This window comes from Dietzia sp. PP-33 (assembly GCF_033790845.1).
Classification (GTDB): domain Bacteria; phylum Actinomycetota; class Actinomycetes; order Mycobacteriales; family Mycobacteriaceae; genus Dietzia.
Map to the genome: position 1 here is coordinate 283,736 of NZ_JAMYEI010000003.1, position 56,439 is coordinate 340,174.

General features: G+C 71.2%; 53 protein-coding genes and 1 riboswitch (2 of these 54 only partly in view). Of the genes, 26 read left to right on the plus strand and 27 right to left on the minus strand.

Annotation, left to right across the window (positions count from 1 at the left end; genetic code table 11):
• Positions 1 to 224 carry the start of a sensor histidine kinase gene (locus NJE57_RS07540; RefSeq protein WP_319027771.1) on the minus strand. It extends 1,006 nt beyond the left edge of the window, so only the first 224 of its 1,230 coding nucleotides appear in the window; its start codon is at positions 222 to 224; its stop codon lies off the left edge, out of view.
• A gap of 164 nt (positions 225 to 388) precedes the next feature.
• Between NJE57_RS07540 and NJE57_RS07545 the strand changes: the two genes are divergently transcribed.
• The 4 genes from NJE57_RS07545 to NJE57_RS07560 all read left to right on the plus strand — a co-directional run bounded on the left by NJE57_RS07545 (position 389) and on the right by NJE57_RS07560 (position 4,320).
• Complete coding sequence (locus tag NJE57_RS07545; protein ID WP_319027772.1) at positions 389 to 895, plus strand: hypothetical protein; 507 nt, start codon at positions 389 to 391, stop codon at positions 893 to 895.
• A gap of 106 nt (positions 896 to 1,001) precedes the next feature.
• Positions 1,002 to 2,525, plus strand: a complete 1,524-nt coding sequence (locus NJE57_RS07550; RefSeq protein ID WP_319027773.1) for an FAD-dependent oxidoreductase — start codon at positions 1,002 to 1,004, stop codon at positions 2,523 to 2,525.
• A gap of 3 nt (positions 2,526 to 2,528) precedes the next feature.
• Positions 2,529 to 3,716: a hypothetical protein gene (locus tag NJE57_RS07555; RefSeq protein WP_319027774.1), complete on the plus strand. Its 1,188-nt coding sequence runs from the start codon at positions 2,529 to 2,531 to the stop codon at positions 3,714 to 3,716.
• A gap of 4 nt (positions 3,717 to 3,720) precedes the next feature.
• The gene (locus NJE57_RS07560) at positions 3,721 to 4,320 is read left to right on the plus strand and encodes a TetR/AcrR family transcriptional regulator (RefSeq protein WP_319027775.1); all 600 of its coding nucleotides are present in this window, start codon (positions 3,721 to 3,723) and stop codon (positions 4,318 to 4,320) included.
• Here NJE57_RS07560 and NJE57_RS07565 read toward each other — a convergent pair.
• The 3 genes from NJE57_RS07565 to NJE57_RS07575 form a co-directional block, all read right to left on the minus strand.
• Positions 4,307 to 5,509 carry an MFS transporter gene (locus NJE57_RS07565; RefSeq protein WP_319027776.1) on the minus strand — a complete coding sequence of 401 codons (1,203 nt, stop codon included), beginning with the start codon at positions 5,507 to 5,509 and terminating at the stop codon, positions 4,307 to 4,309. The genes NJE57_RS07560 and NJE57_RS07565 overlap by 14 nt on opposite strands.
• A gap of 96 nt (positions 5,510 to 5,605) precedes the next feature.
• Positions 5,606 to 6,478: a bile acid:sodium symporter family protein gene (locus NJE57_RS07570; protein ID WP_319027777.1), complete on the minus strand. Its 873-nt coding sequence runs from the start codon at positions 6,476 to 6,478 to the stop codon at positions 5,606 to 5,608.
• Positions 6,479 to 6,572: 94 nt separating this feature from the next.
• A complete protein-coding gene (locus NJE57_RS07575) occupies positions 6,573 to 7,790 on the minus strand; it encodes an NADP-dependent isocitrate dehydrogenase (protein WP_319027778.1) in 1,218 nt (405 codons plus the stop codon).
• Between the two features lie 170 nt (positions 7,791 to 7,960).
• Positions 7,961 to 8,077, plus strand: a riboswitch (SAM riboswitch).
• A gap of 53 nt (positions 8,078 to 8,130) precedes the next feature.
• On the opposite strand from NJE57_RS07575, the gene NJE57_RS07580 reads away from it, so the two are divergent.
• From NJE57_RS07580 to NJE57_RS07590, 3 genes are read left to right on the plus strand one after another with little or no spacing between them, the layout of a single operon-like run.
• Complete coding sequence (locus tag NJE57_RS07580) at positions 8,131 to 9,465, plus strand: O-acetylhomoserine aminocarboxypropyltransferase/cysteine synthase family protein (RefSeq protein ID WP_319027779.1); 1,335 nt, start codon at positions 8,131 to 8,133, stop codon at positions 9,463 to 9,465.
• 11 nt (positions 9,466 to 9,476) lie between these two features.
• Positions 9,477 to 10,646, plus strand: a complete 1,170-nt coding sequence (gene metX, locus NJE57_RS07585) for a homoserine O-acetyltransferase MetX (protein ID WP_319027780.1) — start codon at positions 9,477 to 9,479, stop codon at positions 10,644 to 10,646.
• On the plus strand, positions 10,643 to 11,080 hold the full coding sequence (locus tag NJE57_RS07590; RefSeq protein WP_319027781.1) for a hypothetical protein: 438 nt from the start codon (positions 10,643 to 10,645) through the stop codon (positions 11,078 to 11,080). The genes metX and NJE57_RS07590 overlap by 4 nt, the downstream gene beginning before the upstream one ends.
• A gap of 13 nt (positions 11,081 to 11,093) precedes the next feature.
• Here the strand turns inward: NJE57_RS07590 and NJE57_RS07595 are convergent, their stop codons facing one another.
• Both NJE57_RS07595 and NJE57_RS07600 read right to left on the minus strand, forming a co-directional pair.
• Complete coding sequence (locus NJE57_RS07595) at positions 11,094 to 11,441, minus strand: DUF3017 domain-containing protein (protein WP_319027782.1); 348 nt, start codon at positions 11,439 to 11,441, stop codon at positions 11,094 to 11,096.
• 6 nt (positions 11,442 to 11,447) lie between these two features.
• Positions 11,448 to 12,308 (minus strand): bifunctional methylenetetrahydrofolate dehydrogenase/methenyltetrahydrofolate cyclohydrolase, encoded by an 861-nt coding sequence (locus NJE57_RS07600; RefSeq protein WP_319027783.1) that lies wholly within the window; start codon positions 12,306 to 12,308, stop codon positions 11,448 to 11,450.
• Positions 12,309 to 12,368: 60 nt separating this feature from the next.
• Here NJE57_RS07600 and NJE57_RS07605 point away from each other — a divergent pair, with 60 nt between their 5' ends.
• From NJE57_RS07605 to NJE57_RS07630, 6 genes are read left to right on the plus strand one after another with little or no spacing between them, the layout of a single operon-like run.
• The gene (locus tag NJE57_RS07605) at positions 12,369 to 12,860 is read left to right on the plus strand and encodes a tRNA (cytidine(34)-2'-O)-methyltransferase (RefSeq protein WP_319027784.1); all 492 of its coding nucleotides are present in this window, start codon (positions 12,369 to 12,371) and stop codon (positions 12,858 to 12,860) included.
• A 14-nt stretch (positions 12,861 to 12,874) separates the two neighbouring features.
• Positions 12,875 to 13,867 carry a metal ABC transporter substrate-binding protein gene (locus NJE57_RS07610; RefSeq protein WP_319027785.1) on the plus strand — a complete coding sequence of 331 codons (993 nt, stop codon included), beginning with the start codon at positions 12,875 to 12,877 and terminating at the stop codon, positions 13,865 to 13,867.
• Complete coding sequence (locus NJE57_RS07615; protein WP_319027786.1) at positions 13,864 to 14,661, plus strand: metal ABC transporter ATP-binding protein; 798 nt, start codon at positions 13,864 to 13,866, stop codon at positions 14,659 to 14,661. Before NJE57_RS07610 ends, NJE57_RS07615 begins: the two co-directional genes overlap by 4 nt.
• On the plus strand, positions 14,658 to 15,527 hold the full coding sequence (locus NJE57_RS07620; RefSeq protein WP_319027787.1) for a metal ABC transporter permease: 870 nt from the start codon (positions 14,658 to 14,660) through the stop codon (positions 15,525 to 15,527). Before NJE57_RS07615 ends, NJE57_RS07620 begins: the two co-directional genes overlap by 4 nt.
• Entirely contained in the window at positions 15,524 to 16,279 is a 756-nt protein-coding gene (locus tag NJE57_RS07625; protein ID WP_319027788.1) for a metal-dependent transcriptional regulator, read from the plus strand. Before NJE57_RS07620 ends, NJE57_RS07625 begins: the two co-directional genes overlap by 4 nt.
• A 6-nt stretch (positions 16,280 to 16,285) precedes the next feature.
• Positions 16,286 to 17,335 (plus strand): C4-dicarboxylate ABC transporter, encoded by a 1,050-nt coding sequence (locus NJE57_RS07630; protein ID WP_319027789.1) that lies wholly within the window; start codon positions 16,286 to 16,288, stop codon positions 17,333 to 17,335.
• Here NJE57_RS07630 and NJE57_RS07635 read toward each other — a convergent pair.
• Together NJE57_RS07635 and NJE57_RS07640 are read right to left on the minus strand one after the other, a co-directional pair.
• A complete protein-coding gene (locus NJE57_RS07635; RefSeq protein WP_319027790.1) occupies positions 17,313 to 18,671 on the minus strand; it encodes an FAD-binding oxidoreductase in 1,359 nt (452 codons plus the stop codon). The genes NJE57_RS07630 and NJE57_RS07635 overlap by 23 nt on opposite strands.
• Positions 18,672 to 18,750: 79 nt before the next feature.
• Entirely contained in the window at positions 18,751 to 20,874 is a 2,124-nt protein-coding gene (locus NJE57_RS07640; RefSeq protein ID WP_319027791.1) for an MMPL family transporter, read from the minus strand.
• A gap of 157 nt (positions 20,875 to 21,031) precedes the next feature.
• Between NJE57_RS07640 and NJE57_RS07645 the strand changes: the two genes are divergently transcribed.
• The 4 genes from NJE57_RS07645 to NJE57_RS07660 all read left to right on the plus strand — a co-directional run bounded on the left by NJE57_RS07645 (position 21,032) and on the right by NJE57_RS07660 (position 25,497).
• The gene (locus NJE57_RS07645; RefSeq protein WP_319027792.1) at positions 21,032 to 22,264 is read left to right on the plus strand and encodes a pyridoxal phosphate-dependent aminotransferase family protein; all 1,233 of its coding nucleotides are present in this window, start codon (positions 21,032 to 21,034) and stop codon (positions 22,262 to 22,264) included.
• A gap of 2 nt (positions 22,265 to 22,266) precedes the next feature.
• Positions 22,267 to 23,175, plus strand: a complete 909-nt coding sequence (locus tag NJE57_RS07650; RefSeq protein WP_319027793.1) for an NAD-dependent epimerase/dehydratase family protein — start codon at positions 22,267 to 22,269, stop codon at positions 23,173 to 23,175.
• 27 nt (positions 23,176 to 23,202) lie between these two features.
• Positions 23,203 to 24,312, plus strand: a complete 1,110-nt coding sequence (locus NJE57_RS07655; protein ID WP_319027794.1) for an acyl-CoA dehydrogenase family protein — start codon at positions 23,203 to 23,205, stop codon at positions 24,310 to 24,312.
• Positions 24,313 to 24,444: 132 nt separating this feature from the next.
• Complete coding sequence (locus tag NJE57_RS07660; protein ID WP_319027795.1) at positions 24,445 to 25,497, plus strand: C4-dicarboxylate ABC transporter; 1,053 nt, start codon at positions 24,445 to 24,447, stop codon at positions 25,495 to 25,497.
• Between the two features lie 6 nt (positions 25,498 to 25,503).
• Here the strand turns inward: NJE57_RS07660 and NJE57_RS07665 are convergent, their stop codons facing one another.
• Complete coding sequence (locus NJE57_RS07665; protein WP_319027796.1) at positions 25,504 to 28,827, minus strand: error-prone DNA polymerase; 3,324 nt, start codon at positions 28,825 to 28,827, stop codon at positions 25,504 to 25,506.
• A 33-nt stretch (positions 28,828 to 28,860) separates the two neighbouring features.
• Complete coding sequence (locus NJE57_RS07670) at positions 28,861 to 29,802, minus strand: sucrase ferredoxin (RefSeq protein ID WP_413464384.1); 942 nt, start codon at positions 29,800 to 29,802, stop codon at positions 28,861 to 28,863.
• A gap of 68 nt (positions 29,803 to 29,870) precedes the next feature.
• On the opposite strand from NJE57_RS07670, the gene NJE57_RS07675 reads away from it, so the two are divergent.
• A complete protein-coding gene (locus tag NJE57_RS07675; protein WP_319027798.1) occupies positions 29,871 to 30,524 on the plus strand; it encodes a hypothetical protein in 654 nt (217 codons plus the stop codon).
• A 52-nt stretch (positions 30,525 to 30,576) separates the two neighbouring features.
• On the opposite strand, the gene NJE57_RS07680 is transcribed toward NJE57_RS07675, so the two are convergent.
• On the minus strand, positions 30,577 to 32,229 hold the full coding sequence (locus NJE57_RS07680) for a DNA polymerase Y family protein (protein WP_319027799.1): 1,653 nt from the start codon (positions 32,227 to 32,229) through the stop codon (positions 30,577 to 30,579).
• Positions 32,226 to 33,002, minus strand: a complete 777-nt coding sequence (locus NJE57_RS07685) for a hypothetical protein (protein WP_413464379.1) — start codon at positions 33,000 to 33,002, stop codon at positions 32,226 to 32,228. The genes NJE57_RS07680 and NJE57_RS07685 overlap by 4 nt, the downstream gene beginning before the upstream one ends.
• Positions 33,003 to 33,189: 187 nt before the next feature.
• Between NJE57_RS07685 and NJE57_RS07690 the strand changes: the two genes are divergently transcribed.
• The gene (locus tag NJE57_RS07690; RefSeq protein ID WP_319027800.1) at positions 33,190 to 34,470 is read left to right on the plus strand and encodes a DUF2254 domain-containing protein; all 1,281 of its coding nucleotides are present in this window, start codon (positions 33,190 to 33,192) and stop codon (positions 34,468 to 34,470) included.
• Between the two features lie 118 nt (positions 34,471 to 34,588).
• Entirely contained in the window at positions 34,589 to 35,542 is a 954-nt protein-coding gene (locus tag NJE57_RS07695; RefSeq protein WP_319027801.1) for an L-lactate dehydrogenase, read from the plus strand.
• Between the two features lies 1 nt (position 35,543).
• On the opposite strand, the gene NJE57_RS07700 is transcribed toward NJE57_RS07695, so the two are convergent.
• Positions 35,544 to 35,687, minus strand: a complete 144-nt coding sequence (locus tag NJE57_RS07700) for a hypothetical protein (protein ID WP_162845727.1) — start codon at positions 35,685 to 35,687, stop codon at positions 35,544 to 35,546.
• 118 nt (positions 35,688 to 35,805) lie between these two features.
• Between NJE57_RS07700 and NJE57_RS07705 the strand changes: the two genes are divergently transcribed.
• Positions 35,806 to 36,207: a DUF6157 family protein gene (locus tag NJE57_RS07705; RefSeq protein ID WP_319027802.1), complete on the plus strand. Its 402-nt coding sequence runs from the start codon at positions 35,806 to 35,808 to the stop codon at positions 36,205 to 36,207.
• Here NJE57_RS07705 and NJE57_RS07710 read toward each other — a convergent pair.
• From NJE57_RS07710 to NJE57_RS07725, 4 genes are all read right to left on the minus strand, one after another.
• On the minus strand, positions 36,204 to 36,824 hold the full coding sequence (locus NJE57_RS07710; protein ID WP_319027803.1) for an SGNH/GDSL hydrolase family protein: 621 nt from the start codon (positions 36,822 to 36,824) through the stop codon (positions 36,204 to 36,206). The two genes, NJE57_RS07705 and NJE57_RS07710, sit on opposite strands and share 4 nt — an antisense overlap.
• A gap of 227 nt (positions 36,825 to 37,051) precedes the next feature.
• Positions 37,052 to 37,831, minus strand: coding sequence for a response regulator transcription factor (locus tag NJE57_RS07715; RefSeq protein WP_319027804.1), 780 nt, complete (start codon positions 37,829 to 37,831; stop codon positions 37,052 to 37,054).
• Complete coding sequence (locus NJE57_RS07720) at positions 37,828 to 39,090, minus strand: PspC domain-containing protein (RefSeq protein ID WP_319027805.1); 1,263 nt, start codon at positions 39,088 to 39,090, stop codon at positions 37,828 to 37,830. Before NJE57_RS07720 ends, NJE57_RS07715 begins: the two co-directional genes overlap by 4 nt.
• A gap of 118 nt (positions 39,091 to 39,208) precedes the next feature.
• A complete protein-coding gene (locus NJE57_RS07725) occupies positions 39,209 to 40,225 on the minus strand; it encodes a mechanosensitive ion channel family protein (RefSeq protein ID WP_319027806.1) in 1,017 nt (338 codons plus the stop codon).
• Positions 40,226 to 40,315: 90 nt separating this feature from the next.
• Here NJE57_RS07725 and NJE57_RS07730 point away from each other — a divergent pair, with 90 nt between their 5' ends.
• Positions 40,316 to 41,527 (plus strand): PspC domain-containing protein, encoded by a 1,212-nt coding sequence (locus NJE57_RS07730; protein WP_319027807.1) that lies wholly within the window; start codon positions 40,316 to 40,318, stop codon positions 41,525 to 41,527.
• The gene (locus tag NJE57_RS07735; RefSeq protein WP_319027808.1) at positions 41,524 to 41,943 is read left to right on the plus strand and encodes a hypothetical protein; all 420 of its coding nucleotides are present in this window, start codon (positions 41,524 to 41,526) and stop codon (positions 41,941 to 41,943) included. Before NJE57_RS07730 ends, NJE57_RS07735 begins: the two co-directional genes overlap by 4 nt.
• Positions 41,944 to 42,063: 120 nt before the next feature.
• Here the strand turns inward: NJE57_RS07735 and guaA are convergent, their stop codons facing one another.
• Positions 42,064 to 43,608: a glutamine-hydrolyzing GMP synthase gene (gene guaA, locus NJE57_RS07740; RefSeq protein WP_319027888.1), complete on the minus strand. Its 1,545-nt coding sequence runs from the start codon at positions 43,606 to 43,608 to the stop codon at positions 42,064 to 42,066.
• A 289-nt stretch (positions 43,609 to 43,897) separates the two neighbouring features.
• Between guaA and NJE57_RS07745 the strand changes: the two genes are divergently transcribed.
• A complete protein-coding gene (locus NJE57_RS07745; RefSeq protein WP_319027809.1) occupies positions 43,898 to 45,301 on the plus strand; it encodes a wax ester/triacylglycerol synthase family O-acyltransferase in 1,404 nt (467 codons plus the stop codon).
• 15 nt (positions 45,302 to 45,316) lie between these two features.
• Here NJE57_RS07745 and NJE57_RS07750 read toward each other — a convergent pair whose 3' ends face one another.
• The 3 genes from NJE57_RS07750 to guaB form a co-directional block, all read right to left on the minus strand.
• Positions 45,317 to 47,080 (minus strand): GMC family oxidoreductase, encoded by a 1,764-nt coding sequence (locus tag NJE57_RS07750; RefSeq protein WP_319027810.1) that lies wholly within the window; start codon positions 47,078 to 47,080, stop codon positions 45,317 to 45,319.
• An 88-nt stretch (positions 47,081 to 47,168) separates the two neighbouring features.
• Positions 47,169 to 48,308 carry a GuaB3 family IMP dehydrogenase-related protein gene (locus tag NJE57_RS07755; protein WP_319027811.1) on the minus strand — a complete coding sequence of 380 codons (1,140 nt, stop codon included), beginning with the start codon at positions 48,306 to 48,308 and terminating at the stop codon, positions 47,169 to 47,171.
• A 6-nt stretch (positions 48,309 to 48,314) separates the two neighbouring features.
• A complete protein-coding gene (gene guaB, locus NJE57_RS07760) occupies positions 48,315 to 49,850 on the minus strand; it encodes an IMP dehydrogenase (protein WP_319027812.1) in 1,536 nt (511 codons plus the stop codon).
• A gap of 112 nt (positions 49,851 to 49,962) precedes the next feature.
• Here guaB and NJE57_RS07765 point away from each other — a divergent pair, with 112 nt between their 5' ends.
• On the plus strand, positions 49,963 to 50,385 hold the full coding sequence (locus tag NJE57_RS07765; protein ID WP_413464380.1) for a DUF5319 domain-containing protein: 423 nt from the start codon (positions 49,963 to 49,965) through the stop codon (positions 50,383 to 50,385).
• 76 nt (positions 50,386 to 50,461) lie between these two features.
• Here the strand turns inward: NJE57_RS07765 and NJE57_RS07770 are convergent, their stop codons facing one another.
• From NJE57_RS07770 to groES, 4 genes are all read right to left on the minus strand, one after another.
• Positions 50,462 to 51,466: a hypothetical protein gene (locus NJE57_RS07770; protein ID WP_319027813.1), complete on the minus strand. Its 1,005-nt coding sequence runs from the start codon at positions 51,464 to 51,466 to the stop codon at positions 50,462 to 50,464.
• Positions 51,463 to 52,044, minus strand: coding sequence for a sigma-70 family RNA polymerase sigma factor (locus NJE57_RS07775; RefSeq protein ID WP_319027814.1), 582 nt, complete (start codon positions 52,042 to 52,044; stop codon positions 51,463 to 51,465). The genes NJE57_RS07770 and NJE57_RS07775 overlap by 4 nt, the downstream gene beginning before the upstream one ends.
• Positions 52,045 to 52,316: 272 nt before the next feature.
• Positions 52,317 to 53,939: a chaperonin GroEL gene (gene groL / locus NJE57_RS07780; RefSeq protein ID WP_319027815.1), complete on the minus strand. Its 1,623-nt coding sequence runs from the start codon at positions 53,937 to 53,939 to the stop codon at positions 52,317 to 52,319.
• 133 nt (positions 53,940 to 54,072) lie between these two features.
• A complete protein-coding gene (gene groES / locus NJE57_RS07785) occupies positions 54,073 to 54,360 on the minus strand; it encodes a co-chaperone GroES (RefSeq protein ID WP_017837219.1) in 288 nt (95 codons plus the stop codon).
• Positions 54,361 to 54,661: 301 nt separating this feature from the next.
• On the opposite strand from groES, the gene NJE57_RS07790 reads away from it, so the two are divergent.
• The gene (locus NJE57_RS07790) at positions 54,662 to 55,042 is read left to right on the plus strand and encodes a DUF4190 domain-containing protein (RefSeq protein WP_319027816.1); all 381 of its coding nucleotides are present in this window, start codon (positions 54,662 to 54,664) and stop codon (positions 55,040 to 55,042) included.
• A 10-nt stretch (positions 55,043 to 55,052) separates the two neighbouring features.
• Here NJE57_RS07790 and tsaD read toward each other — a convergent pair whose 3' ends face one another.
• The gene (gene tsaD, locus NJE57_RS07795; protein WP_319027890.1) at positions 55,053 to 56,078 is read right to left on the minus strand and encodes a tRNA (adenosine(37)-N6)-threonylcarbamoyltransferase complex transferase subunit TsaD; all 1,026 of its coding nucleotides are present in this window, start codon (positions 56,076 to 56,078) and stop codon (positions 55,053 to 55,055) included.
• Between the two features lie 8 nt (positions 56,079 to 56,086).
• Positions 56,087 to 56,439, minus strand: the 3' portion of a protein-coding gene (gene rimI, locus NJE57_RS07800) for a ribosomal protein S18-alanine N-acetyltransferase (protein WP_319027891.1). 100 nt of this gene lie beyond the right edge of the window; 353 of the gene's 453 nt are visible here — the last part of the coding sequence; its start codon lies off the right edge, out of view; the stop codon is at positions 56,087 to 56,089.

The window sequence follows — 56,439 nt, forward strand, 5'->3', positions numbered from 1 at the left end:
TGAGCAAGTAGCGACACCGTCCCGAGGACCGCGGCCACGAGGAGTCGGGAGAGCGTCGGATCGTCGGTGCCCGCCATCTGCGATCCGGCCACGATGTACACCGCGACGGGCATGTGCGAGGCGAACGCGGCGACGACCAACGAGACGACCGCGTTCCACCAGCTCGCGCGCACGCCTCCGACAGCAGGGGCGGTCGGCTCTGGCTCCTCAGCGATCGGGGGCATGGGTTCAGAGTAGGACAATGACAGTTGTCACGACCCGCCCGTGACTGCTGTACGCCGAGGTCATGACTGTTCGGTCCTGCCCGGCCCGCGCGCCGGGGAGAACCATGAGAGGTGTCCGGACGGGGCCCTCCCACCGGCGAGACGACCGACAGGAACGAGCAGCAATGGACACCTTTTTCTCCACCCTCCAGGACTTCGTGCTTGGCCTGCCCGACCCGGTGCAGTTCATCGGCGTAGCCGCGGTGGGGGCCATCCCCTTCGTCGAGTCCTACGGCGCCTCGACGATCGGCATCGCGGCCGGCGTGCCGATCCCCCTCGCCGTCCTCGCGGCCGTCGTCGGCAACATCGCGTCCGTCCTCCTCGTGGTCTACGGGATCTCGAGCGTGCGGAACCTCGCGGCGGGACGCGGCGGTACGAGCGACGACACCGTGGATGCGGCTGGGAGCGGCCGACGCGGACGGGTCGCCGAAAACGTGCGCCGGGTCGGCGTACCCGGGGCCAGCCTGCTCGGGCCGCTGCTCCTGCCGTCGCAGGTGACCTCCGCCGCGATGGTGGGTATCGGCGCCAACCGCAACGTGGTGTTCGTGTGGACCTCGATCGCCGTCACGGTGTGGGGCCTTGCGATCGGCCTCGCTGCTGCGGGTCTGTTCACCGCCACGGGCGTCATCTGACCGGCCCCCGCCCGGTGGTGGCCCACCTCCTCCGGCCTACCCGTTGACACACCGGTCGCACATTCATACATTGAGACGATCATTGTATGAATGAAGGGATCTCGGGATGCACGGAGAAACAGCAGTGGTCCTCGGCGGGAGTGTGGCGGGCCTGTGCTCGGCCGGCGTCCTGGCCCCGCACTTCGACCGCGTGGTCGTCCTGGAGAGGGACGAGCTGCCGCCCGGCGCCGAGCACCGGCGCGGCGTCCCGCAGAGCAAGCACCCGCACTTCGTCCTCAACGCCGGGCGCCGCGCGATGGGCGCGATCTTCCCGGGGTTCGAGGAGGCCCTCATCGAGGCGGGCGGCCTGTTGCTCATGCCGTCCATGGAGGCCGCCTACGGCGAGAAGGACGGGTGGGGACCGCGCAAGTCCAGCACCATGACGATGATCTACTCCTCCCGAGTCCTGGTCGAGCGGGTCCTGCGGGACAAGGTCCGCGAGTTGAGAGGCGTCGAGATCCGCGAGGGCGCGGCCGTGTCCGGTCTGGCCACCACCGGAGGCGGGACCGCCGCCGGTCGTGTGACCGGGGTCGAGTACCGCGACGCCGGGGGTGAGACCAGGACCATCGAGGCCGACCTCGTGGTGGACGCCCTGGGGCGCGGCTCCTCGGTCCGCGACTGGCTCGCCGCCGCCGGGTGGGCCGCGGCCCCCGAGAAGACCCTCGACGCCAAGGTCACCTACACCTCCCGCTGGTACCAGCTCCCGGAGCACTCCGCCAGGCCACCGCACTGGTGGTGGAAGCACCTTGTCCTGACCCCCACCCAGGACCCCGGCCCGCATCCGCCGGAGCACGAGTACCTGTCCAACTTCTTCCCCATCGAAGGTGACCGCGCCATCTCGTGCATGGGTTCGTGGGGGCTGGAGATGCCGCGCAGGCCGGAGACGTTCGAGGCCGCGGCCGAGCGACTGCGGGCACCCACCTTCGCCGCCGCGATGCACGCCAGCACCCCGATCTCCGAGGTGCACCTGACCCGCGCCACCGGCAACAAGTGGCGGCGCTACGACGAGATCGCGCACCCTCCGCTGGGCCTGGTCTCGATCGGTGACGCGGCCTGTGCCTTCAACCCGTTCTACGCACAGGGGATGAGCTCGGCCGCCCGCTCGGCGGTCGTGCTCTCCGAGGTCCTGGCCGAGCACCGCTCACTGGACACCTCGTTCACCCGCGCCTTCCTGGACCGGCAGCGGGTCTCGCTCGAGGTGCCGTGGATGCTCGCCATGGCCAGGGACCAGGGCTACGACTTCGCCGAGGGCACCGAGGTGGCCCCGGCCTGGCGCCGGAAGATCATGGCGAAGGTGTCGTGGCCGGTGTTCAACGCCATCACCGCCGCCGCCCGCGAGGACGATCACGTGGAGCAGTCGTTCACGGCCGTGTTCAACCTCGACAAGTCGCTGCGCGACATGATGACCGACCCGCGGTTCGTGTACGGCCTCCTGCGGCACAAGGTGCGGGAGGTACTCGGTCGCACCCGGGTCCCCGCCGGGTTCGACATCCGTCTGGACCCTCCGGGGACCGACTACTCCGATCCCGCGAACCCCGTGGAGCCGACGACCTCTGTCCCACGCACCGCGACCGGACGAACGAAGGGCTGAACCATGGCGTACACCTGCGAACCCCATGCCCGGCAGGTCGCCGACTTCCTCGGCTTCGCCTGCGACGACGCGCACCCGGTGGGCGCGGTGCGTTCCCCCCTCGGTCTCGAACACTGGACGATGCCCCTGCTCGAGGTGTTGATCATCGCCGGCGCGGTCTTCGCGCTGGTCCACGCCTGGCGGCGCTGGCGGCGCGACGGCGACCCGGTCAACCTCGGTCTGTGGTTCGCCTCGCTGATCTACCTGGCCGTGATCGAGCCGCCGCTGTACTTCCCCGAGTGGTTCGGGCTGCAGGACTACGTGGGGTTCATCTTCTCCCACAACGTCTTCACCGTGCAGTTCATGTTCGACCGCCTCCCGCTGTACATCGTGGCGTTCTACCCGGTGATCTCGCAGATCACCTACGAACTCGTCCGTGCACTGGGGATCTTCGCCCGGCGCGGTGCCGCGGTCGGGGCGATCGCCACGGCGTTCGCCAGCCAGGTGTTCTACGAGATCTTCGACCAACTCGGGCCGCAGCTCAAGTGGTGGGCGTGGAACCCGGAGAACATGATCAACACTCCGATGTTCGCCTCCGTCCCGATGAACAGCATGTGGGTGTTCGCGTCGGTCTCGTTCGGCGTCATGGTGTGGCTCGTCGTCAAGCTCCTTGGCGGGCCCGCGCGCACCGGGACCCCGATGGGTGGTGGCTCGCTCGCCTGGCGGACGCTCGTCGCGGGTGTCCTCACCCCGGTGCTCATGGTGATCCTGGCCGCGCCCACCAGGGTGGGCGTCGACGCCGAGGGCGAGGGCACCCTCCAGAAGGTGATCCTGTGGACCTTCCTCGGCCTCCTGTGGCTCGTTGGTCTGTGGCTGCTGGCCGACGGCACACGCCGGACGTGGCGGGGCTCCGCGCAGCCCGTCTCCTCGCCGGCTTTCGTCCGCATCTACCCCGCCGCCTACGTGGTGGTGCACGCGCTGTTCTGGATCGCCGCGCTCCCGGCGTTCCTCGGCGCGACGGACGGGGTCACCTCGGACGGCACCCCGGTCGGCAGCGGGTGGTACGCCCTCGCCTGCTTCGCTGTGGCCGCGTGGTTCGTCGTCGCGGCCATCCTGGCGACCCGCACCCGGGCCCGCGCTGCCGGCACGTCCGGCAGCACCACCGCAGGCACAGAGGGTTCGTCGACGCGCGGGGCGGATATGACACCCTGATCTGATGGCGAAGCACGGGTGGGGCGGACGGCCCCCGGCGGACGAGGAGGAGGCGCGCCAGCGCATCATCGACGCCACCGCCGGCCTCATCGATCGTCAGGGGGTCGCCAAGACCACGCTCTCCGATGTCGCCGCCGAACTCGGGGTGACCCGGCAGACGGTGTATCGACACCTGGGGAACATCAGCGAGATCGTGAGTGTGGTGGCGGCGAGGGGCGCCGAGGACTTCGTCGACCGGTTGGTCTCGCACCTCGAGGGCAGCCGGTCCCCCGCGGAGGCGGTGGTCGAGGGGATCCTGTTCTGCCTGCGCACGGTGCCGAGCGACCCGCGTCTCAACCTGCTTCTCCAGCTCGGGGACACCGCGACGTTCAGTCGTGCCGCCACCTCGCCCGTGATGCTCGGGTACGGGTCGGCGATGCTGCGCCGGTTCCCCGTGGACTGGGCGGACGCCGGGGTGGACGACTCGGACCTCGACAGCCTCGCGGAGATCATCATGCGACTGCTCATCTCGCTCCTCGACTCCTCCACGGAGATCCCGCGACCGGAGGTCGAGGTCCGCGCCCTGCTCGAGCGGTGGCTCGTGCCGGGGCTCACCCCGTCCTGATCACGTCCCGATCCGTGCGACGGGCGGCCACGACGGCGCCCACGAGGATCGCCAGTCCGGCCGCCGCGAGGGCCGCTCCCGCCAGGGCCGGGGACGTGTAGCCGAAACCGAGGGCGATCACCGCCCCGCCGAGCCACGCCCCCAGTGCGTTCGCGGCGTTGAGGGCCGAGTGGTTGAGCGCGGCCGCGAGCGTCTGTCCCCTGCCCGCGTACCGCATCAGCCGGGTCTGGAGCCCGGGCACCAGCGCGGACCCCGTCGTCCCCACCAGGAACAACCCCACCAGGGCGGTGACGGGGTGGTACGCGGCCACCGCGAACGCTGCCAGGACGACGGTCATGACCGAGGCGATCGCGACCAGCCCGCGGTCGAGGTCACGGTCCGCCACCACGCCCCCGAGCAGGTTGCCGGCCACCATCCCCAACCCGTAGACGGCGAGCACCGCGGGCATCCAGCCGCGGTCGATCCCGGCGACGTCGACCATCGTCCACTGGATGTAGGTGTAGACGGCGAACATGCCGCCGAAACCCACACAGCCCACGGCCAGGGTCGCCAGGATCTGGGGCCGGGCCAGCGCGGCCAGCTCCTCGCGGGCCCGGACCACCACCCCGCCGTCCGGTTCGGGGACGACGACGGCGATGGCGGCCACGGTCAGGGCGCCGATCACCCCGACCGCGAGGAAGGCCGACCCCCAGCCGACGGTCTCCCCCAGCCAGGTGGCGGCCGGGACACCGATCACGGTGGCCACGGACAGCCCCAGCAGGACCAGCGACACCGCCCGCGCCTGCCTTCCCGGCCCCGCCAGGGAGGCCGCCACCAACGAGGCCACGCCGAAGTAGGCACCGTGCGGGATCCCGGCGAGGAACCTGGCGGCGACCAGGGCCTCCGCCGTGGGGGCGAAGGCCGCGGCGACGTTTCCGAGGGTGAACAGCACCATGAGCACCAGGAGCAGGGTGCGCCGTCGCCACCGGGAGGTCCCCACCGTGAGCAGGGGCGCGCCGACGACGACGCCGAGCGCGTAGGCGGAGATGACGTTGCCGGCCTGCGGCTCGCTGAGCCCGAAGTCGTCCGCGATCGAGCGCAACAACCCCATGGCGGCGAACTCGGTGACACCGATCCCGAATCCGCCCAGGGCGAGGGCGGCGATCGCCAGGGCCACGCGTCGCGGGGTCGGTGCAGGTACTGAGATCACCGACGCAGGCTACGCCGCCGGGGGCCGAACGGCCTGTGGGGTGGGTAGGCAGCGGGGTGGGCGGGCCGAGGAGGCCTGCGGGTCGTCCCGCCCGGACTACACCGCGGTGCGCATGAGGCGCCGACCACCGTAGATGACCCCGACCATCGTCACGTACATGACGAGGCTGTAGACAGCGGCGGCGAGTCCGACCTCCTCGTCGCCGATCACGGTGAACGCGATCAGGAGGGAGAGCGTCGTGTTCTTGATCCCGAACTCCACCGCGATGGCGATCTGCTCGGAGCGTCCGAGGCGACACACCCAGGAGAGCAGCCCACCGAGGGCGATGATCGCCAGGTTGAGCACGACGACCGCGGGGCCGACCGCCACGATCAGGTCGACGATCCGGTCGCGCTCGCCCAGGACGATCCCCACGATGAGCAGGACCAGAACCACGATCCCCACGATCCCCACGAAGCGCTCGAGGCGGTCCGCGAGCGCGGGCTTGCGGGCCCGCAGCACCATCCCGACCGTCACCGGGATGAGGATCACGCCGAGGAGCAGGCCGAACGTCTGACCGAGGGGGACCGCGACCTCGAACTCCGCCGCCCCGGGGATGAGGCGGGCTCCGAGGTCGAACCACAGCGGGAGGGTGAGGATCACCGCCACCGAGGCGAGGGCGGTGAGGATGATCGACAGTGCCACGTTGCCGCGGGCGAGATAGGTGACGAGGTTGGACGTCGCTCCACCGGGGCTCGCGGCCACCAGCACGAGACCGAGGGCGAGCAGCGGCGCCAGGTCGAACAGCATCGCCACCCCGACGCCCACCAGCGGCACCAGCACGAGCTGTCCGAGGAGACCGACGACGGTCGGCCACGGGGCCCTGGCCTGGACCGCGAAATCGGCCCTCGTCAGGCTCAGGCCGATCCCGACCATGATGATCGCCAGCGCGATCGGCAGTCCGATGTCGACGAGGGGACTCTGGTCCACGAACGCGCTCCTCGGGGTGGGGACAGGCGGTGGCGTGAACGCTAGTCCATCTACCGGGCTCCGCGACGGCTGTTCGGTGACGACCCCGCGAGGGTCAGGCGCGGGCCTTCTGCAGGTTCTCGTCCAGCGCCGCGAGGAACTCCTCGGTGGTGAGGTAGTCCTGACCGTCGCCGACGAGACCCGCGAGATCCTTGGTCATCTTGCCGCTCTCGACGGTCTTGATGACGACGTCCTCGAGTTGGTGTGCGAACTCGATGACCTCGGGGGTGTCGTCCAGCTTGCCCCGGTGTTCGAGTCCGCGTGTCCACGCGAAGATCGAGGCGATCGGATTGGTGGAGGTGGGTTTGCCCTCCTGGTGCTGGCGGAAGTGACGGGTGACGGTGCCGTGGGCGGCCTCGGCCTCGCAGGTCTTCCCGTCCGGGGTGAGCAGGACGGAGGTCATGAGGCCGAGCGAGCCGAAGCCCTGCGCCACGGTGTCGGACTGCACGTCGCCGTCGTAGTTCTTACAGGCCCAGACGTAGCCGCCCTCCCATTTGAGCGCGGAGGCGACCATGTCGTCGATGAGCCGGTGCTCGTACGTCAGGCCGGCCTCGTCGAACTTGTCCTTGAACTCACGGTCGTACACGTCCTGGAAGATGTCCTTGAACGCGCCGTCGTAGGCCTTGAGGATGGTGTTCTTGGTGGACAGGTACACCGGGTATCCGCGGTCGAGACCGTAGTTGAACGACGCACGCGCGAAGTCCTCGATGGACTTGGTGAAGTTGTACATCCCCATCACCACACCGCCCTCCTCGGGCAGGTCGACGATCTCGTGTTCGATCGGCTCGGAACCGTCGGCGGGCGTGTACGTGATGGTGACCTTGCCGGCGCCGGGAGCCTTGAAGTCGGTGGCACGGTACTGGTCCCCGAAGGCGTGGCGACCGACGATGATCGGCTTGGTCCACCCCGGTACGAGGCGGGGCACGTTGGAGATGATGATCGGCGCGCGGAAGATGGTGCCGCCCAGGATGTTCCGGATCGTGCCGTTGGGTGAGAGGTACATCTTCTTGAGACCGAACTCCTCGACCCGGGCCTCGTCGGGGGTGATGGTCGCGCACTTGACGCCCACGCCGTGCTTCTTGATGGCGTTGGCGGCGTCCACGGTGACCTGGTCGTCGGTGGCGTCGCGGTTGGAGATGCCGATGTCGTAGTACTCGATGTCCACATCCAGGTAGGGGTGGATGAGCTTGTCCTTGATGAACTTCCAGATGATGCGGGTCATCTCGTCGCCGTCGAGCTCGACGACCGTCCCCTCGACCTTGATCTTGGACATCGGGCTCTCTTTCTCCGCGCACCCTTCCGGGGCCTGCGTTGTGGGGCACATGTTGTGGGGCACATAGTGATGTGCGCCTCATCTTACCGATCAGGTGTCGTCGAGAGCGGGCGCTCGGTCCCGTTACCCCTCGTTGCAGCCGCGGGGAGGCTTAGGCTAGCCTCTCCCCAGGTCATGAGTTCCAGCGACAAGCCCCGGCTCGCTGGACGGCAACCCTCCACCGCGGTGGGGTGCCCCGGGAGACGACCTGGCCACCACCCGTCCGGGTGACAAGGCAAGCGCGGGTCCGCTGTCGTCAACGCGGGCGGACCCTTCTGACGAGAGGAGGGGCTCCGCCCCTATGACGTACGACAACAGCAATCCAGACTGGGCGTTCGACACCCGCCAGGTGCACGCGGGCCAGCCCGTCGACTCCGACACCGGCGCACGGAACCTCCCGATCTACCAGACCACCTCGTACGTCTTCGCCGACGCGAAGCAGGCGGCCGACCGCTTCGCGCTCGCCGAGATGGGCCCGATCTACACCCGGATCACCAACCCCACGGTGGCCGCTGTCGAGGACCGCATCGCCTCGCTCGAGGGGGGTGTCGCCGGGCTGCTGTTCGCCTCCGGTCAGGCGGCCGAGACCGCGGCCATCCAGGCGATCGCCCAGTCGGGTGGCCACGTGGTGGCCTCCCCCCGCCTCTATGGCGGTACCGACACGCTGCTCCGGCACACGCTGCCCAAGTACGGCATCGAGACCACCTTCGTCGAGGACCCGGACGACCCCGCCTCCTGGCAGGCGGCGGTCCGGCCCAACACCAAGCTGTTCTACGGCGAGTCCATCTCGAACCCGCTGAACGACGTCCTCGACATCCCGGCCATCGCCGAGGTCGCCCACGCCAACCAGGTCCCGCTGGTCATCGACAACACGGTGGCCACCCCGTACCTCATCCGCCCGCTGGAGCTCGGTGCGGACGTCGTCGTCTCCTCCGCCACCAAGTACCTCGGCGGCCACGGGGCCTCCCTCGGCGGCATCCTGGTCGACGGCGGGAAGTTCGACTGGCGCGTGCAGCGCGACGGCGAGGACGTCTTCCCGTCCTTCACCACTCCCGACCCCGCCTACCACGGCCTGGTCTACGCCGATCTGGGCGCGCCGGCGCTCGCGCTCAAGGCGCGGGTCACGCTGCTGCGTGACACCGGAGCGGCGGCGTCCCCGTTCAACGCGTGGACCCTGGTCCAGGGCATCGACACCCTCAGCCTGCGGATCGAGCGCCACGTGTCCAACGCGCAGCGGATCGCAGAGTGGCTCGAGGCCCGCGAGGACGTGGCAGGCGTCCAGTACGCGGGCCTGGCCTCCTCGCCCTACAACGGGCTGCAGAAGAAGCTCTCGCCCAAGGGCGCCGGGGCGATCGTCACGTTCGACCTGGCCGTGCCCGAAGGCGCGTCCGACGAGGACGTCACGGCGCAGTCCTGGAAGTTCATCGACGCGCTCAAGCTGCACTCGTGCCTGGTCAACATCGGCGACGTCCGCTCGCTGGTGTGCCACCCGGCCACCACCACCCACTCCCAGGGCACCCCCGAGGGCAACGCGATCGCCGGGGTCACCCTCGCGACCGTCCGCCTGTCGGTGGGCATCGAGGCCGTCGAGGACATCATCGGTGACCTCGAGCTCGGTTTCGCCGCGCTCGCCTGACGTCGGTCCGCATGACCCGCCCCACCGATCCGCTCGCGCTGTTGCCCCCGGGCGACGGCACCCTCGGCCACGTCGCCATCGGCGACCTCACGCTGGTCACGGGTGTCGTCCTCCCGGGGGTGACCCTCGCGGTCCAGCGGTGGGGCCGGGTCGCGGAGGACCTGTCGAACATCGTCCTGGTGGAGCACGCGCTCACCGGGGACTCGCACGTGGTGGGCTCGGTCGACTCGTTGCACCCCACGCCCGGATGGTGGAACGGGCTCGTCGGGCCCGGGCTGCCCCTCGACACCGACCGGTACTGCGTCCTGTCCGTCAACGTGCTCGGTGGGTGTCGCGGCTCGACGGGCCCCAGTTCACTCCATCCCGACGGCCACTACTGGGGGGCCCGCTTCCCCGCCGTGTCCGTCCGCGACATGGTCGAGGCGGAGCGGGTCCTGGCCGACCTGCTGGGGATCGGGCACTGGGCCGCGGTGATCGGCGGCTCCATGGGCGGCGCCAGGACCCTGGAGTGGATGGTCACCTACCCGGATCGTGTCCGCGCGGGGTGCGTCCTGGCGGTCGGCGCCCGCGCATCGGCAGATCAGATCGGCGTGCAGACGGCGCAGATCATGGCCGTCACCACCGACCCGCACTGGCAGCAGGGTGGATACCACGGCACCGGCAGGACCCCCGTCGCCGGCCTCGGGATCGCCCGGCGTATCGCGCATCTGTCCTACCGGGGTGAGCTGGAGCTGGACGAGCGGTTCGCCAACCGTCCGCAACCGGGTGAGGATCCGCGTGGCGAGGACCTGTCGATGTCGGGGCGGTTCGCCGTGCAGTCCTACCTCGACCACCAGGCCGGCAAGCTCGTCTCCCGCTTCGACGCGTGCACCTACGTCCTGCTCACCGATGCGTTGAACCGTCACGACGTGGGTCTGGACCGCGGCGGGGTCGAGCAGGCCCTGCGCTCGTGTCCCGTCCCCTGTGTGATCGGGGGCGTGACCACCGATCGCCTCTATCCCCTACGCCAGCAGGAGGAGCTCGCGGAGTTGCTGCCCGCCGCCGATCCACTGGTGGTGATCGACAGTCCGGCCGGTCACGACGGCTTCCTCACCGAGTCCGATGTGGTGGGACCCATGCTCGCCAGGACGTTGGAGCTCGCCGCGCAGGGTTCGTCCGACCGGACGCGGGGTCACGCGTGACCGACCGCGATCACACCCCCCGGCCGGCGGCCCTCGGCCTGACGGGCCTGTCCGTAGGGCTCGGCATCATCGGGGTGTCCATCGGCTTCGGCACCCTTCTGGGGATCCTCGCCACCGCCAGCGGTGACGACGCCACCACCGACTACGGGCCGATGGTGGTGACCGCGACGTCGTCGCTGGTCCTCGGGCTGCTGCTACTCATGGGAGCGGTGCTGCTCTGGCGCGCCCACCGCGCGGCACGGGTCGTCATCGGGGCGACGGTGGCGCTCCTGGCCGTCAGCTCGCTCGCACGGATGGCCCTGGACAGCATCACGTTCATCTCCGTGCTCGGCAGCGTGCTCTCCCTGTGTGCGCTGGTGGCGATGGCACTTCTGCTCGCCTCGGATGGCGTCCGTGACCACGTCCGCGAGGGTGTGCCACTGCGGCTGCGATGACCCGGGCCGGCCCTCAGCCCGTCCCGAGCGAGTCGATCGAGGTGGCGAGCCACAGCACGACGGCGCCGATGGCCAGGTAGAAGGCCACGTCGAAGCCCTTCCCCCGCACGCCGAGGAGCCGCGCGCGCTCGTCCGGCACCGCTGCCCGCAGGGCGGCGGCGGCCAGCGCCACGAGTCCGAGGAGGAACGCCCCGCGACGCCACCGCTCGAGGACGACGAACCCCAGGGCCACCGCCAACCCGGCCAACACCAGCGCGAGCGGCCACTGGGCCCGGATCTGCGACCAGCTCAGCCGCGCGGGCCTCGTGCGGCGGGGCCGGGCGTCGGTCGACCGCGACCGGTCGGGAGCGGGGTGGGTCATCCGGGCCTAGGAGGTCCCCGCGGCGAGCCGCTCGCAGCGCTCGACCACATTGGCCAGCAGGAACGCCCGCGTGAGGGGGCCGACGCCACCCGGGTTCGGGGACACCGCGCCGGCCACCTCCCAGACGTCGGGATGGACGTCGCCCGCGAGTCCGCCGTCGAGCCGGGACACGCCCACGTCGAGCACGGCGGCGCCGGGCTTGACCATGTCCGCGGTGAGCATGTGCGCCACACCGGCGGCGGCCACGATCACGTCGGCGCGCCGCGTCTCGGCGGCCAGGTCCCGGGTGCCGGTGTGACACAGGGTGACGGTCGAGTTCTCGCTGCGGCGGGTGAGCATGAGTCCGATCGGGCGGCCCACGGTGACGCCGCGACCGATCACCACGACGTGCGCGCCGTCGAGCTCGATACCGAAGCGCCGCAACAGGTGGATCGAACCGTTGGGGGTGCAGGGCAGCGGCGCGGGCTCGTTCAGCACCAGCTTGCCGAGGTTGACCGGATGCAGTCCGTCCGCGTCCTTGTCGGGGTCGATCCGCTCGAGGATCGCGTTCTCGTCGAGGTGCCGCGGCAGCGGCAGCTGCACGATGTACCCGGTACAGGCGGGGTCGGCGTTGAGCTCGTCGACTACGGCCTCGAGCTCGGCCTGGCCCGTGTCCGCGGGCAGGTCCCGACGGAGGGAGGCGATGCCGACCTGCTCGCAGTCGCGGTGCTTCATCTTTACGTAGGACCGGCTGCCGGGGTCGTCGCCCACCAGTACCGTGCCCAGTCCCGGGGTGATCCCCTGTTCCCGTAGCGCGGCGACACGGCCGGTGAGGTCGGCGACGATCTCGTCGCGGGTGAGCTTGCCGTCCAGTTTGAGTGCGGTCACGGGTGCCAGTATCCCACTCCGGCGCGGTCGCGGCGTCGCCGCACTGCGAGAATGTCGGCCATGAGCGGAGTGGACGTGCGTGTGTTGTTCGACCGGCCGTGCATACCGCCCAACACGGGCAACGCGATCCGGATGGCCGCGGGCACGGGGTGCGAGCTCCACCTGGCCGGGCCGCTGGGTTTCGACCTGTCCGAGCCGCAGCTGCGGCGCGCCGGGCTCGACTACCACGATCTGGCCCACGTGGAGGTCCACGAGGATCTGCAGGCCGCGTACCGACGCCTTCTACCGGCGCGGGTCTGGGCGTTCACCGCGCACGCCGACCTCGCGCTGCCCGAGGTCCGGTTCTCTCCCGGCGACGTCCTGCTGTTCGGTCCCGAACCCACCGGGTTGGCCGAGGAGGTGTTGGCCGACGAACGCGTGACCGCGCGGGTGCGAATCCCGATGTTGCCGGGTCGGCGCTCGATGAACCTGTCGAACGCGGCCACCGTCGCGGTCTACGAGGCCTGGCGGCAGCAGGGTTACGCAGGCGGTATGGAGATTCCGACTCCATGACTTAATATTTCGGTATGCCGAAATATCATCCGGTCGGCGTCCGTAAGCGCCGGAGCGGCCGCGCGGCGCCCGCATCCCCCGCCGCCGCGCTCGCCCTCCCCCTCGTGACCGCGATCGTGGCGTCGGCGTGCACAGCCGTTCCCACGGGTGCGACGGATGTGGACGACCGCCCCGGGTACGCCGGGCAGGACGACAGGGTGGTGGTGGCCACGACGTTCACGATCCTGGCCGACATGGCGCGCCGGGTCGGCGGCGACCGCGTCCGGGTGGATTCCGTCACGACCCCCGGCGCGGACGTGCACCAGTACGAACCCACGGTCGACGACCTCAAGAGGGTCGAGGGCGCCGACCTCATCGTGAGCAACGGTCTCGGCATGGACGACTGGCTGCTCCGGTTCATCGACGGGACCGATGCGCATCACGTGGTCACCTCCGCGGGCATCGACCCCCTGCCGGTGCGCTCGGGCAACTACACCGGCCGGCCCAATCCCCACGCGTGGATGTCTCCGGACGAGGGGGTCAGGTACATCGGGGCGATCGCCGATGCGCTCGTCCGGGTCGACCCGGACGGGGCCGAGGGATACCGGGCCCGGGCCCGCGACTACGTCGCCGATCTCGACCGACTGGCCTCCCGCGCGCGCTCGGCGGTGGCGGAGGTGCCCGAGGAGCGCCGCGTCCTGGTCACCTGCGAGGGCGCGTTCTCCTACCTGGCCCGCGACCTCGGACTGGACGAGCTGTACCTCTGGCCGGTCAACAGCGAGTCCCAGGGACTGCCGCGACAGGTCAGCGCGCTGATCGACGAGGTACGCGATCGCGGGATCCCGGCGGCCTTCTGCGAGTCGACGGTCTCCGATGCGGCGATGCAGCAGGTCGCGTCCGAGACCGGCAGCCGGGTCGCCGGTCTGCTGTACGTCGACTCCCTCTCCGCCCCCACCGGCCCGGTCCCCACCTATCTGGACCTGCTCGACCACGACCTCGAGACCATCACCCGGGAGCTGACGTCATGACGGACCGGCCATTGCCCTATTCCGCGCCCACGGGCCCGCCCGCTGTCGTCGTGACCGACCTCACCGTCGACCGGGGCCAGGTCCGCGCGCTCGAGTCGGTGTCGCTGTCCGTGCCCGGCGGGGAGATCACCGTGCTGCTCGGCCCCAACGGGTCCGGAAAGTCCACCCTGCTCCAGTCGCTGCTCGGTCTGGTGACCCCGACGAGCGGAACGGTGCGCGTTCTCGGCTCGCCCGTACGGCGCGCCCTGCGGACCGGCCGCGTCGCCGCCGTGCCCCAGTCGGACGGACTCGACGAACGTTTCCCCATCACCGCCGGCGAGGTGGTCATGCAGGGCCGACGCCGCTTCACCGGGCCGTGGCGTCGCCCCTCGGCCGTCGACCGTCTGGCCGTCGGGGAGGCCCTGGAGCGGGTCGGCTTGTCCACCCTCACCGGGCGGCGCATCGGCGAACTCTCCGGCGGGCAGCGCCGCCGCGTCCTGCTGGCCCGCTGCCTGGCCCAGGAGGCCGAACTGCTGCTGCTCGACGAGCCGTTCAGCGGCATGGACGCCGGCAGCGAGGAGGTCTACATCGACGTGCTGCGCGACCTCACCGCGGCGGGGCGGACCGCTCTGGTGTCCACGCATCACCTGAGCACCGTCGAACGGTTGGCGGACTCGGTCGCCCTGCTCAACGGCCGGCTCGTGGCGCACGGACCCGTCGCCGAGACCACCACCCCGCAGATCCTGTCCACCCTGCTGGGTGCCCGTCTCCCGGGCCCCCACGACCTGTCCGCCACCGAAGGGGCGTTTCCGTGATCGACCTGCTCGTAGAACCCATGACGTACGAGTTCATGCGGCGCGCGCTGCTGGTGGTGACCGCCTCCGGAGTGGCCGGTGCGTTGCTGAGCTGCTGGTTGGTACACATGGGCTGGTCGCTCATGGGCGACGCCGTCTCCCACGCCGTCCTGCCCGGGGTGGTCCTGGCCGCCCTGACCGGCATCCCCTTCGCGGTCGGTGCGCTCGTGGCCGCGCTGGTCGCGGTGACGCTGATCGGCGCGGTCCGCGAGAGCGGGACGGTGCGGGAGGACGCCGCGATGGGCATCGTCTTCACGGCCCTGTTCTCCCTCGGGCTGGTTCTCATCGCCCGGTTCCCGAGCGGGCAGGACCTGCACTCGATCCTGTTCGGCAGCGTGCTGGGCGTCCCCGATTCCGTCCTCGTCCAGGTGCTGGCGGTCTCGGCGTTCACGGTGATCGTGCTACTGGTCTTCCGCCGCGACCTGATCATGCTGGCCTTCGACCGGCTGCACGCCCACACCCTGGGCCTGCGGACGAGGGCGCTGACCGGGCTCCTGCTGGCCACCCTCGCCACGGCCACCGTTGCGGGAGTCCAGTCGGTGGGAGTGATCCTGGTGGTGGCCACGCTCATCATCCCCGGCGCGACCGCCCAACTGGTGGCCGACACCTGGCGGGGGACGATGATCCTCGCCGTCGTCGTCGCCCTCCTCGGCGGTGTCACCGGTCTCTACGTCGGCTACTACGCCGACCTCCCCCCGGGCCCGGTGGTGGTGCTCACCCAGGCGGTCATCTTCCTCGCTGCGCAACTCCTCGCCCCGCGGCGCGGCGTGATCCCCCGGGCGGTGGCGACCGCCCGGGCACGACGATCAGGGATGATGACGGCATGACCGACGACCCACGCCGGGTAGATGCACCCCGAGTAGATGCACGCCGCGCAGATGCACCCACAGGCCTCGCCGATCTCACCCCGACGATCCAGGCCTACCTCATGGCCGCCCACTACCTGGGTTCCGGCGGCGACCCCGTCACCCCGGGCGCGTTGGCCGACCGCCTCGGCGCCTCCCCCTCCTCCGTCACCGAAGGCGTGCGCAAGCTCGCCGCGATGGGGTTGGCCGAACACCGCCCCTACGCACCGGTCGAGCTCACCGAGACCGGCCGGTCGTTCGCCGTGGCGATGGTGCGCCGCCACCGGATCCTCGAGACGTTCCTCGCCCGGTGCCTGGAGTACCCCTGGGACGAGGTGCACGCCGAGGCCGACGCGCTCGAGCACGTGGTCTCGGACCGGTTCGTCGACGCTCTGGACGGCTTCCTCGACCACCCGCGCCGCGACCCGCACGGGGACCCCATCCCCACCCGCGACGGGCGCCTGGACCAGCCCGCCGACGTCCCCCTGGACCGGGTGCCCGAGGGCGGTACCGGTGTCGTGACGCGGGTGTCCGACCGGGACAACTCGGTCCTGCGCCATCTGGCCGAGATCGGCCTGCGTCCCGATTCCCCGGTCGGGGTGGTCTCGCGCCAGGTCGAGCTGGGGATCATCACCGTCACCCTGGGCGGGCGGGAGGTGCCGGTGGGCACGCCGGTCGCGGCGGCGGTGCGGGTCCGGCTCCCGTCCGGCGACGACGACGAGGTCGGGGCCTGACGCGCCGTGACCACCACTCCCGGTACGGACGGCCCGCCTGCGGGCCACGCGGTCCCCGGGCCCGGGCCCGCGTGGTTCGGCGCGGTCATGGGCACCGGGATCCTCGCCACGCTCCTGCAGCTCCACGCCGGGCACCTGGCGGTCTTCGCCCTCGCCGCGCCGGTGTTCCTGGGACTCGCGTGGGCGCTGCTGGTCGGTCTGGGGGCGGGCTTCCTCCGCTCGATCGTCCGCGACCGCACGGTCTGGTCCCGCTCGGCCGGTGACGCGGCGGCTCTACCGCTGTGGGGTCTGGTGTCGATGGGCCTGCTCTCGGTGGGCTCGGCCACCTTCACCGTGGTCGAGGCGCTCGCCCCCGACCTGAGGACGATCGCACTCGGGGTGGAGGCCGCACTGTGGGTGGCCGGGACCGTCCTCGGTCTGGCGACGGCGGTGGGGTTCACCCACTGGTTGATCTCGCGACGCCCGGACCACCCGCTCCCCACGTGGGCGCTGCCGATGGTGCCGCCGATGGTGACGGCCACGGTGGCCGGGCTCCTGGCCGGACAGGTCGACCCCGGGCCGCTCCGGACTGCTCTCGTGGCCGTGGGCGCGATCTGCTTCGTGGGGGCGCTGGTGCTCGGGGGCGGCGTCATCGCGGTGGCCTTCCACCACGCGTGGCGGCGCACCCCGATCCCGGTGGCGCTCTCGCCCTCCACCTGGATCCCCCTGGGGATCATGGGGCAGTCGACGGCGGCGGCGCAGGTGCTCACCGGACCCTCGCTGTCCCAGGCCGCTCGTCTGTACGGCGTGGTCGCGCTCTCCGCCGGCGCGGTGTTCGGCGCCTTCGCGGTGGTCTCCACCGCCCGGGGGCTCCGCGCGCGGATGCCGTTCAACCCCGGCTGGTGGGCCATGACCTTCCCGCTCGGCACCTGTGCGCTCGGGGCCCACTACCTGGGGTGGGAGGTCGTGAGCCTGGCCACCGTGCTCGCGCTGTGCGGCACCTGGTCCCTGTGCGCGGCCGCGAGCGTGCACGCAGTTCTGGGTCATCGCGCCTCTACAGCATCGCGCCCGGGTTGAGGATGCCCTGCGGGTCGAGCGCGTCCTTGATCCGGCGGGTCAGTGCCATGACGTCCTCGCCGAGTTGATCCGGCAACCAGTCCTTCTTCAGCCTGCCCACCCCGTGTTCCCCGGTGATGGTGCCGTCGAGGCCGATCGCCAGGTCCATCACCTCCCCGAACGCGATCCTGGCACGTTCCGCGCGGTCGGGGTCGTCGTCGGTCAGCACGATGATCGGGTGGGTGTTGCCGTCGCCGGCGTGGGCGACCAATGCGATCGGGACGTCACGTTCGGCCGAGATGCGCTCGATCCCGGCGACCAGTGCGGGGAGCGCGGGCAGCGGCACGCCGACATCCTCCAGCAGCAGCGTGCCCACCTTGCCCAGGCTGGTGAACGCGGCGCGGCGGGCGACGGTGAACTGCTCCCCCTCCTCGGGGTCGTCGGTGGCGAACACCTCGGTCGCCCCGTGGGTGCGGAACGCCTCCGCCATCAACTCGGTCTCGGCCTCCCGGTCGGGCCCGGTGAGGTCGGACTGCGCCAGCAACATCGCCCCCGCCGTGGTGTCCAACCCCATCCGCAGGTCCGCCTCCACGGCCCGGATCGAGACGTTGTCCATGAACTCGAGCATCGCCGGGCGGATGCGGCGCGTGATGGCCAGGACGGCCTCACTGCACGCGACGACGTCGGGGAAGATCCCCACCACGGTGGATCGCGGCGGCTGCGTCGGGATGAGTCGGACGATGATCTCGGTGACGATGCCCAGCGTGCCCTCGCTGCCCACGAAGAGCTTGGTCAGGCTCAGTCCGGCGGTGTCCTTCAGCCGTGCGCCACCCAGCCGGACCGCTGTTCCGTCGGCCAGGACCACCGTGAGCCCCAGGACGTAGTCGGTGGTGACGCCGTACTTGACGCAGCAGAGTCCGCCCGCGTTGGTGGCGACGTTGCCGCCGATCGAGCAGATCTCGTACGACGACGGATCCGGCGGGTACCACAACCCGTGCTCGGCGACGGCGCGCTTGACCTCCGCGTTGAACAGGCCGGGTTGGACGGTGGCCGTGCGGGTGACGGGATCGACGTTGATCTCCCGCATGAGCTCGGTGGTCAGCACGATCCCGCCCTCGACGGCGGTGGCACCGCCCGACAGGCCCGAGCCGGCGCCCCGCGGCACCACGGGGACCCCGCACTCGGAGGCCCACCGCATGACCTCCTGCACGTCCTCGGTCGACCGCGCCCGCACCACGGCCAGCGGCATCCCCGGATCCGGGGCCTCGGCCCAGTCCCGGCGGTAGCCCTCGACCACATCGGTGTCGGTGAGCACGGAGGCGCCGGGGAGGCGGGCACGGAGGTCGTCGAGGGTCATGACCCGAACCTACGACGAACCGTCGCGGCAGGGCGGGTTTACGGGACGAGCGCGGGTATACGGGACGGGCGCGCCGCGATCAGCTCTCCCGGATCCGCAGTCGATCGAAGACGGCCCGTAGCGGCCTCGGCGCCCACCAGTTGGCCTCCCCGAGCAGGAGCATGGCGCTCGGGACGAGCAACAACCTGATGACGAACGCGTCCACCAGCACGGCCAGCGCCATCCCGAGTCCGAGCATCCGGACCACGCTGATCCCCGACGTACCGATGGCGAGGAACACCACGGCCACGAGGACCGCCGCCGCCCCCACCACGGGGGCGGTGCGTGAGACCCCGTCGACCACGGCCCGGGTGGTGTCGCCGTGGCGGTCGTACTCCTCGCGGACACGGGAGAGCAGGAACAACTGGTAGTCCATCGACAGACCGAAGGCCAGGCACGCCATGAGCAGGGGCGAGGAGCTGTCCACCACCCCCGTGGCCGTCACGCCCACCAGGTCGGCGAGATACCCCTCCTGGAAGATCAGGACTATCGCGCCGAACGTCACGGTGAGACTCAGCGCCGCCATGACCAGCGTCTTGAGGGTGACCAGCACGCCACCGGTCAGCAGGAAGACCAGGGGCAGCACCACCGCCATGACGAGCAGGGCGACCGGCACCGCCCGGTCGGTGATCGCCTGGCGGGTGTCGACATCGTCGGAGTAGGTTCCCGCCACCGGGGCCGGGGTCACCACGTCGCGGACCCACTCGGCGAGGTCCTGTTGCTCCGGCTGCGTCAGCCCCGGGGTCGTCACCACCTCCACCGCGGACACCGAGCCCCGTCTCAGGGTGGGGTCCCCGGGTCCCACCGCCAGCCCGTCGGACACGGTGTCGTCCGGGCCCCGCGCCACCATCACGCCGTCGATGCGCGACACCCGCTCCGCCAACGCGCCGGGGTCCACCCCGTCCGCCAGGACGACCAGGGGATCGGATCCAAGGTCCGGCCGCTCGTCGCGCAGCTGCTCGGCCGCCACTCTGGACGGCGCATCCGGCGGGAGGACCCGGTCGTCGAGGGTGCCCAACCGGAGGCCGAACGCGGGCGTCAACAGGATCAACAGGAGCGCCGACACCCCCAGTGCCACCGCCACCGGGTGCTTGCGCGAGACCCCCAACATCGCCGTCACCGAGCGGCCGGGGCGGGACGGGTCGACCCGCCGCACGGACCACGCGTCGATCCTGCGACCGAGAACGCGGAGGACCGGGGGCAGCACCACCAGGGTGAGGGTGGCGACGAGCGCGACGACGGCCACACCGGTCATCGCCATGGACCTCAGGAAGGGCATGTCGACCGCCGTCAGCGCGGCCAGACACAGTCCGACCGTCACCGCCGAGATGACGATGGTCCTCCGACATCGGCGCATCGTGCGGTCGACGGCCTCCGGTGGGTCCGCCCCGGCCGCCAGCTCCTCGCGGAACCGGGCGACCACGAGGAGGCTGTAGTCGATCGAGAGACCCAGCGCGAGACCGATCACGAGGTTGAGGGCGAACACGGAGACGTCGATCAGGTGCACCAGGCCGGACAGGACCAGGAACGTCGAGAGCATGGCGAGCACCCCGATCGCCACCGGGACCGCGGCGGCCACCACGGAGCCGAAGAACAGCACGAGCAGGATGAGGGTGAGGGGGACGGCGATGAGCTCGGCGCGGACCAGATCCTCCCGCGCGATCAGATCGTCCTCGCGGAGGATCTCGGCCCGGCCGGTGAGCTGCCTGTCGACGCCCTCACCGGGCGGGGGCAGGGCCTCGCGGACAGTGTCCAGGGTGCGTCTGGACTCGGAGTCGTCGCCGGACAGCACCGCGGACACCACCGTGGGCCCGTCCCCGGGGGCGGGTGACACGGTCACGCGTCCCACTCCCCCGGCATCGCCGAGGTAGGACGCCACCGCCTGGGCGTCGCGGTCCACGGCGGCGGACTCCGCCCCCGAGACCAGGACGAGCAGGTCGGGGGTGCCCACCCCCACCTCCGCGTCGAGCCGCCGTTCGGCGACGGCGGACGGCGTGGAGTCTGCGCGGAACCCGCCGGGGGTCAGCTGCTCCTCCACTCCCCCGGCGGAGAGCGCTCCGAGCACGGCCAGGACCAGCGCAGCGGCGAGCGGCCACCCCCTCGTCAGGATCGACCGCCAGCGGTGAGCACGCTGCGTCGTCCGGGTGTCGGCTCTGTGACTCATCGGTCTCCCTCACTCAGGCGTCCCATTCATTCGTTCCGGATCCGGAGGCGGATGGGCGACGGGGGCATCGGGTGATCAGGTGAGGATTCGTTCGCCCGACCCATCCGCCCCGGAGAAGGGGCCGAACCACCGTGACAGCCCATCGGAAGGACTTCTCGTGAACCATCCCCTCATCGACCGCCTCGCCGCCGACGAACGGGTCCAGATCTTCTCGTCCCTCCAGGACGCCGGTCAGAGCCCCTACTACCGGACCATGAACTCGAGCTCCGGCGCCACGAGCAACGTCGAGGGTGTGGACCGGATCATGCTCGGCTCCAACAACTACCTCGGTCTGGCCCGTCACCCCGAGGTCATCGAGGCCACCACCGAGGCGGTCCGGCGATTCGGGTCCGCGAGCACAGGGAGCCGCCTGCTCAACGGGACGATGTCGCTGCACGAAGAGCTGGAGGCGGAGATCGCGGACTGGTTCGGCACCGAGGACGCACTGTGTTTCTCGACCGGGTACCAGACCAACCTCGGCACCCTCGGCGCCCTCGTCGGTGAACGGGACGCGGTCGTCATCGACGAGTACGCCCACGCCTCGCTCCGCGACGGCCTCCGCATGGCGCGGACCTCCGTCCACCCGTTCCGCCACAACGACCTGGGCGCGCTCGAGGAGGCCCTGATCACGGCCCGCCGCGGGTCCCCGGAGCAGATCCTCGTCGTCGTCGACTCCCTCTACTCGATGGAGGGCAGCCTCGCGCCCCTGTCCGGCGTCGCGGAGCTCGCCCGCTCGTTCGGAGCCGCGCTCATGGTCGACGAGGCCCACGCGATGGGCCTGTTCGGTCCGACCCGGCGGGGCTGGGTCGAGGAGACCGGGACGGTGGCCGACGTGGACGTGACCATGGCGTCGTTCTCCAAGTGCTCGGCCTCCTGCGGCGGGTTCATCACCGGCAGCTCCGACCTGGTGACCGGGCTCAGGGTCACGGCGCGACCGATGATCTTCAGCACGTCCTCGGTCCCCGCCGCGACCGCGTCCTCCCTCGCCTCGATCCGGATCATGCGGACCGACGAGGGTGCCGCGCGCACCGAGGCGGTGCGCCGGAACTCGATCCTGCTGCGCACCGAACTGGGCGACAAGGGGATCGAGTGCACTTCCGGCCTCACCGGCGACGACTGGTCGCCCATCGTGCCCGTGCCCGTGGGCGACGACCTCCGCGCGGTGCACGTATGGAACCTGCTGCTCGAGCGGGGCGTCTACACCGGTGTCGCGGTCCACCCGGCCGTCCCGGCGGCCGGTGCGATCCTGCGCCTGTGCGTCACGGCGGACCACACGGATGAGCAGCTGGTGGAGGCGGCCACGGCGATCGCCGATGTCCTCGCCGCCACTCGTGACCTCGCCGCTCTATGAGGGTGGTGCTGACCGGGGCCTCCGGAGACTTCGGTACGGCGCTCCTGCGCGGTCTGATCCTGCGCGACGAGGTCGATCACGTGGTGGCCCTGGCTCGGTCGCCGCTGCGCGTCCGGGACCCGAAGATCGAGCAACGGACGATCGACCTCGCCACCGACGACCTCGACGAGGCCTTCGTGGGCGCCGACGCGGTGATCCACTGCGCCTTCATGGTCGAGGAGCCGCGCGACAAGGAGTCGGCCCGGATCGTCAACGTCGACGGTTCGCGACGGGTCCTCCGGGCGGCCGATTCCGCCGGCGCCCGGGTGTGCGTGATGACGTCGAGCATCAACGCCTACGGCCCACGCGGTGGCCCGGAGGTGATCGACGAGACGGCGCCGATCGGTGCCGGCGAGGAGCACTACTACTTCCACCACAAGGCGCTGATGGAGGAGGACGTGCGCCGGTGGCGGCGCGGTTCCGACGGCCGCATGGCGATGGCGGTCCTGCGGCCCACCTACGTGGTGGGGCCGGACATGTCCAACTCCGGACTGGAGACCATGCGTTCGCGCATCGTCCTGCACCCGAGCCCCGGGCGGTCCTATTTCCAGTTCCTCCACCAGGACGACCTCGTCGACGCGTACCTGCGGGTGGTCCTCACCGGCGTCGACGGCGAGTTCAACCTCGGTCCGGAGGGCGCGCTCACCGTCTCCGAGCTGTGCCGACTGAACCGTTCTGTGTGCGTCCCCGTCCCACTCCGCGCCGCCAGACGTCTGGCCGACCTCGGGTTCCGGTTACGACTGCTGCCCTATTCCTCCCACTGGGTGACCTGCGGGGAACCGGTCACCACGTCACGACGACTCAGGGACGCCACCGGGTGGCAGCCGCGGTACGACTGCACCGAGGCCGCCCGCCTGATGCTCGCCGGTTGATCCCACCTCAAACCCCGAAAGGACCCCATGCTCCTCACCACCGAGAACCAGACCCTCGACTCCTACGCCCCCGGGTTACGTGAGCGCCTGTACGCAGGCGGTCTCCTCGCCAACGAGGGCGCCGAGAGCACCGCCGTGGCCGACTGGTCCGCCACCGGCGGGACCAGTCTCATCGTCCCCACCTCACTGGGCGGTGCGGGCGCGAGCGCGGTTGACGCGGTGCGGTTCCAGACCGCCATCGGCGCGGTCGCCCCCTCCCTCGCGGCCGCGACCACGATGCACCACCTGTCGTGCGCGACCCTCTTCGAGGCCGCCGAGGACGCCTCGCAGGACGAGCGCGACCTCATCAAGGCGCTGGTCGAGGGCGGGACCGTGATGGCCTCGGGTTTCTCCGAGGGCTCCCCCGGGGGATCGGTGTTCCGTCCGACCATGACCGCCCGCCGGGACGGTGACGACTACCTCCTCTCCGGCCGCAAGGCCCCCTGCAGCCTCTCGAGGTCCATGAGCCTCCTGGTGGCGAGTGCGCTCGTGGACGACTCCGAGCGGGCCGTCGTCCTGGTCTTCGACGGGGCCGAGGGGCTGAGCCGGGAAGAGTTCTGGAAGAGCCCCGTCCTCGCGGCGGCGGAGAGTGACGCCTTGATCCTCGACGACGTCCGGGTCGGGGCCGACATGGTGTTCCTCACCTCCCAGAACGATCCCGACGACGTCCACGAGATGACCGGGTACCTGTGGTTCGGTCTGTTGATCAGCGCCTGTTACCTGGGCGTGGCCACGCGAATGGTCGAGCGACTCACCGAGCGCGACCGACTCGACCCGAAGCTGTTCTCCTCGGCGCTCGCGGAGGTCGAGACCATGCGGACCGCGCTGCACGCCGTGGCCCGCGAGTTCGACGAGGGGGCCCGCGGGGGCGACGTCTCGGCGAGACTCGCGCTGGTCCGGTGGTCGATGCGCGACGCCCTGGTCCGGGTGCAGTCCATGGTCCGCGAGGCCGTCGGGGGATTCGCGTACATGCAGGACCCGGAGCTCGCCTACGCCTTCGAGGCCGTCCAGGTGTTCGGCTACCACCCGCCGTCGCGCCGGGACACCGCCGACCGGTTGGTGTGCTGGGCGCGCGGGGAGGACTTCCGCTACGTCTGAGACCGGACTCCTCCGGTGGGCCGGTGCGGGCATCCGGATGGACGGCCGGACGGCCGGGTCTGACGTCCGCCCGGTCGCCGCGGACGATGGGGCGCCGGGTGTCGCGACGACGAGCTCGGGCATAGTGTCCGGGTGACCAGAGAGCCGGGTGCCGGGACCGGGCCCCCGCCGCTGTCGGTGCCGGGGCCCGGACCCGCGTGGTTCGGCTCCGTGATGGGGACGGGCGGGCTCGCCACTCTCCTGCAGATCCACTCCGCGCGCCTTCCCGTCTTCGGCCCCCTCGCGCTCGTCACCCTGCTCCTGGCCTGGGTGTTGCTGCTCGGTCTCGGGGCGGGGTTCGCGCGGTCGGTCGCGCGAGATCCAGACGTCTGGACCCGGTCGGTGCGGGACGCCGCGATGCTTCCGCTGTGGGGCATGGTCTCCATGGGGCTGCTCGCGGTGGGGTCGGCCACCTTCGTCGTGGTAGACGGTCACGCCCCTGCCTTGTCCGCGGTCGCACAGGGGGCCGACGCGGCACTGTGGGGGGCGGGAACGGTCCTCGGCGTGGCGACCGCGGTGGGGTTCACCGTCTGGTTGTTCACCACGCTCCCCGAGCATCCCCTGCCCACGTGGGCGCTCCCGATGGTGCCGCCGATGGTCTCCGCGACCGCGGGCGGCCTCCTCGCCGAACAGATCGACTCCCCCACGGTGCGCACGTTCGTCATGGCCGTGTGCACGTTCGGCTTCGTCGCCGCTCTCGGGTTGGGCGGTGCCGTCATCACGCTGGCCTATCACCACGCGTGGTTCCGCACGCCCGTCCCGGTGGAGCTGTCGACCACCACGTGGATCCCGCTGGGGATCGTCGGACAGTCGGCGGCCGCGGCGCAGGTGCTCGCCGGTCCGGGACTGGCCGGGATCGCCCGGGTCTACGGCGCCGGCGTCCTGATCGCCGGCGCCGGCGTCCTGATCGCCGGCGCCGGCCTGGGGGCGTTCGCGGTGCTCTCGACGCTCCGCGGCTTCCTCGCCCGGATGGCGTTCACTCCCGGGTGGTGGGCCATGACCTACCCTCTCGGCACCTGCGCGCTGGGAGCCCACCACCTCGGCTGGGAAGCCGCGAGCCTGCTCACCGTGTTCGTGCTGTGCTGTGTCTGGGTGCTGTGCGCGGGCGCGAGTCTGCGCGCGGTCCTGCGGGCACGCCCGGCGTAGCAGCGGTCACCGGAAGTCCCGACTGCGGCCGATCGCCATGCCCAGGTGCAGCCGTTCGATCTTGTCCGCCACCACGCTCACCGCTCCCGAGCGGTTCTCCACGGTGCCGCGGACGATGAGCGCGGGGGCGGACGAGACGATCGGCCGGTAGCGCGCCCACAGCCCCACCGAGCACACGACGTTGGTCATGCCCGTCTCGTCCTCGAGGCTGAGGAAAGTCACGCCCTCGGCGGTGGCGGGCCGCTGCCTGTGGGTGACCGCGCCGGCGACCTCGACGCGGCTGCCGTCCGGGACGTGGGCGAGTCCGGCGGTGGTGCACACCCCCCGGGAGTCGAGCCAGGGCCGCGCGTGCACCGTGGGGTACTCCTCGGGGCTGATCCCGGTGGCGGCCAGATCCGCCGAGGTGAGCTCGAGGACGCTCATCCCCGGCAGCGCCGGGGCGTCGACCTGGCTGAGTCCGGGCAGCATCCCGGGCCGCTGTCGTGCTGCGGTGGCCGCCGACCACAGGGCCGACCGCCGGCCCCCGACGCCGAGCGCGTCGAGCGCCCCGGCGGTGGCCAGTGCCTCCATCTGCCTGACCGTCAACCCCGTGCGGCCGGCGAGGTCGGCGGCCGAGAGGTACGGGCCGTGGGTGTCGCGTTCGTCGGCGATCGCCGTGGCGAGATCGGTGCCGATCGCCCGCACGGACTCCAGTCCGAGGCGCACCTCGGTGCCCCTGTTCTCGCACGTGGCACCGCCGAGCGAGCGGTTGACGCAGGGGCGGTGCACGGTGACGCCGTGCCGCCGGGCATCGGCCACCAACGACTGGGGGGAGTAGAACCCCATCGGCTGGCTGCGCAGCAGTGCCGCACAGAATACGGCCGGGTGGTGGCACTTGAACCACGCCGAGTAGTAGACGATCGCCGCGAAGGACTGCGAGTGGCTCTCGGGGAAGCCGTAGTTGGCGAACGCGCACATCTTCTCCCAGATGCGCTCCCCCACCTCGGGTCCGGTCACCGGCGTCCCGGGCGGTCCGGTGCCGATGCCGTGGAGCTCACGCATACCCGCGAAGAACCGTTCCCGCAGTCGTGCCATCCGCTCGGGCGAGCGCTTGGCCCCCATCGCCCGGCGGAGCTGGTCCGCCTCCGCCCCGGTGAACCCGGCGATCTCCGTGGCGATCTGCATGAGCTGCTCCTGGAACAGCGGGATCCCCAGCGTTCGTCCCAGGGCCGCCTCGAGTGCGGGGTGGTCGAACACCACCTCCTCCCGTCCGTTGCGCCTGCGGATGTAGGGGTGCACGGAGCCGCCCTGGATGGGTCCGGGGCGGATGAGCGCCACCTCCACCACCAGGTCGTAGAACGTCCGCGGCCGGAGTCTGGGCAGCGTGGCCATCTGCGCCCGCGACTCCACCTGGAACACCCCCACCGAATCTCCGCGGCACAGCATCTCGTAGACCGCCGGGTCGGCGAGGTCGAGTCGGGCCAGGTCCACCTCGAGATCCTTGTGCTCGGCTGCCAGGTCGATGGCGTGGTGCAGCGCGGTGAGCATCCCCAGCCCCAGCATGTCGAACTTGACCAACCCGACCGCCGCGCAGTCGTCCTTGTCCCACTGCAGGACCGTCCGGCCGGGCATGCGCGCCCACTCGACGGGCACCACGTCGGCCACGGGGCGGTCGCAGATCACCATGCCGCCGGAGTGGATGCCGAGGTGCCGCGGCAACCCCACGAGCCTGCGGGCCAACGCCAACACATCCGGCGGGACGGTGTGCTCGGCAGCCTCCCGCTCGTGCTGCTTCAGCCCCGACCACCGGTCGACGCTCTTGGACCACGCGTCCTGCTGCCCGGTGGAGTACCCGAGGGCACGGGCGATGTCCCGCACGGCCGACCGCCCCCGGTATGTGATGACGTTGGCCACCTGTGCGGCGTGGTCCCGCCCGTATCGGGAGTAGACGTACTGGATGGCCTCCTCTCTGCGACCGGACTCGATGTCCACGTCGATGTCGGGTGGCCCGTCCCTCTCCGGGGACAGGAACCGCTCGAACAGCAGGTGCGCCCCCACCGGGTCCACGTTGGTGATCCCCAGGGAGTAGCAGACCGCCGAGTTGGCGGCCGAACCCCGGCCCTGGCAGAGGATGCCCTCCCGGTGGCAGAACTCGACGATGTCGTGGACGACGAGGAAGTAGCCGGGGAACCCCAGATCGGCGATCACCCCCAGCTCACGGTCGATCTGGGCGTACGCCTCCGGCGCCTCCTCCCGCCTCCCGTAGCGGCGCGCGGCCCCCGCATAGGTGAACTCGGCGAGCCGGGTGTCCTCGGTGTACCCCTCGGGGACGTCGAACGGCGGCAGTTCGGGAGCGATCAGCTGGAGGTCGAAGGCACATTCCTCCCCCAGCCGGGCGGCGGTGCTCACAGCGCCCGGCCAGCGATCGAACAACTCCGCCATCTCCTCCCCCGAGCGCAGGTACGCCCCACCGGCCGCGGGCAGGTGCGCGGCCTGGGTCTCCAGCGCCCTACGGGCCCCGAGCGCCGCCATGACCGAGGCCAGGCGGGCGTCCTCCGGTCCCGCACAGTGCGCGGCGGTGGTGGCCACGACGGGCAGCCCCGCCTCGGCGGCGAGTGCGGCCAGCGCGTCGCACCGCTCGGTGTCCTCGGGCACGCCATGGCAGGTCAGCTCCACGACAACCCGGTCCCGGCCGAACAACTCGACGAGCTCGGTCAGTGCCACGCCCGCGGCCGCGGTGTCGAAGTCGGAGGCGCCGACGCCTCCCCGCTCGAGAGCCGTTCGCATCCGGCCCCTGCGGCAGCCGGTGAGCACATACCAATGGCCCCCGGCGACCTCGGCGAGTTCGGCGAGTTCGTACCGCGGTTCACCCTTGGCCCCGCCCCGCAGGTGGGCGCGGGCGATCGCGCGCGAGAGCCTCCGGTATCCCTCTCCCCCACGGGCCAGCACGAGCAGGTGTTCACCCCCGGGCAGCGAGAGTTCGGCCCCGAACACGGTGGCCAGGCCCAGCTCGGAGGCCGCCTCGGCGAAGCGGACGACCCCGTACAACCCGTCGTGGTCGGTGATCGCCAGCGCGGTCAGTCCCAGCTCCGCTGCCGCCTCCGCCATGGCCTCGGGAGAAGAGGCACCGTCCAGGAAGCTGAAGGCGGTGTGGGCGTGGAGCTCCGCGTAGGGCACGCGCCCCTGCGTCCGGGGCCGCTGTGGAGGGGTGTACTCACCCCGCCGACGGGACCAGGCGGGGGCGTCACTGCCGTCGCCGGGATGGGGGTTCTCCTGTCCACGCGGGTTGGGGCGCCCGGACAGCACCCGTTCGAGCTCGGTCCAGGTCCTGGGTCCGTGGTACCAGTTCACCGGGCCTCACCCGCCGGGGCCCGGTGCGGGGGCTCAGAGTTGGGTGAACGACTCCACGACCCACGCCGAGGCGTCGCCGGGCGGCTTGCGGCAACTCTGGGACCGGGGAGGGAGCGGGCGGGTACCCGTCTCGACGCGCCAGGCACGCCCGTCGGCGTGCCGGACAACGGCCACACGCGGGGAGTCTGCGTCGAGGGCCACGACGAGCTCGTCGATCCCCGCATCCACGCCGGAGTCCCGCACGGCGACCTCTGCCACCTGACCGGCCGGCGGCCACGTGCTGCGGCCCCGCAGATTCTCGGTGACGACCCGACCGCCCAGTTGCGCCTCGACGATCCCTGCCGCGTGGGCCGCCTCCGCGGGCCCGTAGGTGTAGCCGGTGCCGGGAAGCAACAGCACCGGAGCGAAGCGGTGCCCGCCGGTGTGGGAGCACTCCCACACCGCGGCGTCGGGATCGAGCGCGGCCAGGCGCTCGCCCACCAGTGCCTCCAGTGCGGCCGCCACCGGGCGTCCCCGCACCGCGCAGCACTGGTCGCGTTTGGCGTGGGTGCACACGAGTGGGACCGGTGCCGTGACCTCGCGGGTGCCGGCCACGTGCGCGTCGGGCGACAGGTCCAACCCGAGCATGTCCTCGGGTCCGTCCACCCGGCCGGTGCGGATACTCCGTCGGCCGGGGCGGGTGTCGCAGAGGTAGAAGCGGTGCCTGTCGAGGCGCTGGCCCTCGCGGCCGGGCCGCCGGATGAGGAGCATGCGCGAGCCACAGTCCGCGACGTGCTTCTCGAGACGTCCGGACAGGCCCTCGCCCAGCGCCTCGCCGTCGAAGATGTCGCGCCCCCACCGCCCGGGGACCTCCAACAGCACCCAGCACTCCTCGTGGGCGGCGGTGCCGGCCGGCGGCTCGTCGGCCGACTGGAAGGAGCACCAGTCGGGTCGCGTTTCGGGATCAGTATCTGACACGATCCCATCGTGCCCCATACTGCGGAGAGGCATAACTGTGGCCACCTTGTGGGACAAAAGTGACCAGAGGGACCTAGGCTGGGGGTATGCGTACCCGACACCGCCGCCTCGCAGCGGCCGCCGCTCTCACCGCCGTCGCGTCCCTGGGCCTGGCGGGATGCGGGACCGACCCCTCGACCGACCCCTCGACCGACGCCCCTGCCACGAGCCAGCCGGCCACTGCGGAATCCTCCCCGGCCGCGCTGGCCCGGACCCTCGCGCCGGAGGAGACGGAGGCCTCCGATCCGGCGGCCCGGCCAGCCGATTCCGCGCCCAAGGTCCAACTGTCCGGTGACAGCGCCGAGCGCGCCCAGCTCGTCGTGACCGAGATCCGCGTGGGCAACTTCCAGGGCAAGGACCGCGTGGTCTTCGAGCTGGAGGGCCAGGGCACCCCGGGGTACTCCGTGGACTACGTGGACGCCCCCACCCAGCAGGGCAGCGGCTTCCCCGTGGAGGTGCCCGGGGACTCGTTCCTCCAGGTGATGATCAACGACCAGGTGCTCCCCACCCAGACGGAGATGACGGAGATCCCCGCGGGCACCGTCTCGGCAGAGGAGGCGACCGGGGTCTCCGGAGTGGCCTTCGCCGGCCAGTTCGAGGGCCGGGCGCAATCCGTCATCGGCCTCAAGGGCACGGGCCGCGACTTCTCCGCCTTCCTGCTGCAGAACCCGACCCGCCTGGTAGTGGATATCGACCGCTGAACCGACACGATGGCCGACGTGGCCCCCACACCCGTTCATTCGTAGACCCCTCTCATTCGTAGACTCCCTCGACGGTCCAGCTCCCCGGTTCGTCCCCGAGCAGGCAGCAGAGCAACAACGCGGCCGCGCGCTCGGGGATGACCTGCATCCGGGCCCTCGGTCGGCGGCACTCGCCACCCGGACCCGGCTCCCACCAGTCCTCGTCGATCGGCCACGGCCGTGACCAGCCCAGTAGCACAGAGCGGGCGCCTCCCATCTCGACCGAGTCGGGACGCCCCGTGAGCAACCCACGCGGACTGACCCCGACGGGCGCCCCCGCCGCGGTGCGCAGCACGACTCCCCCGACGAGGGGAACCCGCGCCACGATCCCCGACCCGGGGTCACGACCCTCACGGAGTTCCAACCGGTAGCCCGGGCCCGGCCAGACCACCGACGGCGACGGCGCCGGCAGGGCCCCCGGCCACGGGCCCGCCGAGACGGGGTCCGCCGGGGCGTCCCCGTACGGCAGGGACCGCACCCGATCGGCCGGGCCGCGGCCGCCCACCTCAACGGGGACGCGGACGGACTCCGGCCCGAGCAGCCCCTGCACCCGCGCGAGTGCGCGGTGCACGCGCGCCTCCGCCAACCCCGCCTCACCCCACAGCCCCTCCTGCACGCGGCCGGCGGGGACGACCTCCACCGGCTCGAGGACCAGAGCGGTCACTGCCCCTCCCGCACCGCCGGCGATCGCGGTACCGGTGAGCCAGCCCTCCAACTGCCACCGCAGTCGGTCCGCAGTGCCCTCGGGGGTAAGCGGCGCGGAGCACCGCCACACCCGGTTGACCTCCGTCCCCTCCTCGATCCTCGCGGTGATGGACAGTCGCAGACACGCGACCCCCGCGGAGGCGAGCACGGAGTGCAACTCCCCCGCCAGTCGCCGCCCGAGGAACGCCGCCTCGTCGACCCTCTCGAGGGGCGGCTCGCACCGGTGCTCGACGGACGACCCCGTGGGCACCGCGGACACCGACGGGGGCCGCCACGGCACAGCCCGCGCGATGCGGTGCGCCACCGCGCCCGCCTCGCCGAAACGGGTGGCCACGTCCCGCGGCGGGAGTGCGGCGAAGTCCCCCAGCGTCCGCACACCGAGTCGGCGCAGCAGGTCGACCAACTCCGCCAACACCTCGGGGTCGCCCAACGTGGACTCCACCACGAGCGCGTCCACGGGGAGCCCGGCGAGGTAGTCGGCGTCCCCGCCAGGTTCCAGCAGCGCCGACCCGCGCGCGCCGAGCACGGCCGTGGGCAGCTCGTCCGCCAGTCCCACCTGACATTCCGTCCCGGCTGCCGCCACCGCGTCCACCACCCGGGTGACGACCTGCTCCACTCCGCCGTGGAACCGCAGCGCCCCGGCCGCGGAGAACACGAACAGGCCGGGTCGTAGCACCTCGATACCCGGCACCACGGCATCCAGCGCCTGCACCACGGGTTCGAACCACACGGCGTCCCGTGCCGGGTCCGCCGCCACCACGACCAGCTCCGGGCACCGGAACTGCGCCTCACGCCGGCGCAACCCGCGTCGCACCCCGACCGCGCGCGCGACCGCATTGCACGCGAGGACTCCGCGGGGGCCGACGACGGCGAGTGGCAGGTGAAGACCGTGCCCCCCGGCCCGGGCCGCCGCGACCGTCGGCCAGTCCGGGCACCACACCGCCATGACACGCGCGCTCATCCCGCGGCCACCCACTCCGCGGTCCGCGGTGGGGCGGCTCGGCCCGAGCAGCGCACCACCGTGGACACAGAGGCCAGGCGGCCCGCACCGGTGCCCAGCCCGCCGTAGCGGCAGTGCCGGCCCGCGAGCGTGAGCTCCGCACCCGGCCAGCCCGGACCCACGAGCAGTACGGCCCCCGCCGTGCGGACCCGTCCCGCGAGCACCCGCGCGCGGGACGGGGCTACCGCCGGGACGCCGGGCCCCAGCAGGACCAGGTCCAGTCCGTCGAGCAGCACCGACACCACCGCGGCCGGATCCGGGCCCGCGTCCGGGACGAGCGCCAGACAGTCCAGGCGTCCACCCTGTTCCGCCACCGCGGCCACGCCGAGTTCCGGCCAACCCACGACCGCGCACCGCGCACCGGAGGCGGTGGCCGCGGCGAGAAGCCCCACCCGGAGGGTGGCGCTGCCGGCCACCGCGGTGACCCTCCCCGCCTGCAGCACCCCTCCGGGCAGCAGGGACGCCACCGATCGCGGCACCGCGACCCCCGACACCGCGGCCCCGGGGGCCACGACATCCGGCGCCGCGCCCGCCTCCGGCCCCTCGGGTCCGGTGGGTTCGGCGGGGTCCGCAGGGTCCGCGGGCACGGATACGACCGGAGCCGCTCCCGTCGGCACCTGGGCACGCGCCGCCGCGGGCGCGCCGCCGCCGGGCATCGCGGCCAGGCGCCGGCGCAACTCCGTGACGCGCTCGGCACGCTCGAGACCGGACAGATCGACAGAGGACGCCGTCACTACCATCACCGCCACCCCTCGCCACGGCCGACACGCCGAACACTGCGTCGATCGAATGATTTTTCGAGTACGCGATCAGTGAACACCACCGGTACGACACGGCGCAAGAACACCTGTTCGACACCGTCGACCGGAGGTCTCCGTCGGACCGACCGGATACGCTGTGCCCACCACCGAGAGGAGAGTCATGGCCGGACTACGCTTCCGACTCCGCCAGATCAGCCGGCGCTTCTGGTTCCTGCCCGCCGTCATGACCCTCGTCGCGCTGGTCCTCGCCCAGCTCGGGACGTGGTTGTCCACCAACCCTGGGACGAGCGACGACGCTCCCGCCTGGCTCTACGGGGGTGGCGTGGACGGTTCCCGGAGCATCCTCGCCGCCGTGGCGAGCAGTTCCATCGGTGTCGGCGGCACCGTCTTCTCCATCACCATCGCCGCCCTCTCCTACGCCGCGGGCACCATGGGTCCGCGCCTGCTCCAGAACTTCACAGAGGACCGCGGCAACCAGGTCACGCTGGGCGTCTTCATCTCCACCTTCACCTTCAGCCTCTACAGCCTGCGCACGGTCACCGGCGGCGACGAGGGAACACCATTCGTCCCCCACTACAACGTCACCCTGGCGCTCGTCCTGGCGCTCGGGTGTGTCGGCGCGCTCGTGTACTTCATCGGCCACGTCACCGGTTCGATCAACACCACCCGTGTGGTCAACCTCCTCACCGCCGACCTCCGGTCCTCCCTGCTCAATGCCACCGAATTGACGGACCCGGAACGAAACGTGCAATCACCGCCGGAGGAGGAGTTCTGGAGGGATGCGGAGACCCTCCTCGCGGAGAAGGGCGGGTACCTGCAGCTGGTCGACCACGAGGGGCTCATCGCTCTCGCCGTCGAGACCGAAACGACGATCCGGCTCCTCGTCCGACCGGGGGACTACCTCTACCCCAACTCCCCTGTCGCCGAGGCCGTCCCAACCCTGCCCGACGGCGTCTACTCCCGGCTCACAGTCGGCAACTCCCGCACCCGCGAGCAGGATGTCGAACACGCCGTCCGCCTGCTCGCCGAGGTGGGCACCCGGGCGCTGAGCCCGGGCACCAACGACCCGTTCACCGCGGTCGACGTCATCGATCGTTTCGGGGACGCCCTGTGCACCCTCGAGGATCGGCAGTGGCCGACCGGCGTGTACTCCCGTGACGACGAGCTCCGCCTCGTCGTGGCCACCTCCGGTTTCGAGGGACTCGTCGCCTCGATGTTCGACCAGATACGGCAGTTCGGTGCGGGCGCTCCGGCCGTCAGCATCAGGATCCTCGACGTCCTCGCCGTCGCGGCGCAGGTCCTCGACGACCCCGGCCGACGGGCGGTCGTCACCCACCACGCCACGAAGCTCCGCGACGACGCCCTCGAGGCCACCCGCAACGCCGACGACCGGGTCACCATCGAGCGCCGCCACCGCGCCGTGCTCGAGGCCGCCGGATAGCGCGACCCCACCGGCCGGCAGGGTCGGCCGGCAGGGTCGGGCAGCAGAGCCGGGTGAGAGGAGACTGCGTTCACCCGGTGTCGCCCGGACGGCCACCCCACGCCCCTACCCTGGCGACATGAGAGCCTCCATCGGGAACCGCATCGTGCTCATCGGCGCCGGGGACGTGGGCATCGCCTACGGCTACGCGCTCGTCAACCAGGGGCTGGCCGACCACCTCGCCATCATCGACATCGACCACGACAAACTGGTCGGCGAGGTCATGGACCTCAACCACGGCGTCGTGTGGGCTCCCTCCCCCACCCTCGTCACCGAGGGAACCTACGATGACTGCGCGGACGCCACGATGGTGGTGATCTGCGCCGGCGCCGCCCAGAGACCCGGAGAGACACGACTCGACCTGGTCGGCAAGAACATGGCGATCTTCGAGGGGATCGTCGGAGACGTCATGGCGACCGGTTTCGACGGCATCCTGCTGGTGGCCACGAACCCCGTCGACATCCTCGCCCAGGCCTCGTGGCGCTACTCCGGACTGCCCGCCGCGCAGGTCATCGGCTCCGGCACGATCCTCGACTCGGCGCGCTTCCGCTACATGCTGGGCGAGTACTACGACGTCGCCCCGATGAGCGTCCACGCCTCGATCATCGGCGAGCACGGCGACACCGAACTGCCGGTCTTCTCCTCCGCCAACGTCTCCGGGGTGCCTCTACGCCGAGACCTCGACGGGGACCCGGACAAGCGGGAACGGCTGTCCCAGATCTTCACGGAGACCAGGGACGCCGCCTACCGGATCATAGATTCCAAGGGGTCCACCAGCTACGGCATCGGTATGGGTCTGGCCCGCATCACCCGCGCTGTGTTGCGCAACGAACAGGTCTCGCTACCGGTGTCCACGCTGCTACGGGGCGAGTACGGCGAGGACGGGATCTACATCGGTGTCCCCGCGGTGATCGGCCGGACCGGCGTCCAGCGCGTGGTGGAGCTGGAACTGGACGCCACCGAGACCACACAATTCGCCCGCAGCGCATCTGCGCTACGGGCGGTGTCCGAGCAGTTCGAGATACTGCGCTGAGTCAGAGGGCTCCGGGGGGATCGCTGGCCGGGAAGGACTCGTCGCCCCACTCGTCGGCGATCGCGTCGTCGTGCTCGTACCTGGCTTGATCCGCGGGCTCCTCGGAATGCTCGCCGGTGCGGTCAGGGTTCTGCGGACTCGTCATGATTCAACCTCCTGCGGCCGTACGGGGCGTGCGGCGATACTCAGATTACCGGAGACCGCAGGCCCCGGCGGCGGCGGACGCCACCGCCTGATCCACTACAGGAACTGGAGAAACGGCTATGCACACCACCGACTACACCGACACCCTGATCCTCCCCGCGCCCGACACCAAGGCCGTGGCGGCCGCGGTCCCGCCAGGCGGAAAAGGCTCGGTCGCCGAACTCCAGTACGACCGTCTCTCGGGTCAGGACTACACGTGGACGAGCGACGACCTCCTCTTTGACGTGCACTGCCAGCGCAAAGCGATAGCGGAGGCCGACCGCGCGGCCGAGCGCGAGAGGTTCTTCTCCAAGGGCCAGCCCTGCCTGCGCACCTCCCCGCTGGCCAAGACCTACGGCTGGGCACTGCACTTCGACTCGAACGGGCGGATAGCGCTGCTGCCCATGGATTCCGAACGGGTGAGCGAGCTCGAGGCCGACCCGGCCGTGACGGTCAAGGCTGCGATGAAGAGTTCCCGCTAGTAACCCGGCTCGACGTCCGGCAGCGAGCGCAGCCACTCGAGAACCGGGCCGGACACCACCTGCGCGAACTGCTCGTACCCGCCCGGTCCGGGGTGGGCACCGTCGCCGGCAGTGACCTCGCGCATCCACGCCCCGCCCGCCAGCAGCACGTCGAAGGTCGGCACGAACGGCACTCCGGCCTCGTCGCACACCTGCGCCATCGCCTCGGCCCGGGCGGCGATCCGCTCGTTGACCTCGTCCCACACGACCGGCGGCGGCCCCACCACGAGGAACCGCCCCTCGGGGGCCCGGTCGATCATTCCGCGCAGCGCCGCGACCGTGCCCGCCTCGTCGACGCGCACCGCCCCCTCGTGCTCGATGGCGTCGTTGACCCCGAACTCCGCGATCACCGCCGTCGTCGGGAACGCCGCCCGCCGGCGGTCGACCTCGTCCCACCGGGCCAGGATCATCTCGGAGGTGTCCCCACCGACCCCCGCGACGGACGCCTGGAGTCGCAGACCGGCGTCCGCGCCCGCCTCGATCAGGTGCGCGGTCCAGCCGCGGCCTGTCTCGTCGCCGTAGCCTGCCACGAACGAGTCACCGATGATGCACACCGGGAGGTCGCGCGCTTCGCTCATGGCCACACCCTAGTGGCCCCTACGGGTGAGTCACCTCGCCGAATGGTCGCAAGTGCACTGACCACCTGAACCCGACCGGGGGAAACCTGAACGGAATCGACCACTCGCCGCGTCGGGCGGGGTCGCGTCGGGCGGGGTCGCGGCGGGCGGGGTCGCGGCGGGCCAGCGTCCGCGGCGAGTGGGGTCGCGGCGGGCCAGCGTCTGCGGCGGGCGGAGAGCACCCCGCGTCAGTCCAGGTGACGGGACTGCGCCCAGCGGGTGAGCGCGTGCCGGTTGGACTGCTGGGTCTTACGCAGCACGTTGGAGGCGTGGGTCTCCACGGTCTTGACCGAGATGAACAGCTCCTCGGCGATCTCCCGGTAGGTGTACCCGCGCGCCAGCAGCCGCAGGACCTCCTTCTCCCGTGGGGTGAGCGAGTCGACCTCCGGGTCGTGGACGGGCTCACCCCGCTCCTCGGGGCCGGGGGCGGCGCGGGCGAACGCGTCCAGGACGAACCCGGCCAGGCGTGGTGAGAACACCGCGTCCCCGTCGGCCACCCGGCGCACGGCATCGGCCAGTTCCCCGCCGGAGATGGTCTTGGTGACGTACCCGCGGGCCCCGCCGCGGATCACCGCGATCACGTCCTCGGCGGCGTCCGAGACGCTCAGGGCGAGGAAAGTGGGCCCGGTCGCGGCGTCGTCATCGGAGGGGGCGCCGGCGCCGCCCGGAGCGGCTGAGCCACCGGCAGCTGTTGAACCACCGGCAGCGGCTGAGCCACCGGCGACGGGCCCCAGGACCGAGCGGAGTACGGCGACACCTCCCCCGTCGGGCATGTGCACGTCGAGCAGGACCACGTGGGGCCGCACACGACCGATGCCGGCGACGGCCTCGGCCACCGATCCCGCCTCGCCGACCACCTCGATCCCGTCCTGACCGGCGAGTTCGGCCCGGACGCCACTGCGGAACACCGCGTGGTCGTCGACGAGGAACACCCGGCACATCCTGTTACCCTCCGACCTGTCGGTCATTCGCCCTCCGTCGGCATCTCGATCCCGATCTCCGTCCCGCGACCGAGCGTACTGCGCACCGTCACACTGCCGCCCCGGCTCTCCACGCGGTGCCGGATGGACTGGGACAACCCGTGTCGATCCCCGTCCACCTCATCGGGGTCGAAGCCACAGCCGCGGTCACGGACGAAGGCGCTGAGCACCTGACCGTCGTTCTCCACGAACACGTCGGCGGTCTCGACGCCGGCGTGTTTGGCCACGTTGACCAGGGCCTCGCGGACCGCCCCCAGGACCGCCTCCTCGGCGTCGCCGGCCGGGACGTCACCGCCCACCACCACCTGGTCCACGCGCAGCCCGTAGGTGTCCTCGACGTCCCCGACGATCACCTCGACGGCCCCGGCGACGGTGGCCGCGCCGGAGGACATCCGCGAGCCGGCCCCGAAGAGCCACTGCCGCAGCTCGCGTTCCTGCCGGCGGGCCAGCCGCGACACCTGGGCGGGGTCGTCGGAGCGTTTCTGGATCAACGCCAGCGTCTGCAGCACGGAGTCGTGCAGGTGCGAGGCGATGTCGCTGCGTTCGGCCTCGCGGATGCGGGCCGCGCGCTCCTCCTCTAGTGACCGCCACAGCCGCAGCCCCACGGGGACGCTGAGCAGCACCACGCCGACGAGGGTCGCCAGCACGGCCAGGAAGGACGACCGCAGGGCGGCGAACTCGACCTGTCCCAGGACGACGACTGCGAGTCCGACGACGACGAGGGTCGCACCGGCGGTGACCCTGGCCCAGTCGAAGACGGACCGGGGGGCCACCCGTCCCCCGCCGTCGTACTGCTGCCAGACCAGCCCGGCTCCCAGGACCACGATCAGGACGGGCACGATCACGTGCAGGCCCGTCGCGGTGGTCACCATGAACGACAGCACCGACCCCACCAGCGCGACGGCCGCGAGGGCCATGCCGCGTCGCTGCTCCCGCGAGTCGGTCGGGGCGTTCCCCTCCTGCGCCCGCGCCGACGGGGTCAGAGCCCACAGCGCGGCGTAGAACAGCACCCCCGCACCGGACAGGGTCGCGAGCAGCACCATCGCCAGACGCACGTGGGTGACCCGCACCCCCAGATGGGCCGCGAGTCCCGCGCACACGCCGGCGACCACGGCGCCGTCGGAGATCCTGCTCAGCGGCGGGTACCACCGGAACCCCGCCGGCTGCACGGCGGGCGGGCGCGGCGGAGCAGCGACCGGTGGGGGCGGCGCGGGGGCCGGTACCGGATCGGTCGCGTTGTCACTCATACCCGCCATGGTCACAGATCGCGCCCCCGAGAGGTATCGGGGATCTCCCCCGGTTCGTCCGGGTCCACCCCGGATCGTCGGTACACCCGGATCCGTCGGTACACCTGGCCCGGGACAGCTAGGGCGAGTCCTGCCGGCCGTCGGAGGAGACCTGATCCGACCCCGTCCCGGGAGCGGTCCCGCCGACCGCCCGGATGTCGTAGACCACGCTCGCCGGACTGATCCCGGATTCCTTCAACCCGGCTACCAGGTCACGCGATATCGCGTCCTTGACCGCCCGCGCACCGTGACTGCCCACGACGAAGCGGACGGTCACGAGGATCCAGTCCTCCTGCAGGGAGACGAAGACCTGCGGCCCGAACTCGCGGACGTCGACCGCGTAGACGCGGCTCATCCGCTGCATGCTCGTCATCGCCTCGCCGCTCAGCTCGTGCGTGTGCCGGTCGGCGCACGTGGCGAACAACTCGTCCACGGCGCGCAGATCCACGTCGAAGGGGAGGTTGACCGAGATCTCCTCCCACAGGAAGGGGAACCCGCGGGAGTAGTTGTAGACGGCCTCGTCGAAGATCACTCCGTTGGACACCGTCACCACCCGGCCGGTGAACTGTCGGCTCGGTACCCAGTTCCCGGTCTCCGCTCCGGTCATGGACGACGGGGCCCCCATCTCCATCACCGTCGTCCGCAGGAAGCCGAGCGACATCACATCGCCGCGTACCCCTCCGACGGCGATCCGGTCGCCGACCGCGAAGACCCTGCCCCGGAGGATGACGAAGTACCCCGCGAGGCTCGCGATGACCTTCTGCAGAGCGAAGGCCAGACCCGCGGTCACGAGCCCGATCCCCACCGTCAGGTCGGTGCCCGGGGTCACCCAGATCGAGAAGAGTCCGAGCACGGCCATCAGAGCCGTGAGGAGTTGCAACCCCTGTTTGGTCCAGAACCTGGACGCGGACCCGGCGGGCCCGGTGACCACCCTCATCACCGTCCGCGACAGCGAGTTGAACAACGAGAGCACCACCAGCAACAGCGCGCTGAGGAGCACCTTGAGGACGGTGCGGCCGCTGACGCCGATCATCGTCACGCCGAAGAGCTTCAGGGGATCGTTGGAACTCAAGAATCCCACGACGGTGTCGACCATGTCGCCATCATCCCCGCCCGGTGCTCTCAGGGTCGAATATCAGGGTCGGCCCCCGATGTGGAAACCCGGGCCGCCCACCACGATGGAGTCATGTCCAGCACGAGCACCACCGACGTCCCATCAGAGCTCCGCTCCCTGTGGCGGACCCGACCCGTCCGGACCCCGGACGACGCCAAGATCGCCGGCGTCTGTGGCGGCTTCGGCCGTCGCTACGGGGTAGACCCCGTCCTCTTCCGCATCGCCTTCGTGATCGCCGCACTCTGGGGCGGGGCCGGGGTGTTCCTGTACGCACTGTTGTGGCTTCTCCTGCGCTCCGCCGGGGACGAGGCGTCCAAGGGGGAGGCGCTGATCGGGAAGGGCCAGGCATCCGGCTCCAAGGTCACAGCTGTCGCCCTCGTCGTCGTCGTCATCCTCAGCGCCCCCACCTTCGGCGGTTCCGGGGCCTCGTTCTTCGTGGGCGCCGGGTTCCTCATGGCCATGCTCGCCGGCTGGTACGGACTCCACCGCCGCACCCCCGTACCGCCCGCCGGCTGGGCCGAGGTGTCCGCCGTACGGCCGCCGTCCGAGCGCGCCGGAGCACCCGGTTCGGCCTGGACGTCACGGGAGCCCGGATCAGGGCCCAGTGCCCCGTACGGCCCGCCGGTGCCGCCCTCGTGGGACCCACTCGGCGCCGCCCCGTTCGCGTGGGACCTGCCCGACCCCGGAGTCGCCCCCGCCCCCGGTCCCGCACCGGCCAGGCGCCGGTCCCGCCTGACCAAGGTCACCCTCGGCGTGGCGCTCATCGCGGTGGCCGTGGCCGTCGGACTCTCCACGCTGGGCGGGATGACCTGGCTCGACTCCACCAGGATCGCCGCGATCGCCCTGGCAGTGGTGGCCGGCGGACTGCTCATCGGCGCGGCCACCCGTAGGGGCCACGGACTGCTGGTGGTGGCCGGCCCGCTCGCCGGGTTCGTGCTGCTGGCCTCGCTGGTGCAGGTCCCCGAGGGCGGCTGGGAGGGCACCGGCGACCGGACCCTCCAGATCACTGAACCCGCCCAACTCGACACCCCGGTGAACCACGAGATCGGCAGCGTCACGGTGGACATGCGTGAGCTGGAGCTGGACCGCGATCGCAGCTACAGCATCGCCAACAACGCCGGCGAGGTCCGGGTCCTGCTGCCCGCCGGGATCTCCGTGGACTCGACCTGCAACGCCGACATCGGAAGCGTGGACTGCCCGGACTCCGCTCGGGTCGACCCCTCCGACCCCGTCCTGTCCCTCTACGTCTACAACGGCATCGGCAGCATCACGGTGACGCGATGAGCGCCCGGCCCGACGACGACCAGACCGACCGCAGCGACCACACCGAGACACCACCCACCGGGAGCCATGAGATGACCAGCAACGACCTGCACGCCGACACCGCCACCCGCCCCGACCAGCCTCTCCACGACCCGCTCCCCTACGGGGCCGGCTTCACCGATCCGCACCGGTCGGGGTACGGGACCCCCACCGGGTACGGGGTCGGTTTCGAGCCGGAGCCCGCTCCCGCCTCGACCGACGCGGTGGCCCGGCGCGAGCGTTCGGGATCACCGGTGCTCGCGGTGGCCGGACTGCTCTCGTTGGGGGTCGCCGTGTGGGCGGTCCTGGGCGCGCCGGTCATCACCTCCACGGTCGTGATCGCCGCGGGTCTCGTCCTGGCGATCATCGTGGGCCTGGTCATGGTGGTCCGGCGCTGAGCCCAACCCGACCCGGCGTGGCCCACAGCCGCTCCCGTCGATGAACTCGCGCGTGCGCTTCGGCGGGGGCGGGAGTTCATCGGCGGGGGCGGCTGTGTCAGAGCTGCACAGGTGCCCGGTTCACTCCCACTCGATGGTGCCCGGCGGCTTGCTGGTCACGTCCAGCACGACCCGGTTGACGTCCGGGACCTCGTTGGTGATGCGGTTCGAGATCAGCGCGAGGGTCTCGTAGGGCACCCGCGTCCAGTCGGCCGTCATGGCGTCCTCGGAGCTGACCGGGCGCAGCACGATCGGGTGACCGTAGGTGCGGCCGTCGCCCTGGACGCCGACCGAGCGGACGTCGGCGAGCAGTACCACCGGGCACTGCCACACCGAGGCGTCCAGACCGGCGGCGGTCATCTCCTCCCGCACGATCGCGTCTGCCGCGCGCAGGGTCTCCAGCCGGTGATGATCCACGGCGCCGACGATCCGGATGGCCAGACCCGGCCCCGGGAACGGGTGTCGGCCGACGATCGCCTCGGGCAGCCCGAGCTCGCGGCCCACGGCGCGGACCTCGTCCTTGAACAGCAGGCGCAGCGGCTCCACGAGCGAGAACTCGATGTCGTCCGGCAGCCCGCCCACGTTGTGGTGGCTCTTGATGTTGGCCGTACCGGCACCCCCGCCGGACTCCACGACGTCCGGGTACAGGGTGCCCTGGACGAGGAAGTCGACGGAGGCGGCGTCGTCGCCCTGGAGCTCGAGAGCCTGGGTCACGGCCCGCTCGAACGACCGGATGAACTCCCGACCGATGATCTTGCGCTTGGCCTCCGGGTCCGTGACGCCGGCCAGGTGCCCCAGGTAGGTCTCGGAGTCGTCGAGCGTGATGAGTCGGGCGCCGGTGGCGGCCACGAAGTCGTTCTCCACCTGCTCGCGCTCCCCCGCCCGGAGCAGGCCGTGGTCGACGAACACGCAGGTGAGTCGGTCCCCGATCGCCTTCTGGACCAGGGCGGCCGCGACCGCGGAGTCGACCCCGCCCGACAGGCCGCAGATCGCCCGACCGTGGCCGATCTGATCACGAACGGCCTCGACGAGCTGATCCGCGATGTTGGACGCCGTCCAGGTGGGCTCCAGCCCGGCGATCTCGGTGAGGAAGCGGGTCAGGACCTGCTGCCCGTGGGGGGAGTGCAGGACCTCCGGGTGGTACTGGACGCCGGCCATCCGGCGCTCCGCGCACTCGAACGCCGCGACCGGGGCACCGGAGGACGTGGCGGTCACCGTGAACCCCTCGGGAGCGACCGTGACGGCGTCACCGTGGCTCATCCACACCGGGTGGGTCCCGGGCAGTCCGCCGTGCAGCACCCCACCGGACACCGTCGCCTCGGTCCGCCCGTACTCGCGGCTTCCGGTGTGCGCGACCTCTCCCCCCAGCGCCCCTGCCATGGCCTGGAAGCCGTAGCAGATGCCGAACACGGGCAGCCCGAGATCGAGGACCGCCGGGTCGAGCGACGGGGCGCCGTCGGCGTACACGCTGGCCGGCCCCCCGGACAGGACGAGTGCCACCGGGTCCTTGGCCCGGATCTCCTCCACCGTCGCGGTGTGCGGGATCACCTCGGAGTAGATCCGGGCCTCGCGCACGCGTCGCGCGATGAGCTGCGCGTACTGGGCGCCGAAGTCCACGACCAGCACCGGCCGGGGCGGGGCGGGGGCTCCGGTCGTACCGGCGGTGAACTGGGAGTCGGTCTGAGCGTTCTCGGCCACGGACCCGAGTCTATGCCCCGCGGGCTCTCCGCCGAACTCGGCCACATCTCGCGGGGAGGCGTCCACACTGGACCACACCACGCCGGCCGGTCTCCGGCGAGCGCCACGATCGACGAGGGAAGTCACCATGGAGCGGATGACGGGCTTCGACGCGAGCCTGCGGTACCTCGAGTCGACGCAGCAGACGCTCGACGTGGGGAACAGGAAGGACTGAGGCATGGAACGGATGACCGGCCTCGACGCCAGCTTCCTCTACATGGAGACCGACGAGCAGATGATGGTGATCAACGGAGTGGTCCACCTCGACGTCTCCACCATCGACGAGGGGTACTCCTTCGAGCGACTCCGGTCCGGTCTCGCCCGGCGGGTCAAGGCCGTCCCCCCGTTCCGCCGGAAGGTCCACGACTCACCGTGGAACCTCGGCCACCCGGCGTGGGTGGAGGACTTCGACTTCGACATCGCCCACCACGTACGCCGGATCGAACTGGGGCCGGGCGAGACCGAGGAAGAGATGCTGGCCGTCTGCGGGCGGCTCGCCTCCACGCCGCTGGATCGCTCCCGCCCACTGTGGCAGGTGTGGATCATCGAGCGGGGCGACCCGAGCACGCCGACCGTCACCGCGTTCTGCCGTGTCCACCACGCGGTGATCGACGGCATGCTGGGCGCCGAGTTGCTCTCCACCCTCGCCGCCACGGACGCCTCCACGCCCGAGCAGGACCCGGCGCTCGTGCGCACCCACGTGGGCCGCGCCAACACCCTCCAGCTCGTCGCCGGTGGCGCTCGTGAACTGCTCGGCCGGCCACTGACGTTTCTCCGGTTGCTGCCCGAGACGGTGTCCGTGCCCGGGGCGATGAAGCGGGCGCGGGGCGGGGCGACCGGAGCGGAATCCATGCCCGCGCCGTTCACCGCACCGCGGACGCTGTTCAACCGCTCGCTCACCCCGCACCGGGCGGTGGCCACCGCGTCCCTCGATCTGGAGGCCGCCGCGCTGGTGACGTCGCGGTTGGGCGGGACCGTCAACGACGTCCTGCTCACCGTGGTCGGCAGCGCGGTCCGCTCCTACCTCGAGGTCCACGACAACGTCCCGGGCTCACCCCTGGTGGCGATCGTCCCCATGTCCACACGGGAGGACCTGACGACCGGCGGAGCCAACCAGGTCTCGGCCATGTTCGCCTCGCTGGCCACCGATGAGCCCGATCCGGTCGAACGGTACCGGCGGATCTCCGCCGCGGCCGAGACCACCAAGAGACAGGCCGGGACCGTCCGGCCGGCCCTGCTGGCCAACTGGGCCCGGATGAGCCCCCGTTGGCTACTCGACGTGGGGATGCGGGCCTATGAGACCTTCAGACTCGCCGATGTCCACCCGGTGATCTACAACCTGATCATCTCCAACGTGCCCGGCCCCCGCCACTCCCTCTACTTCCTCGGCGCGCGCATCACCCACATGCACCCCTTCGGCCCGCTGCTGCACGGGGCGGGACTGTCGGTGACCAGCGTGTCGGTCAACGGCCGACTCGACGTGGGCGTGGTCTCGTGCGAACACCTCGTGCCGGACCCGGACGTGGTGGCCGACGGGATCGAGGCCGCGCTCGACGAACTGGTCGAGCTCACCGCCCCGTGACCGGGTGGCGACCTGTCAGCTGACCCCGACGATCGGCAGACGCAGCGCGCCGGGCGCCGCCTCCGGCACGATCGGCGACGCGGGCGGCACCGGGGACACACGCTGGTAGGCCTCCCCCTGCGCGGGCCGGGTGTCGGCCTCGCCCTTGTTGGGCCACAGGGCCATGGCCCGCTCGGCCTGCGCGGTGATGCTCAACGCGGGGTTCACCCCGAGGTTCGCGGAGATCGCGGACCCGTCCACGATGTGCATCGTCGGGTAGTTCCACACCCGGTGATAGGGGTCCACGACACCGGTCTCGGGCGAATCCGAGATCGCACACCCTCCGAGGAAATGCGCCGTGAGCGGCATGTTCGCGATCTCACCCCACGTTCCCCCGGCCAGGCCGCCGATCTTGTCGGCGATCCGCCGCGTGGCCTCGTTGCCGGCGGGGATCCAGGACGGGTTGGGCTCGCCGTGGCCCTGCTTGCTGGTGACGTACCGGAGCGGGCCGCGGCGCTTGACCGAGGTCTCCAGCGAGTTGTCGAGGTTCTGCATGACCAGGGCGATCACCGACCGCTGGCTCCACCGTCGCAGGTGGAACAACTGGAGGAACATGGCCGGCTCGCGCCGGATCTCGTTCAGCAGGGTGCGCCAGCGCGGGAGTGGCCCGTCACCGTCGGTGAGCAGGGTCTGCAGGATCGCGATGGCGTTGGAGCCCTTGCCGTAGCGGACCGGCTCGATGTGGGTGTCGGACCGGGGATGGAACGACGACGTGATGGCCACGCCCTCCGAGAAGTCCTGCTCCGGCAGGTAGTTGGGGCGCATGGCTCCGAGGATCGACTCGGAGTTGGTGCGGGTGAGCTTCCCGAGTGCGTCCGAGAGCCGGGGCAGCGAACCGTCGTCCTTGGCGTAGTGCAGGAGGTGCTGGGTCCCCCAGGTGCCGGCGGCCACCACGACGTGCGAGGCCGTCATGGTGGTGGCGCGCTTGCCGCGGGAGGTCCAGGCACCGGTGCGCTCGAGAGTGACCTCCCACGTGCCGTCGGCCCGTTCGTTCAGGCCGCTGACGGTCGTGCGGTCGAGCACCCGGGTCCCCGCCCGCTCGGCCAGGCCGAGGTAGTTCTTGAGGAGCGTGTTCTTGGCCCCGTGACGACACCCGGTCATGCACTCGCCGCACTCGATGCAGGCCGTGCGATCCGGGCCGACACCGCCGAAGTAGGGGTCCGCGACGGTCTGGCCCGGCTTGCCCTCCCCCCCGGTCTTCTCACCGAAGAAGACGCCGACGGGCGTGTAGACGAAGGTGTCCTCGGCGCCCATGTCCCTGGCGACGGACTTCATGACCTCATCGGAGTGGGTGTGGGTGGGGTTGGTGACCACTCCGAGCATCCGGCGCCCCTGCTCGTAGAACGGGGTGAGTTCGTCCTCCCAGTCGGTGATGTGCCCCCACTGCCGGTCCTTGAAGAACGGGGTGGTGGGCTTGTAGAGGGTGTTGGCGTAGTTGAGAGAGCCACCGCCGACGCCCGCCCCCGCGAGGATCATGACGTCGCGGAGCAGGTGCACACGCTGGAGACCGAACAGCTTCAGCTTGGGCGCCCAGACGTACCGGTTGAGCCGCCACGAGGTCTTGGGAAAGTCCGAGTCCTCGAACCGACGCCCGGCCTCGATCACCGTGACGCGGTACCCCTTCTCCGACAGGCGAAGAGCCGTGACGCTGCCGCCGAATCCGGAACCGATGACGATGACGTCGGTGTCGGCGCTCGCGGAGGAGGCGGTGGTCGAGGGCGACGGCGTGGATGACGTCATGGTGAAGCTCCCTGGTGGTCGAGGTGTAGGTCACAGTACCCGAGCACCCAGAACCTACCCGACAGTAGCTCCCGATTTGTCCACCGCGTCAGGGGCGGACCGACAGGTCCACCTTCTGGAATCCCTTCACGTCCGAATACCCGCACTTGGCCATCGCGCGACGGAGGCCACCCATGAGGTTCCGGGTCCCGTCCGGGACACTCGTCGGCCCCTCGAGGACCTCGGCGAGGGGGGCCAGCGCCGTCTCGTCGTCGATCTCCGCGACGTGGCCGCGGGGGACCTTGGGGTGGGCGGACACGGCATCCCAGTACACACCCCGCCCCGGGGACTCCAACGAACCGGCCAGCAGTGGACCCAGCACCACGGCGTCGGCGCCACACGCGACCGCGCGGGCGATGTCACCGGAGGTGTAGATGTCCCCGTCGGCCAGGACGTGGACGTACCGACCGCCGGTCTCGTCGAGGTAGTCGCGGCGTGCGGCCGCCGCGTCGGCGATCGCGGTGGCCATGTGGACCTCCATGCCGAGCACCGAGCCGGTGGTGGTGATCCCCTCGACGCCGCCGTAGCCCACGATCACGCCAGCCGCGCCGGTGCGCATGAGGTGCAGGGCGGTCTTGTAGTCCACGACGCCGCCGGCGATCACCGGCACGTCCAGCCCACCGATGAACTCCTTGAGGTTCAGGGGTTCGTCCTCTCCGCTGACGTGCTCGGCGGAGATGATGGTGCCCTGCACGACCAGCATGTCGATCCCGGCCGAGACCAGACCGGGTGTGAGGTCGCGCGCGTGCTGCGGTGACACCCGGACGGCGACGGTCCCGCCCTCGTCGCGGATACGCCGGACCGCCGCGGCGAGCAACTCCCGGTCGATCGGTGCACGGTGCAACTCCTGGAGGCGCGCCACCGCCCTGTGTCCGGTCACGTCCTCGAGCGCGATCTCGCGGAGCTCGGCGATCGCCGCCTCGGGATCCGCATGACGCGCCCACAGGCCCTCACCGTTCAACACGGCCAGTCCCCCCAGCCGAGAGAACTCGACCGCCGACGCCGGTGAGACCACCGCGTCGGTCGGGTGGGTCATCACGGGCAGGTCCATCTGGTAGGCGTCGATCTGCCAGGCCGTCGACACCTCCTTGGAACTACGGGTGCGACGGGAGGGAACGATGTCGACCTCTCCCAGGCCGTACATCCGACGGGCCTCCCGGCCCATTCCGATCTCCACGACGTTGCGCACGCGCTCTCAGTCCTTGACGTTGTAGTTGGGGGCCTCGACGGTCATCTGGATCGCGTGGGGATGGCTCTCCTTGAGCCCCGCCGCCGTGATCTGGACGAACTGGGCACGGTGCATCTCCGGGATGGTGGCCGAGCCGGTATAGCCCATCCCCGCCCGGAGACCGCCGGTCAACTGGTGGAGCACCTGTGCCACGTCGCCACGGTAGGGCACGCGTCCCTCGATGCCCTCGGGCACGAGCTTCTCCTCGGACAACACGTCATCCTGGAAGTAGCGGTCCTTGGAGAACGACTTCTCCTGCCCCGGCTTGCCTCGCCCGCGCATCGCTCCCACCGACCCCATACCGCGGTAGACCTTGAACTGCTTGCCGTCCACGAAGATCAGTTCGCCCGGCGACTCGGTGCAACCCGCGAGAAGCGAGCCGAACATACATGCCGACGCCCCGGCCGCGATGGCCTTGGAGACGTCGCCCGAGTACTGCATACCGCCGTCGGCGATGACGGGGACGCCCGCGGCCTGCGCCGCCACCGAGGCCTCCAGGATCGCGGTGATCTGCGGGGCGCCCACCCCCGCGACCACCCGGGTGGTGCAGATGGACCCGGGTCCGATTCCCACCTTGATCGCGTCCGCACCCGCATCGATCATGGCCTGTGCCGCACCCCGGGTGGCGAGGTTGCCACCGATCACCTGCACCCGGTCGCCGAGCTCGCGCTTGACGCGCGCGACCATCTCGAGCGCGTTGCGGTTGTGGGCGTGCGCGGTGTCCACGACCAGGACGTCCACGCCGGCATCGGTGAGGGTGCCGGCGCGCTGCCAGGCGTCCTCGCCGGTGCCGATCGCCGCGGCCACCCGCAGCCGACCATCCGAGTCCTTGGTGGCGTCCGGGTGCTTCTCGGTCTTGACGAAGTCCTTGACCGTGATGAGACCGGTGAGGCGACCGTCACCGTCCACGATCGGCAGCTTCTCGATCTTGTGTCGGCGCAGCAGTCCCAACGCGGCCTCCGCGGTCACACCCTCGCGGGCGACCACCAGCGGAGCCCGGGTCATGACCTCGTCGACCCGGCGCGACTTGTCGACCTCGAACCGCATGTCGCGGTTGGTGATGATGCCCACGAGTTCGCCCCGCTCGTCGGTCACCGGCAGTCCGGAGATCCGGTAACGGGCGCACATCTCGTCGACCTCGGCGAGGGTGTTGGCGGGCGCACAGGTGACCGGGTCGGTGACCATGCCGGCCTCCGAGCGCTTGACCGTGTCCACCTGTGCCGCCTGGTCCGCCACGGAGAGGTTGCGGTGCAGTACGCCGATCCCACCCTGGCGGGCCATGGAGATCGCCATCCGCGCCTCGGTGACCGTGTCCATCGCGGACGACACCAGCGGAACCCGCAGAGTGATGTCCCGGGTGAGTCGGGTGCTCGTGTCGACCTCACTGGGGACGACCTCGGATGCGGCCGGCAGCAGCAGCACGTCGTCAAAGGTCAGGCCCACCATGGCGACCTTGGTCGGATCGTCGCCGCCGGTGCGCACGGGGCCTCGCGACTCGCTCATCTGCCGTCCTCCTGGGGGTCGTCTCGGTGTGAAGTCCGAGGATAGTGCGTCGATGCGCTCCGGCTCGAACCGTCGACCCCGCGCGGTGGTGGCCGGAGGGTACGGTGGGTGCGTGAACGATCCCCTTCGGCACGGCATGCCGCCCGACCCGTTCGCCGGCGATCCGGACGATCCGACCGCGGAACTGGCCGGCCTCGACCCTGTCGACGACGGCGTCCCGTCCGGTCCCCTGGACGCCGAGGAACGCCACGCCATCGAGGAGGACCTGGCCGATCTCGCCGAGTTCCGTGAGCTCCTGGCGCCGATCGGCATCAAGGGGGTCGCGGTGCAGTGCGAGGACTGCGCGGAGGAGCACTACCACGAGTGGGACATGCTCCGGGCCAATCTCATGCAGCTCCTCGAGGACGGCTCGCTCCTCCCCCACGAGCCCGCATTCGACCCGATCCCGGACGACTACGTCACGTGGGACTACTGCCGCGGCTACGCCGACGCGGTCCGAGCGATGCGACCGCGTCGGCTCTACAGGCGTCGCTGACCCCACCGAGCGCAGGTGACCCTGCTGACGCCGGCGGAGCCGCGGTCACTCCCGGCAGCTGAGTGAACCGCGCGGACTACGGCGTCGCCCGCGGGCCCGTCTGCGTCGGCGACGTGGTCGGGACCTGGGTGACCGTGGTCGTCCGGGACGGTGACGGCGACACGGTGTCCTCGGCGTCCTCCGGTTGTGGCTGGCCCGTCGTGGGCGCCAGGAAGTCCTGGATGCGCTGGGTGTCGATCGGGATCTGCAGTGTGGTGGAGATCCGGAGACCGTCGAGCGGCAGGGGAATCACCGGCATGCCGGGCGGCGGCGGTGGGATCAGGTTCGAGGGCAACGGGACCGGGATCCCGGGCACCAGCGTCGCGACCCCCTGACCCGGCCCGGGCTGCGGGGCCGGAGTCGGTGCGGGAGCCGGGGCGGGCGACGGGACCGAGCTGGGTGTGACCCGGCTCAGATCGCGCCTGATCGCGTCGCGGCGCTTCATCAGTTCCACTCGCTCCGAGGCGTCCGCGACCTCGTCGAGCCGGTCGCTCACCTCGGCGAGCAGTCGCTCGGCCCTGTCCCGGTCACCCTCACGTGCGGCGAGGTCGGCCGCGGTGAGGTCCTCGCTCAGATCGCCGACCAGCTCCACCTCACCCGCGCGGTCGGAGAAGATGGTCTTCGACACGCCCCACAGGGGGTCACCCGGCATCGCACTGTGGGCGGCGACCGACAGGCCGCCGACGATGACCGCCGCCACGACCGCGGCCCCGGTCACGGCCTGCCACAGGGCGGGGCGCTGGCCGTGGTGGTGGTCACCGGACCTGGCCCACCCACGCCGGGCGCGGAGGCGGGAGACGTTGGGCGCGAGCGCGACCGCGATCTCCTCCTCGTCCGGCAACTCGGGCAGTGGCGCGGAACCGACCTCGGCCCGCCACTCGGCGAGCAGGGCGAGGAGGGCATCCGCGTCGGCGGGACGGTCGCCCACCCCGAGTACGCCGAGGAGCTCGTCATCCCGCTCGACCTCTGCGGGATCCGGGCCGTACCCGTCGAGCGAGGCGGAGTCGTCCCGGCTGCCGGGGTCGACATCGTCGTCGTTCATCGCCATCGCTCCTCTCCGTCCTGCTCGATCCTCGCCCGGAGCTGCTTCATGGCCCGGTGTTGGGCCACCCGCACGGCTCCGGCCGTACTGTCCACGATCTCCGCGGTCTCCTCCGCGGAGAGTCCGACCACCACTCGTAGTCGGATGATCTCCCGCTGCTTCTCGGGCAGGGTCCCCAGCAACCGGGACATCGCCCTGGTCACCTCGCCGTCGAGAACGTGGTCCTCCGGCCCGATCTCCGACGAGAGCACCTCGGGGAGGTACTCCACGGGATCGGACTTGTTCCGTGCGGCGCCCCGGTGGGCGTCCGCGACCTTGTGGGCCGCGATGCCGTAGACGAATGCCATGAAGGGTCGACCCTGGTCCCGATACCCCGGTAGCGCTGAGAGCACCGCGATCAACACCTCCTGTGCGACATCGTCAGCCGACAGGTTGACCCTTTCCGAACCCCCGACGCGGGAGCGGCAATACCGCACCACACCGGGACGGACAAGCTCCAGCACCCGCGTAGCCGCAGTGCGGTCTCCTTTGACCGCGGCGGCGACGGCGAGTTCCAACTCGTCTGCTATACCTGTCATCGAATTCAGGGGGCCTCTCGTTACACAGATGTGTTACGGGGCACGGCCTTTCTGTCGGGGGTGCGACGCTCGCGCGTCGTGGTCTCACGCCCGGGCCGACAGCGGCCGTCGGGACGTGGGCACAGGATACTTCCGCGACCCCGGGGTGGGAGTCCGTCCGGTGAGGGACCAGCGTAGCCGGTGGGACCTCGGCGGGGCGACCGCGCGGGCCGGGAACGCCGAACGGGCCCCGGACCCGCAGGTGCGGGAGCCGGGGCCCGGACTGGCAGCCGTCAGTGGGAGTGACCGGCGTGCGAGTGCCCGCCGGAGGCCTCCTGCTCGGGCTTCTCCACGATCGCGGTCTCGGTGGTCAGGACCATCCGCGCGACCGAGCAGGCGTTGACGACGGCCGAGTGGGTGACCTTCACCGGGTCGATGATGCCCGCCGAGACCAGATCACCGTACTCGCCGGTGGCGGCGTTGAATCCGTCCCGCGGGCCGAGGTCGCGGACCTTGCTCACCACCACGGAGCCGTCCTCGCCCGCGTTGGCGGCGATCCAGAACAGCGGGGCCGACAGCGCCTTGCGGACCACGTTCACGCCGACGGCCTCGTCGGCGTCCGAGGTGTCCGCTGCGAGACGCTCGAGCGACGCCGCGGCCTGGACGAGCACGGAACCGCCACCGGCGATCACGCCCTCCTCGACGGCGGCCTTGGCCGAGTTGACCGCATCCTCGACCCGGAGCTTGCGCTCGGTGAGCTCGGTCTCGGTGGCGGCACCGACGCGGATCACCGCGACTCCTCCGGAGAGCTTGGCGATGCGCTCCTCGAGCTTCTCGCGATCCCAGTCGGAGTCCGACGCCTCGGCCTCGCGGCGCAGTTGCGCCACCCGGCCGTCGACGTCGGCCTGGTCGCCGTCACCGTCGACGATGATCGTCTCGTCCTTGGAGACGGTCACGCGCCGGGCGTGGCCGAGGACCTCGATGCCGCACTCGGAGAGCTTCATGCCCAGATCCGGGCTGACGACCTGGCCCTTGGTCACGATCGCGAGATCGTCCTGGAAGGCCTTGCGCCGGTCCCCGAAGAACGGGGCCTTGATCGCGACGACCTTGATGGTCTTGCGGATCGAGTTGACGACCAGCGTCGACAACGCCTCGCCGTCGACGTCCTCCGCCACGACCAGCAGCGGCTTGCCCGTCTCGGCGACCTTCTCCAGCAGCGGGAGCAGCTCCGGCAGGGAGCTGATCTTCTCGCGGTGCAGCAGGATCAGGACGTCCTCGTAGATGGCCTTCTGCTCGTCGGGGTCGGTGACGAAGTAGGGGCTGAGGTATCCCTTGTCGAAGGCGATGCCCTCGGTCACGGAGACCTCGGTGTGCAGTCCCTGGGACTCCTCGACCGACACGACGCCGTTGACGCCGACGGCGTCCATGGCCTCGGCGACCATGCGGCCGACCTCGGCGTCCCTGGAGGACACGGTGGCGACCTGCGCCACCCCCTCGGACCCCGACACCGGGGTGGCGGCGGACTTGAGGAACTCCACGACGGCTGCGGAGGCCTTCTCGATGCCCTTGCCCATGGCCATCGGGTTGGAGCCGGCCGCCACGTTCCGCAGGCCCTCACGGATGAGCGCCTGCGCGAGCACCGTCGCGGTGGTGGTGCCGTCACCGGCGACGTCGTTGGTCTTGGTGGCGACGCTCTTGACCAGCTGCGCGCCGAGGTTCGCGAACGGCTCCGAGAGCTCGATCTCGCGGGCGATGGAGACGCCGTCGTTCGTGACGGTCGGGCCACCGAAGGCCTTGGCCAGCACGACGTGCCGACCCTTGGGGCCGAGTGTGACCTTGACTGTGTCGGCGAGTTCGTCGACACCGGCGAGCATGCCCTTGCGGGCCTCCTCGTCGAACGCTATCAACTTGGACATTGATGGGACTCCTGGAGGGAAGAGGTTGTTCGGGACGGACGGATCGCGGGTGTGTGGGACCCCGGTGAGACACCTCCGCCCCGGCGGACCGGACACTGGCCGGCGCCACCGGGGCGGGGGTTACGGGTGCACGTCAGTCGATGACCGCGAGAACGTCGCGCGAGGAGAGGATCAGGTACTCCTTGCCCTCGTACTTGATCTCGGTCCCGCCGTACTTGGAGTAGATGACCTTGTCACCCTCCTTGATGTCCATGGGGATGCGGTCGCCGTCCTCGTCGAAGCGGCCCTTGCCGACCGCGACGACGGTGCCCTCCTGGGGCTTCTCCTTGGCGGTGTCCGGGATGACGAGACCGGATGCGGTGGTGGTCTCGGCAGCGGTGGCCTCGACGAGAATCTTGTCCTCAAGCGGCTTGATCGCCACGATGGATCCTCCGTGTGTAGATAGCTGATGTGTTCAGGGGGCGGGGCACCGGGGAGACGTCGTCGCGGGTGACGTGGCCGGGTCCTTGCCTATTGGCACTCTATATGCGCGAGTGCCAGCACTCAAGTGTCCCGGGTGCACGATCCGCTCCGGTTCGCGGACGGCGAACACCACACGGCTCGTGCCCACGTCCTGTCACGGGCTCCGACGGACGTCGCCCCGCCCGTACGAGCCGACGGGAAGCGGTGCCCCGCGTACCATCGGCGGCACGACCCAGCGCCGCCGGGAGGAGTCGTCGTCGATGTCCCGTCCGCCCTCCGGTGACGCGTCTCCGCCCGTGCGTCCGGCCCACGGTGGAACGCACGCGCCCGGCGGCGACGTCACCGCGAGCACTCCCGCTGTGGACGGGATCGCGATCGCCGCGATCGTATCGGCGGTGGGCAACGTCGTCTTCGGGTCATTCCTCGGGCTCTTCCTGCCCCTGCTCCCCGCGGCCTTCGCCCTGGTGTCCGTGGCCCTGGGCCACCTCGCCCTGGTCCGGATCCGCCGGACCGGGCGGTCCGGGCGCGGGCTCGCCAGGGCCGCCCTCGCGGTGGGATACCTGGGTTTGGTGGCCTTCGCTCTGATGGTGTGCGGCACCCTGATGTTCACCGGCTACGGTCTCGCCCTGATGGGCTTCTGAGAGTCCCCGTTCAGACCACCTGGGTGACCTCGACCGGCAGCCCCGGGTCGGCGGCCACCGTCAGGTCGCTGGGCCCGGCACCGACGGCCATGAGCGCGGATGCCACCGCTACGACCATCGCCCCGTTGTCCGTGCAGAGCCGCGGCCTGGGGACCCGGAGGTGGATCCCGGCATCAGCGCACCGCAGGGCGGCCAGGTCGCGGAGCCGCGAGTTCGCCGCGACGCCGCCTCCGACGAGCAGTGTCCCGACCCCGAGGTCGGTGCAGGCGCGTACCGCCTTCATCGTGAGCACGTCGGCCACGGCCTCCTGGAACGAGGCGGCGACGTCGGCCACGTCGAGCCGTTCGCCGTCGCGCTCGGCGGCCTCGATCCTCCGTGCCACCGAGGTCTTGAGCCCGGAGAACGAGAAGTCGTGGCGGGCGTCCCGCGGACCGGTCATCCCGCGCGGGAACGCGATGGCCGCGGGATCCCCCGACGCGGCCAGGCGGTCGATCACCGGCCCTCCCGGATATCCCAGCCCCAGGAGTCTGGCGACCTTGTCGTAGGCCTCCCCCGCCGCGTCGTCGACCGTGGATCCGAGCTCCACGACGGGCTCGGTCAGGGACCGGACGTGCAGGAGTTGGGTATGGCCTCCGGAGACCAGCAGCGCCACGCACTCCTCGAGCGGACCGCCGTCGAACCCGGCCACGGCCACGTGCCCCACCAGGTGGTTGACGGCGTAGAACGGTGTTCCCCATGCCGCGGCGTAGGCCTTCGCCGCGGACGACCCCACCAGGAGTGCACCGGAGAGTCCGGGACCGATGGTGGCGGCGACGGCGTCGGGGCGGTCCACTCCCGCCTCGGCGAGGGCGGCGCGGACGGTCGGGACCAGCGCCTCCAGGTGGGCGCGGGAGGCGATCTCGGGCACCACCCCGCCGAAGCGCGCGTGTTCGGACATCGACGAGGCCACCACGTCGGAGAGCAGCTCGGCGCGCCCGTCGTCGTGGACCCGCGCGACGGCCACACCCGTCTCGTCGCACGAACTCTCGATCCCCATGACGGTTCTCACGAGCCGCTCCCCTCCACTGTGTCCGACCCGGTGCGCGCCGGGCGCACCATCAGGTATGCGTCGGCCCTGCTCGGACGGTAGTACCGGGGTCTCAGCCCCGCCACCTCGAATCCGTGTGCCTCGTAGAGGCGACGCGCCGGGACGTTGTCGGTCCGCACGTCCAGCACCACCGGCGCCCGTTCCGAGTCCGCGACGGCGAGCAACCGCCGCAACAACGTGCGCCCGATCCCTCGTCCGCGGAACGCGGGGTCGACCCCGATGGTGTGGACCTCGAACTCCCGGTCCCCCTCCCGCCCGAGCGCCGCCAATACCGCGTACCCGACCAGCAGACCCCCCGAGCGGGCGGCCA

Excerpts from the sequence above, each read along its gene's own strand:
- NJE57_RS07595 (WP_319027782.1), bottom strand. The coding sequence starts at position 11,441 with ATGACCCACCCCGCTCCCGACCGGTCGCGGTCGACCGACGCCCGGCCC.
- NJE57_RS07710 (WP_319027803.1), bottom strand. The coding sequence starts at position 36,824 with ATGAGCGAAGCGCGCGACCTCCCGGTGTGCATCATCGGTGACTCGTTC.
- tsaD (WP_319027890.1), bottom strand. The coding sequence starts at position 56,078 with ATGGGGATCGAGAGTTCGTGCGACGAGACGGGTGTGGCCGTCGCGCGG.
- guaB (WP_319027812.1), bottom strand. The coding sequence starts at position 49,850 with ATGAGCGAGTCGCGAGGCCCCGTGCGCACCGGCGGCGACGATCCGACC.
- NJE57_RS07735 (WP_319027808.1), top strand. The coding sequence starts at position 41,524 with ATGAGCGCCCGGCCCGACGACGACCAGACCGACCGCAGCGACCACACC.
- NJE57_RS07605 (WP_319027784.1), top strand. The coding sequence starts at position 12,369 with ATGAGCGGAGTGGACGTGCGTGTGTTGTTCGACCGGCCGTGCATACCG.
- NJE57_RS07695 (WP_319027801.1), top strand. The coding sequence starts at position 34,589 with ATGAGAGCCTCCATCGGGAACCGCATCGTGCTCATCGGCGCCGGGGAC.
- NJE57_RS07690 (WP_319027800.1), top strand. The coding sequence starts at position 33,190 with ATGGCCGGACTACGCTTCCGACTCCGCCAGATCAGCCGGCGCTTCTGG.
- NJE57_RS07625 (WP_319027788.1), top strand. The coding sequence starts at position 15,524 with ATGACCGACGACCCACGCCGGGTAGATGCACCCCGAGTAGATGCACGC.
- NJE57_RS07610 (WP_319027785.1), top strand. The coding sequence starts at position 12,875 with ATGCCGAAATATCATCCGGTCGGCGTCCGTAAGCGCCGGAGCGGCCGC.
- NJE57_RS07715 (WP_319027804.1), bottom strand. The coding sequence starts at position 37,831 with ATGACCGACAGGTCGGAGGGTAACAGGATGTGCCGGGTGTTCCTCGTC.
- NJE57_RS07705 (WP_319027802.1), top strand. The coding sequence starts at position 35,806 with ATGCACACCACCGACTACACCGACACCCTGATCCTCCCCGCGCCCGAC.
- NJE57_RS07575 (WP_319027778.1), bottom strand. The coding sequence starts at position 7,790 with ATGTCCAAGATCAAGGTCGAGGGGACGGTCGTCGAGCTCGACGGCGAC.
- metX (WP_319027780.1), top strand. The coding sequence starts at position 9,477 with ATGACCCGCCCCACCGATCCGCTCGCGCTGTTGCCCCCGGGCGACGGC.
- NJE57_RS07555 (WP_319027774.1), top strand. The coding sequence starts at position 2,529 with ATGGCGTACACCTGCGAACCCCATGCCCGGCAGGTCGCCGACTTCCTC.
- NJE57_RS07730 (WP_319027807.1), top strand. The coding sequence starts at position 40,316 with ATGTCCAGCACGAGCACCACCGACGTCCCATCAGAGCTCCGCTCCCTG.
- NJE57_RS07675 (WP_319027798.1), top strand. The coding sequence starts at position 29,871 with ATGCGTACCCGACACCGCCGCCTCGCAGCGGCCGCCGCTCTCACCGCC.
- NJE57_RS07790 (WP_319027816.1), top strand. The coding sequence starts at position 54,662 with ATGTCCCGTCCGCCCTCCGGTGACGCGTCTCCGCCCGTGCGTCCGGCC.
- NJE57_RS07580 (WP_319027779.1), top strand. The coding sequence starts at position 8,131 with ATGACGTACGACAACAGCAATCCAGACTGGGCGTTCGACACCCGCCAG.
- NJE57_RS07700 (WP_162845727.1), bottom strand. The coding sequence starts at position 35,687 with ATGACGAGTCCGCAGAACCCTGACCGCACCGGCGAGCATTCCGAGGAG.
- NJE57_RS07655 (WP_319027794.1), top strand. The coding sequence starts at position 23,203 with ATGCTCCTCACCACCGAGAACCAGACCCTCGACTCCTACGCCCCCGGG.
- groL (WP_319027815.1), bottom strand. The coding sequence starts at position 53,939 with ATGTCCAAGTTGATAGCGTTCGACGAGGAGGCCCGCAAGGGCATGCTC.
- NJE57_RS07745 (WP_319027809.1), top strand. The coding sequence starts at position 43,898 with ATGGAACGGATGACCGGCCTCGACGCCAGCTTCCTCTACATGGAGACC.
- NJE57_RS07750 (WP_319027810.1), bottom strand. The coding sequence starts at position 47,080 with ATGACGTCATCCACGCCGTCGCCCTCGACCACCGCCTCCTCCGCGAGC.
- NJE57_RS07635 (WP_319027790.1), bottom strand. The coding sequence starts at position 18,671 with ATGACCCTCGACGACCTCCGTGCCCGCCTCCCCGGCGCCTCCGTGCTC.
- NJE57_RS07670 (WP_413464384.1), bottom strand. The coding sequence starts at position 29,802 with ATGGGGCACGATGGGATCGTGTCAGATACTGATCCCGAAACGCGACCC.
- NJE57_RS07680 (WP_319027799.1), bottom strand. The coding sequence starts at position 32,229 with ATGAGCGCGCGTGTCATGGCGGTGTGGTGCCCGGACTGGCCGACGGTC.
- NJE57_RS07560 (WP_319027775.1), top strand. The coding sequence starts at position 3,721 with ATGGCGAAGCACGGGTGGGGCGGACGGCCCCCGGCGGACGAGGAGGAG.
- NJE57_RS07545 (WP_319027772.1), top strand. The coding sequence starts at position 389 with ATGGACACCTTTTTCTCCACCCTCCAGGACTTCGTGCTTGGCCTGCCC.
- NJE57_RS07770 (WP_319027813.1), bottom strand. The coding sequence starts at position 51,466 with ATGAACGACGACGATGTCGACCCCGGCAGCCGGGACGACTCCGCCTCG.
- NJE57_RS07615 (WP_319027786.1), top strand. The coding sequence starts at position 13,864 with ATGACGGACCGGCCATTGCCCTATTCCGCGCCCACGGGCCCGCCCGCT.
- NJE57_RS07775 (WP_319027814.1), bottom strand. The coding sequence starts at position 52,044 with ATGACAGGTATAGCAGACGAGTTGGAACTCGCCGTCGCCGCCGCGGTC.
- NJE57_RS07640 (WP_319027791.1), bottom strand. The coding sequence starts at position 20,874 with ATGAGTCACAGAGCCGACACCCGGACGACGCAGCGTGCTCACCGCTGG.
- NJE57_RS07550 (WP_319027773.1), top strand. The coding sequence starts at position 1,002 with ATGCACGGAGAAACAGCAGTGGTCCTCGGCGGGAGTGTGGCGGGCCTG.
- NJE57_RS07725 (WP_319027806.1), bottom strand. The coding sequence starts at position 40,225 with ATGGTCGACACCGTCGTGGGATTCTTGAGTTCCAACGATCCCCTGAAG.
- NJE57_RS07720 (WP_319027805.1), bottom strand. The coding sequence starts at position 39,090 with ATGAGTGACAACGCGACCGATCCGGTACCGGCCCCCGCGCCGCCCCCA.